58 protein-coding genes and 2 tRNA genes (1 of these 60 cut by a window edge) are annotated in these 56,836 nt (G+C 55.7%); 30 read left to right on the top strand and 30 right to left on the bottom strand.

What is annotated here, in order from left to right; genetic code table 11:
* The 4 genes from VNX88_17380 to VNX88_17365 all read right to left on the bottom strand — a co-directional run.
* Nucleotides 1-581: the 5' portion of a DUF4097 family beta strand repeat-containing protein gene (locus tag VNX88_17380; GenBank protein ID HWY70443.1), read on the bottom strand. 274 nt of this gene lie to the left of the window's left edge; the window shows 581 of its 855 coding nt (coding positions 1-581); the start codon lies at nt 579-581; its stop codon lies beyond the left edge, outside the window.
* Entirely contained in the window at nt 574-1,566 is a 993-nt protein-coding gene (locus VNX88_17375; protein HWY70442.1) for a hypothetical protein, read from the bottom strand. Before VNX88_17375 ends, VNX88_17380 begins: the two co-directional genes overlap by 8 nt.
* Nucleotides 1,567-1,839: 273 nt before the next feature.
* Nucleotides 1,840-2,640 (bottom strand): zf-HC2 domain-containing protein, encoded by an 801-nt coding sequence (locus tag VNX88_17370; protein ID HWY70441.1) that lies wholly within the window; start codon nt 2,638-2,640, stop codon nt 1,840-1,842.
* Nucleotides 2,637-3,299 carry an RNA polymerase sigma factor gene (locus VNX88_17365; GenBank protein ID HWY70440.1) on the bottom strand — a complete coding sequence of 221 codons (663 nt, stop codon included), beginning with the start codon at nt 3,297-3,299 and terminating at the stop codon, nt 2,637-2,639. The genes VNX88_17370 and VNX88_17365 overlap by 4 nt, the downstream gene beginning before the upstream one ends.
* Nucleotides 3,300-4,406: 1,107 nt before the next feature.
* On the opposite strand from VNX88_17365, the gene rho reads away from it, so the two are divergent.
* Together rho and VNX88_17355 are read left to right on the top strand one after the other, a co-directional pair.
* Nucleotides 4,407-5,657 (top strand): transcription termination factor Rho, encoded by a 1,251-nt coding sequence (rho, locus tag VNX88_17360; GenBank protein ID HWY70439.1) that lies wholly within the window; start codon nt 4,407-4,409, stop codon nt 5,655-5,657.
* 156 nt (nt 5,658-5,813) lie between these two features.
* Entirely contained in the window at nt 5,814-6,365 is a 552-nt protein-coding gene (locus VNX88_17355) for a DUF1572 family protein (GenBank protein HWY70438.1), read from the top strand.
* Nucleotides 6,366-6,776: 411 nt separating this feature from the next.
* Here the strand turns inward: VNX88_17355 and VNX88_17350 are convergent, their stop codons facing one another.
* Nucleotides 6,777-7,676, bottom strand: a complete 900-nt coding sequence (locus VNX88_17350; protein ID HWY70437.1) for a YihY/virulence factor BrkB family protein — start codon at nt 7,674-7,676, stop codon at nt 6,777-6,779.
* A gap of 43 nt (nt 7,677-7,719) precedes the next feature.
* On the opposite strand from VNX88_17350, the gene VNX88_17345 reads away from it, so the two are divergent.
* Genes VNX88_17345 through VNX88_17335 form a run of 3 tightly spaced genes read left to right on the top strand, consistent with a single transcriptional unit; the run spans nt 7,720 to nt 9,063 of the window.
* Nucleotides 7,720-8,289 (top strand): RNase A-like domain-containing protein, encoded by a 570-nt coding sequence (locus VNX88_17345; protein HWY70436.1) that lies wholly within the window; start codon nt 7,720-7,722, stop codon nt 8,287-8,289.
* Nucleotides 8,286-8,594, top strand: coding sequence for a contact-dependent growth inhibition system immunity protein (locus VNX88_17340; protein ID HWY70435.1), 309 nt, complete (start codon nt 8,286-8,288; stop codon nt 8,592-8,594). Before VNX88_17345 ends, VNX88_17340 begins: the two co-directional genes overlap by 4 nt.
* Before the next feature lie 13 nt (nt 8,595-8,607).
* A complete protein-coding gene (locus tag VNX88_17335; protein HWY70434.1) occupies nt 8,608-9,063 on the top strand; it encodes a hypothetical protein in 456 nt (151 codons plus the stop codon).
* A 131-nt stretch (nt 9,064-9,194) separates the two neighbouring features.
* On the opposite strand, the gene VNX88_17330 is transcribed toward VNX88_17335, so the two are convergent.
* From VNX88_17330 to VNX88_17320, 3 genes are all read right to left on the bottom strand, one after another.
* The gene (locus tag VNX88_17330) at nt 9,195-10,859 is read right to left on the bottom strand and encodes an amidohydrolase (GenBank protein ID HWY70433.1); all 1,665 of its coding nucleotides are present in this window, start codon (nt 10,857-10,859) and stop codon (nt 9,195-9,197) included.
* A gap of 79 nt (nt 10,860-10,938) precedes the next feature.
* Nucleotides 10,939-11,796, bottom strand: a complete 858-nt coding sequence (locus VNX88_17325; protein ID HWY70432.1) for an NAD(+)/NADH kinase — start codon at nt 11,794-11,796, stop codon at nt 10,939-10,941.
* Between the two features lie 16 nt (nt 11,797-11,812).
* A complete protein-coding gene (locus VNX88_17320) occupies nt 11,813-12,559 on the bottom strand; it encodes a TlyA family RNA methyltransferase (protein HWY70431.1) in 747 nt (248 codons plus the stop codon).
* Nucleotides 12,560-12,815: 256 nt separating this feature from the next.
* Between VNX88_17320 and VNX88_17315 the strand changes: the two genes are divergently transcribed.
* Nucleotides 12,816-13,574, top strand: a complete 759-nt coding sequence (locus tag VNX88_17315; GenBank protein ID HWY70430.1) for a thiamine pyrophosphate-dependent enzyme — start codon at nt 12,816-12,818, stop codon at nt 13,572-13,574.
* Here VNX88_17315 and VNX88_17310 read toward each other — a convergent pair.
* The 4 genes from VNX88_17310 to mqnE all read right to left on the bottom strand — a co-directional run bounded on the left by VNX88_17310 (nt 13,571) and on the right by mqnE (nt 18,454).
* A complete protein-coding gene (locus VNX88_17310; GenBank protein HWY70429.1) occupies nt 13,571-14,281 on the bottom strand; it encodes an SDR family oxidoreductase in 711 nt (236 codons plus the stop codon). The two genes, VNX88_17315 and VNX88_17310, sit on opposite strands and share 4 nt — an antisense overlap.
* A 38-nt stretch (nt 14,282-14,319) precedes the next feature.
* Nucleotides 14,320-15,552 carry a N(4)-(beta-N-acetylglucosaminyl)-L-asparaginase gene (locus VNX88_17305; protein HWY70428.1) on the bottom strand — a complete coding sequence of 411 codons (1,233 nt, stop codon included), beginning with the start codon at nt 15,550-15,552 and terminating at the stop codon, nt 14,320-14,322.
* A gap of 416 nt (nt 15,553-15,968) precedes the next feature.
* Nucleotides 15,969-17,021 carry a sigma factor-like helix-turn-helix DNA-binding protein gene (locus tag VNX88_17300; protein ID HWY70427.1) on the bottom strand — a complete coding sequence of 351 codons (1,053 nt, stop codon included), beginning with the start codon at nt 17,019-17,021 and terminating at the stop codon, nt 15,969-15,971.
* A 263-nt stretch (nt 17,022-17,284) separates the two neighbouring features.
* The gene (mqnE, locus tag VNX88_17295) at nt 17,285-18,454 is read right to left on the bottom strand and encodes an aminofutalosine synthase MqnE (GenBank protein HWY70426.1); all 1,170 of its coding nucleotides are present in this window, start codon (nt 18,452-18,454) and stop codon (nt 17,285-17,287) included.
* 181 nt (nt 18,455-18,635) lie between these two features.
* Here mqnE and VNX88_17290 point away from each other — a divergent pair, with 181 nt between their 5' ends.
* The 7 genes from VNX88_17290 (at nt 18,636) to VNX88_17260 (ending at nt 22,781) form a co-directional block, all read left to right on the top strand.
* Nucleotides 18,636-18,824, top strand: coding sequence for an AtpZ/AtpI family protein (locus VNX88_17290; protein HWY70425.1), 189 nt, complete (start codon nt 18,636-18,638; stop codon nt 18,822-18,824).
* Entirely contained in the window at nt 18,817-19,254 is a 438-nt protein-coding gene (locus VNX88_17285; GenBank protein ID HWY70424.1) for an ATP synthase subunit I, read from the top strand. The genes VNX88_17290 and VNX88_17285 overlap by 8 nt, the downstream gene beginning before the upstream one ends.
* A 22-nt stretch (nt 19,255-19,276) precedes the next feature.
* Nucleotides 19,277-20,050 carry a F0F1 ATP synthase subunit A gene (gene atpB / locus VNX88_17280; GenBank protein ID HWY70423.1) on the top strand — a complete coding sequence of 258 codons (774 nt, stop codon included), beginning with the start codon at nt 19,277-19,279 and terminating at the stop codon, nt 20,048-20,050.
* A 212-nt stretch (nt 20,051-20,262) separates the two neighbouring features.
* Entirely contained in the window at nt 20,263-20,571 is a 309-nt protein-coding gene (locus VNX88_17275; GenBank protein ID HWY70422.1) for an ATP synthase F0 subunit C, read from the top strand.
* A 72-nt stretch (nt 20,572-20,643) separates the two neighbouring features.
* Nucleotides 20,644-21,567, top strand: coding sequence for an ABC transporter ATP-binding protein (locus VNX88_17270; GenBank protein ID HWY70421.1), 924 nt, complete (start codon nt 20,644-20,646; stop codon nt 21,565-21,567).
* Nucleotides 21,564-22,250: a hypothetical protein gene (locus VNX88_17265; protein ID HWY70420.1), complete on the top strand. Its 687-nt coding sequence runs from the start codon at nt 21,564-21,566 to the stop codon at nt 22,248-22,250. Before VNX88_17270 ends, VNX88_17265 begins: the two co-directional genes overlap by 4 nt.
* A gap of 150 nt (nt 22,251-22,400) precedes the next feature.
* Nucleotides 22,401-22,781, top strand: coding sequence for a response regulator (locus tag VNX88_17260; GenBank protein ID HWY70419.1), 381 nt, complete (start codon nt 22,401-22,403; stop codon nt 22,779-22,781).
* 61 nt (nt 22,782-22,842) lie between these two features.
* Here the strand turns inward: VNX88_17260 and VNX88_17255 are convergent.
* The 4 genes from VNX88_17255 to VNX88_17240 all read right to left on the bottom strand — a co-directional run bounded on the left by VNX88_17255 (nt 22,843) and on the right by VNX88_17240 (nt 27,143).
* Nucleotides 22,843-22,932, bottom strand: a tRNA-Leu gene (locus VNX88_17255).
* A gap of 294 nt (nt 22,933-23,226) precedes the next feature.
* Nucleotides 23,227-23,595, bottom strand: a complete 369-nt coding sequence (locus tag VNX88_17250; protein ID HWY70418.1) for a hypothetical protein — start codon at nt 23,593-23,595, stop codon at nt 23,227-23,229.
* A gap of 297 nt (nt 23,596-23,892) precedes the next feature.
* Nucleotides 23,893-24,237, bottom strand: coding sequence for a hypothetical protein (locus VNX88_17245; protein ID HWY70417.1), 345 nt, complete (start codon nt 24,235-24,237; stop codon nt 23,893-23,895).
* A 350-nt stretch (nt 24,238-24,587) separates the two neighbouring features.
* A complete protein-coding gene (locus VNX88_17240) occupies nt 24,588-27,143 on the bottom strand; it encodes a tetratricopeptide repeat protein (GenBank protein ID HWY70416.1) in 2,556 nt (851 codons plus the stop codon).
* Nucleotides 27,144-27,322: 179 nt separating this feature from the next.
* On the opposite strand from VNX88_17240, the gene rph reads away from it, so the two are divergent.
* The 7 genes from rph (at nt 27,323) to VNX88_17205 (ending at nt 33,473) form a co-directional block, all read left to right on the top strand.
* On the top strand, nt 27,323-28,054 hold the full coding sequence (gene rph / locus VNX88_17235; GenBank protein ID HWY70415.1) for a ribonuclease PH: 732 nt from the start codon (nt 27,323-27,325) through the stop codon (nt 28,052-28,054).
* 131 nt (nt 28,055-28,185) lie between these two features.
* On the top strand, nt 28,186-29,202 hold the full coding sequence (locus VNX88_17230) for a tagatose 1,6-diphosphate aldolase (protein HWY70414.1): 1,017 nt from the start codon (nt 28,186-28,188) through the stop codon (nt 29,200-29,202).
* A 334-nt stretch (nt 29,203-29,536) separates the two neighbouring features.
* Entirely contained in the window at nt 29,537-31,078 is a 1,542-nt protein-coding gene (locus tag VNX88_17225) for a C45 family peptidase (protein HWY70413.1), read from the top strand.
* A 41-nt stretch (nt 31,079-31,119) separates the two neighbouring features.
* A complete protein-coding gene (locus tag VNX88_17220) occupies nt 31,120-31,407 on the top strand; it encodes a hypothetical protein (protein HWY70412.1) in 288 nt (95 codons plus the stop codon).
* A gap of 105 nt (nt 31,408-31,512) precedes the next feature.
* Nucleotides 31,513-31,686 carry a hypothetical protein gene (locus VNX88_17215; GenBank protein HWY70411.1) on the top strand — a complete coding sequence of 58 codons (174 nt, stop codon included), beginning with the start codon at nt 31,513-31,515 and terminating at the stop codon, nt 31,684-31,686.
* A gap of 16 nt (nt 31,687-31,702) precedes the next feature.
* Nucleotides 31,703-32,296, top strand: a complete 594-nt coding sequence (locus VNX88_17210; protein HWY70410.1) for a biotin transporter BioY — start codon at nt 31,703-31,705, stop codon at nt 32,294-32,296.
* A 298-nt stretch (nt 32,297-32,594) separates the two neighbouring features.
* Complete coding sequence (locus VNX88_17205) at nt 32,595-33,473, top strand: MqnA/MqnD/SBP family protein (protein HWY70409.1); 879 nt, start codon at nt 32,595-32,597, stop codon at nt 33,471-33,473.
* Here the strand turns inward: VNX88_17205 and VNX88_17200 are convergent.
* The 3 genes from VNX88_17200 to VNX88_17190 all read right to left on the bottom strand — a co-directional run bounded on the left by VNX88_17200 (nt 33,470) and on the right by VNX88_17190 (nt 38,011).
* A complete protein-coding gene (locus VNX88_17200; protein ID HWY70408.1) occupies nt 33,470-34,417 on the bottom strand; it encodes a hypothetical protein in 948 nt (315 codons plus the stop codon). The genes VNX88_17205 and VNX88_17200 overlap by 4 nt on opposite strands.
* Entirely contained in the window at nt 34,417-36,930 is a 2,514-nt protein-coding gene (gene leuS, locus VNX88_17195; GenBank protein ID HWY70407.1) for a leucine--tRNA ligase, read from the bottom strand. The genes VNX88_17200 and leuS overlap by 1 nt, the downstream gene beginning before the upstream one ends.
* 151 nt (nt 36,931-37,081) lie before the next feature.
* A complete protein-coding gene (locus VNX88_17190) occupies nt 37,082-38,011 on the bottom strand; it encodes a deoxyribonuclease IV (protein ID HWY70406.1) in 930 nt (309 codons plus the stop codon).
* Nucleotides 38,012-38,144: 133 nt separating this feature from the next.
* Here VNX88_17190 and aroF point away from each other — a divergent pair, with 133 nt between their 5' ends.
* From aroF to VNX88_17175, 3 genes are all read left to right on the top strand, one after another.
* Nucleotides 38,145-39,230 (top strand): 3-deoxy-7-phosphoheptulonate synthase, encoded by a 1,086-nt coding sequence (gene aroF / locus VNX88_17185; GenBank protein HWY70405.1) that lies wholly within the window; start codon nt 38,145-38,147, stop codon nt 39,228-39,230.
* 84 nt (nt 39,231-39,314) lie between these two features.
* Nucleotides 39,315-40,523: a beta-propeller fold lactonase family protein gene (locus VNX88_17180; GenBank protein ID HWY70404.1), complete on the top strand. Its 1,209-nt coding sequence runs from the start codon at nt 39,315-39,317 to the stop codon at nt 40,521-40,523.
* A gap of 192 nt (nt 40,524-40,715) precedes the next feature.
* Complete coding sequence (locus VNX88_17175) at nt 40,716-41,132, top strand: NlpC/P60 family protein (GenBank protein HWY70403.1); 417 nt, start codon at nt 40,716-40,718, stop codon at nt 41,130-41,132.
* 36 nt (nt 41,133-41,168) lie between these two features.
* Here the strand turns inward: VNX88_17175 and VNX88_17170 are convergent.
* Nucleotides 41,169-41,244 (bottom strand) — tRNA-Lys (locus VNX88_17170).
* Nucleotides 41,245-41,344: 100 nt separating this feature from the next.
* Nucleotides 41,345-41,848 (bottom strand): prepilin-type N-terminal cleavage/methylation domain-containing protein, encoded by a 504-nt coding sequence (locus tag VNX88_17165; protein ID HWY70402.1) that lies wholly within the window; start codon nt 41,846-41,848, stop codon nt 41,345-41,347.
* A gap of 261 nt (nt 41,849-42,109) precedes the next feature.
* Between VNX88_17165 and VNX88_17160 the strand changes: the two genes are divergently transcribed.
* Entirely contained in the window at nt 42,110-43,111 is a 1,002-nt protein-coding gene (locus VNX88_17160) for an NAD(P)H-quinone oxidoreductase (protein ID HWY70401.1), read from the top strand.
* A 36-nt stretch (nt 43,112-43,147) separates the two neighbouring features.
* Here VNX88_17160 and VNX88_17155 read toward each other — a convergent pair whose 3' ends face one another.
* The 3 genes from VNX88_17155 to VNX88_17145 form a co-directional block, all read right to left on the bottom strand.
* Nucleotides 43,148-43,300, bottom strand: coding sequence for a DUF3309 family protein (locus VNX88_17155; protein ID HWY70400.1), 153 nt, complete (start codon nt 43,298-43,300; stop codon nt 43,148-43,150).
* A gap of 9 nt (nt 43,301-43,309) precedes the next feature.
* On the bottom strand, nt 43,310-43,879 hold the full coding sequence (locus VNX88_17150) for a GNAT family N-acetyltransferase (protein HWY70399.1): 570 nt from the start codon (nt 43,877-43,879) through the stop codon (nt 43,310-43,312).
* Nucleotides 43,880-43,980: 101 nt separating this feature from the next.
* A complete protein-coding gene (locus tag VNX88_17145) occupies nt 43,981-45,405 on the bottom strand; it encodes a tetratricopeptide repeat protein (protein ID HWY70398.1) in 1,425 nt (474 codons plus the stop codon).
* 417 nt (nt 45,406-45,822) lie between these two features.
* Between VNX88_17145 and VNX88_17140 the strand changes: the two genes are divergently transcribed.
* Nucleotides 45,823-46,545, top strand: a complete 723-nt coding sequence (locus VNX88_17140; protein HWY70397.1) for a hypothetical protein — start codon at nt 45,823-45,825, stop codon at nt 46,543-46,545.
* A 70-nt stretch (nt 46,546-46,615) separates the two neighbouring features.
* On the opposite strand, the gene VNX88_17135 is transcribed toward VNX88_17140, so the two are convergent.
* Nucleotides 46,616-47,326, bottom strand: a complete 711-nt coding sequence (locus tag VNX88_17135; protein HWY70396.1) for a hypothetical protein — start codon at nt 47,324-47,326, stop codon at nt 46,616-46,618.
* Between the two features lie 178 nt (nt 47,327-47,504).
* Nucleotides 47,505-48,626, bottom strand: coding sequence for a type IV pilus twitching motility protein PilT (locus tag VNX88_17130; GenBank protein HWY70395.1), 1,122 nt, complete (start codon nt 48,624-48,626; stop codon nt 47,505-47,507).
* Between the two features lie 193 nt (nt 48,627-48,819).
* On the opposite strand from VNX88_17130, the gene VNX88_17125 reads away from it, so the two are divergent.
* The gene (locus VNX88_17125) at nt 48,820-50,145 is read left to right on the top strand and encodes an NAD(P)/FAD-dependent oxidoreductase (GenBank protein ID HWY70394.1); all 1,326 of its coding nucleotides are present in this window, start codon (nt 48,820-48,822) and stop codon (nt 50,143-50,145) included.
* A 35-nt stretch (nt 50,146-50,180) separates the two neighbouring features.
* Here the strand turns inward: VNX88_17125 and cutA are convergent, their stop codons facing one another.
* Entirely contained in the window at nt 50,181-50,498 is a 318-nt protein-coding gene (gene cutA / locus VNX88_17120; GenBank protein ID HWY70393.1) for a divalent-cation tolerance protein CutA, read from the bottom strand.
* Between the two features lie 285 nt (nt 50,499-50,783).
* Between cutA and VNX88_17115 the strand changes: the two genes are divergently transcribed.
* Together VNX88_17115 and VNX88_17110 are read left to right on the top strand one after the other, a co-directional pair.
* The gene (locus VNX88_17115) at nt 50,784-51,149 is read left to right on the top strand and encodes a septum formation initiator family protein (protein ID HWY70392.1); all 366 of its coding nucleotides are present in this window, start codon (nt 50,784-50,786) and stop codon (nt 51,147-51,149) included.
* 124 nt (nt 51,150-51,273) lie between these two features.
* Complete coding sequence (locus VNX88_17110; protein ID HWY70391.1) at nt 51,274-52,329, top strand: 6-phosphofructokinase; 1,056 nt, start codon at nt 51,274-51,276, stop codon at nt 52,327-52,329.
* 28 nt (nt 52,330-52,357) lie between these two features.
* On the opposite strand, the gene VNX88_17105 is transcribed toward VNX88_17110, so the two are convergent.
* Together VNX88_17105 and tsaA are read right to left on the bottom strand one after the other, a co-directional pair.
* Nucleotides 52,358-53,302: a hypothetical protein gene (locus tag VNX88_17105; protein HWY70390.1), complete on the bottom strand. Its 945-nt coding sequence runs from the start codon at nt 53,300-53,302 to the stop codon at nt 52,358-52,360.
* Nucleotides 53,303-53,446: 144 nt separating this feature from the next.
* Nucleotides 53,447-53,893: a tRNA (N6-threonylcarbamoyladenosine(37)-N6)-methyltransferase TrmO gene (gene tsaA, locus VNX88_17100; GenBank protein HWY70389.1), complete on the bottom strand. Its 447-nt coding sequence runs from the start codon at nt 53,891-53,893 to the stop codon at nt 53,447-53,449.
* A gap of 762 nt (nt 53,894-54,655) precedes the next feature.
* Between tsaA and VNX88_17095 the strand changes: the two genes are divergently transcribed.
* Nucleotides 54,656-55,837 (top strand): alkaline phosphatase family protein, encoded by a 1,182-nt coding sequence (locus VNX88_17095; protein HWY70388.1) that lies wholly within the window; start codon nt 54,656-54,658, stop codon nt 55,835-55,837.
* 120 nt (nt 55,838-55,957) lie between these two features.
* Complete coding sequence (locus VNX88_17090) at nt 55,958-56,455, top strand: GNAT family N-acetyltransferase (protein HWY70387.1); 498 nt, start codon at nt 55,958-55,960, stop codon at nt 56,453-56,455.
* A gap of 159 nt (nt 56,456-56,614) precedes the next feature.
* Here the strand turns inward: VNX88_17090 and VNX88_17085 are convergent.
* The coding region (locus VNX88_17085) for a hypothetical protein (GenBank protein HWY70386.1) at nt 56,615-56,836 on the bottom strand (222 nt) is incomplete at its 5' end.

Here is a 56,836-nt window from a genome sequence, read left to right as displayed (position 1 = left end):
TTCAGTGAACTGAACGCCATCGGCTTGCTTGGGTTGATGCGATTGAAGGTCACGAGCACTTTCCCATTTAAGGCATGGGCCACGACCGTTCCTGAAACACCGCTTAGCGTGACTTCGCCGTTGACGTCGTTCACGTCGAGTTCCCCATCGACGTTCGATACCAAAATGTCGCCGTCATTGACCGTGTGCAAACTGAGCGAGGAACGCACGGGGACAGAGATGGTCAGATCAATGGCACGTTGGGTTGAGGCCGCGCCAATGTTCACTTTGTTACTCTCCTCCTCGACTTCAAGTCCGGTGCTATTGATGGGAATGCGACGCATGCCGCGGCTCTCCTTATCGCTCTCTTCAGAGTCGCGCGCTCGAGCTTCCACGATGACCTCTTTGCCCTCATAGCCCTTCACGGTGATTCCACCGTTAAGCAGATGAGCTTTGATGAATGCCGGCCGCGTAGGATCGCTGAGCGGAACCGTTACGCGATCGGGATTGCTCGTCGCAACTGCAGCCGCCGCAAGAGTTAGCGGAGCACAAAGAACTGCGATGATTGCAAATTGAATGAATGAGATGAATTTATTAGTCATGACGTTCACGAATGTGAATATCTCCATTTAGAGTTTCGATTTTTATTTCCGGACCGCCTGCAGCTACCCGTCCTCCGGTGAAGCGGTCCGCGCGGAATACAAATTTGCCGCTGGTACGTTCTTCTTCGGGCTGGCGCGGCGGCAAAGAAGACATCTGAAAGTCGCTGAAGACCTCGCCGTTGAAGGTCTTGAAGCGCAGATCGGCTGAGAGCTTGGGCAAGAAGTACAGGTCAACGTCGCCGTTCAACGACGCAAACGATGAATTGGTCTGCGGATTGCCGCTGAAGAACACCTTCAGTTCCCCGTTCACGGTCTTGGCCGTGCCTGAGCCGGCGACGTTCGTCATCTCGATTGGACCGTTTACGTTGTGGACGGAGTACTGTCCTGAAACGTCTTTCACTATGACGTCGCCGTCATTAACGGTATGTGCCGTGAGATCGACGTCGCGGGGAACCTGCAGCTCGAAGTCGTATTTGACGATGTAGCCCTGGTGATCGCGAAAACTGTTGCAACCGCTACAGCCATCGCACTTACACTGGCAGCGGAATGGACCATTCACATAGAACTTGAGCAGACTTCCCTGCTGCGTGATGTCGAGTGTGACTTCCTTCTTTGCCAGCTCCAGCGCATCCTTCGACTCGGCGCGGATCGTCTTCTTGGCCACAAGCTGCACCTGGTCGGAAGATCCGCCGGTGACGTGTACGAAGCCCCAAATGTTGTCGACGACCACGCTGCGTCGCTCTCCCGCAACGGGAAGCGCGTAGGATTTGTTGATCGTCTCCTGCTCTGTGACCGTCAGCTCCGACTCTTCCCAGTCGTTGACGTGAATGTGGGGATGCGGATGAGGATGTGGGCGCACCCGGGGTTCTATACGAGCTTCCGCACGAACTTCGGGTCGCGGCGATTGTGCGAGTCCGGCTCTATTCAGCATGAGTGCGACAGCAATGCTGATGACCACGCGCTGGATGTGTCGGTGATGTGTCATGCCCACTTCCTCTCAAACTCATTAGCTCCCTGTCACGGTGGGAGCGCTCGCATTTATGCGGGCCAGGGCTTTTAAGCCCTGTAAGGACGAGAGCAACTAAGTCTTCGCGCTTTAGCGCTGGCCCACGCAACTGCCCAGGGCTAAAGCCCGATGGAAACGTAAAGCCCTCATCGTTCGGATCGGACTGCAAGTCCGATCCTCCCCCTGCTGAAGCAGGGGCTCCCACCCGAAAACGGCACGGCTAAAGCCGATGCCCTTCCCTACACCTTGCGCTCACCCCAACTGCTGAATCCCCCACTGCGCCCTCTGCCGTACCGCCGGATTCACCTTCGTGTCCTGCTCAATGCGTCGCAGACGGTCTTTAGCGTCGCGCTCACGCATCTCGACGAAGAGATCAATCAACGCGATCTGCACCAGAGGCGACTGCTGATCCTGCAATGCTGTCAGCAGTCCAGCACGGACCAGGCGATCGTCCTTGTATCGCTTCAGCGCGTCGAGCGCGGCCAGACGCACATCCACACTGTTGTCAAATCGCAGCGCGTGCAGCAGCGCCGCGGAGATTTCCGGATCGGGACGCTCGACTTGCGTGCTGTAATTCACGCCCTGCAAGCGCTGGCTGGCCGATTGCTGCTCCAGCAGCGACAGTGCCACGAGCTGCCGAAGCGTGGTTACCTCAGCCTGCATCGACGCGATTTGCGAATTATTCGGCTGATGCGACAAAGAGTAGTGCTCGCCGAAGATGAATCCAACCAGCAACAGGCAGGCTGCAAGTGCGCTCGCGAGCGGAGGAGCGAAGGCGCTGCGCCACCAGGCTGTCCACCAATTGGCGCGCTCTCCTCTTCCACCCTTTTCCCAGCGGCCTTCCTGGTAGGCATTCAGCATGTGTTCAAATCGGGAACGCGACGCCGGGCTGGGCTCCTGCTGCGGCAGGGAGGCGAGCTTCTGCCACATTTCGCAGTCGGCGCGGCAGTTTGCGCACAACTCCATGTGCTCGCGGACGAAGGCCGTGTCACGGGAGGTCAGCCGCTGCTCGCAGTACGCGGGCAAAAGTTCGCAAAAATGTTCGCAGGTCATGACAGTAGTTCCTTCTCGCCGGCGTCCGGCGGCCGCAGCTTCGCGCTGGTAAGCTTCTCGAAAATTCCGCGCAGCTCGCGCAGTGCGCGATGAACCCTCACCTTGACGGTGCCTACTTCGCAGTCGAGCAGGCGCGCGATTTCTTCGTACTTGAGTTCCTGAAACCGGCTTAGCACCAGTACTTCGCGCTTCTCGTCCGAGAGCATCAGCAGCGCGCGATGCAAGAGTGCTGCTTGTTGCTCCGCGTCAGCCGAGTCGGCAGAGATCACAGCGGGCGACATCTCTGGCTCGTACGGCAGCGACTGCGGATGTTTGCGGTGGTAATCCTGCCGCGCGTTGCGCGCGATCTGATACATCCAGGCACGAAACGGAGTGCCAGGCTTGTACGTTTGTCGATATTTCAGAATGCGGAAAAAGACGTCCTGAACCAGGTCTTCGCTCGCCGTACGATCGCCGGTAAGCCGGCAATAGAAGTTGAACAGCGGACTCTGGTAGCGATCGAACAACACGCCAAGCATCTCTCCGACACCTTCCCGCACTTGCAACATGAGATCTTCGTCTGGAAGCGAATTGGTCATTGCGCGATGCGCGTGAGCTTCAGGTGCGCGGGTTGGAACAAAGCTTGCGTCCCTGGGTACTCCGATTTGCGCCGTTGCCATGGCTTGCTCTTCAGCTCGCCGGCTGAACATCCGTCCCTTTCGGAGATGAAAACCGAGCATGGCGGTAAAGGTTACAGGCAAAAGCGCGCCGCAATTAGTTCCTTAGCGCCGCGCAATTCGGCAATAGCGACGTCAAATTCGACGCGCGGAGTCCCCAAAAGCGGCTCGTATGTGCTCAATTCAGCGCTTGAAGTGCCGCAAAACTGTTCTGGAAGCCCTGAAAATGGCGGGTGAAGGGTGACAAAGACGTGCTAGGGGGCGCGTTTTGAACCCGTTTAAGGGGAGCCATCGAGCCTGCGGGGCGCGGTTGGATGGGCGCAAGCGAGCCCTGATTGCGGTCACGGAACGCCCCAGACCTGCAACTTGGAGCCGCGAAATGAGGGATAAACGTGCGTCAAGAGCGCAGGAAAGCCCGCATGACTAGGTGTTTACGCCCTGGTTTCAGGCGCTTACACGCCCTAATATTTTCCTTGACCGGTGCTATTTGAGGGGTTACCCTACGGCTTCTCGCACAGGATTTCAACGATCCTGGCTAGATCTGAGCAACTCTACAAGCTGGTTTGGCATCTCCTATCGCGCGCTAGAGTTTCTCCCCCGGAAGAAAAATCCGCTGCACGCAGTCAATACAAGTAAGATCCGCGACTTTTTGGGCCTTTGTGCCGTCTAATCGGTAAGCAACTGCTTACCTGGGTTCCTGTAGGACATTGCGAGGGTGGTAAGAAGGCGATGTATCCTAAAGATTTTAAAAGAGAAAGGAAAAACCTAATACTATGCGCTCTGATTTGATTTATGATGCTCTCGGTACGGTGCAGAACCGTTACCTCCTTTGTCAGGTGGCTTCGAAGGCCACTCGCAAGTTTCACAAGCCCAACACCCGAGTTCAGGAAACGATGAATGACGTCCTGAGCCGTGTTGGCAGGGCAAACAACCCAGATCGAGTAATGGGTTCGACTGAAGAAGCGTTCGAGCCGCAGCGGCGGGCTGCTTAAGCAGCCTCCGCCGCGCGCCCGCGCGGCGAACTTTCCCCCAGGATCCTTCGCAGGTTTTCAGAAGTTTTTCTCGAATTTTTCCCAGTTACCTCCCTTTGCAAAACTCCCGTAGGTGATCATGACCATCGCTGAACTGAAAGAAAAGAACATCACAGAACTAACCCGCATCGCGCGCTCCCTGGAACTCCCGGGCGCCAGCGGTCTCCGCAAGCAGGACCTTATCTTCAAGATCCTGCAAGCACAGAGCGAAAAAGAAGGACACATCTTCGCAGAAGGCGTCCTCGAAATCCTGCCTGACGGCTACGGATTCCTTCGCTCTCCCGACTACAACTACCTGCCCGGTCCGGATGACATCTACGTTTCTCCATCGCAGATACGCAAATTTGACCTCAAAACCGGCGACACGGTAAGCGGCCAGGTTCGTCCGCCGCACGAAGGCGAGAAGTACTTCGCTCTGGTAAAGATCGAGGCCGTCAACTTTGAGTCGCCCGACGAAGCCCGCAACAAGATCCTCTTCGACAACCTGACGCCGCTTTATCCGCAAGAGCGCATCAAGCAGGAGACCGTGCGCGAGAACATCAGCGCGCGCGTGATGGATCTGCTCACTCCCGTCGGCAAAGGACAGCGCGGACTGATCGTCGCTCCTCCACGCACCGGCAAGACGATGCTGCTGCAGGCGATCGCAAACTCGGTCACCACGAATCATCCCGAAGTTGTGTTGATTGTGCTGCTGATCGACGAGCGTCCGGAAGAAGTCACAGACATGCAGCGTTCGGTAAAAGGCGAAGTCATCTCTTCGACCTTCGACGAACCGGCCGCGCGCCACGTGCAAGTAGCCGAGATGGTGATCGAAAAGGCAAAGCGCCTGGTCGAGCATAAACGCGACGTTGTGATCTTGCTCGATTCCATCACGCGACTAGCACGCGCGTACAACACCATCGTTCCCCCTTCGGGAAAAGTGCTCTCGGGCGGCGTGGACTCCAACGCGTTGCAACGTCCGAAGCGCTTCTTCGGCGCAGCCCGCAATATCGAAGAAGGCGGATCGCTGACGATTATCGCCACCGCGCTAGTCGAAACCGGATCGCGCATGGACGACGTAATCTTTGAAGAATTCAAGGGCACGGGCAACATGGAAATCATCCTCGACCGCAAGCTGGTCGACAAGCGCGTATTCCCGGCGATTGATATTCAACGGTCCGGTACGCGTAAAGAAGAGCTGCTCATTCCCAAGGATGATCTGGCACGCATCTGGGTACTGCGCAAAGTGCTAAACCCGCTATCACCTGTGGAAGCCATGGAACTGCTCATCGATAAACTCGGCAAAACTCGAGCCAACAGCGAGTTCCTGTCGAATATGAGCTCGATTTGATGAAGTGATCAGTTCTCAGTAGTCAAGTTAAAGAGCCTCCACGAATGGAGGCTCTTTCGCTTTAGATAGAATCGAACTGAAGTGCTTACGTGGTTCCGGCCGCCCTCGGCCGGGCTTTTCGCTACCACTTCTAGACTTTCCTCGGAGCAACCACTCATGCCCGACACCAAATCCGCCTTCCTCACGGAAGCACTCCGAACCTTCCGTGGCTACAAAACCCGCACCGAAACCGCCTTCTCGCAGCTACGCTCCGAAGATTGGTTTCGACTTATCGATCCAGAAGCGAATTCGATTGCGATCATCGTGAAGCACATGGCGGGAAACATGCGCTCGCGCTGGACCAACTTCCTCACCAGCGATGGCGAGAAGCCGAATCGCGATCGCGACAGCGAGTTCTTACTGGACTCTTCCACCACGCCCGAGCAAGTGTTGCTCTGGTGGAATCAGGGATGGAATCTGGTCTTCGCAGCGATTGAACCGCTCACTGCCGCAGACCTCGACCGAAAAGTCACAATTCGGGGACAGGAGCACACGGTTCTCGAAGCGATCAGCCGTCAAATGACGCACTATGCCGAACACGTTGGTCAAATCATCCTGCTGGCAAAACATTTTCGCGGTGCCGAATGGAAGTCGCTAAGCATCCCGAAAGGAAAATCTGCGAGTCTTGGATTCTCTGCTGAGCTGACCAATCGGGCTCGAAGAGGCTAACCACCTCGTTCTAAGGGAGCCGGAAACAACCACGTGAGTCTCTCCGTGAGTGTACTTACTAGTAATCCTTCCTGCCGCTAATTTATTTGCGTTTCGCGACGAATCTTGACGTTGTCCCGGTGTCCCGCAAGCCTAAGTGCCGGGACAGCGGGACAGAGCTTAAGAGCTTGAAAATAAAAGAGAAACGCGTGGGACAAAACAGTCTCTTGTCCCGAGAGAATAACTAGTAACTAGTCAGTAATTCTATGCTCGTCTCGATATCCTCCTGCACTGAGATCAGAATGCCTCCGCAATTTGGTTTGCGGCTAAAGATTCACTCGCAAAGAGTCCGCGTCAATCTTGAGCTGTGCTGAGGCCTGAGAGACCTTCTACACCACGCTTGCATTCTAAGAGCGGCCGATGCCCGAGGACTCAACTCGCGCGCCGAATCTGAGGTATCTCTTCCTTCCCGGGCTCAACCGCCTCTTTCACCGGAGGCTCCTTGCCAACCGCTCTCGCCAGTTCAGCATTGACTTCGGCGCCGATCAGGATCGCAGCGCTGGAAACATAGAGCCATAGCAGCAGGCCTACGACGGCCCCCAATGTGCCGTAGCTCTTACTGAGTTGAGCAAAGTGCTGAAGGTAGAAGCCGAGAGCGTAGGAAGCACCAACCCACAGCAGGACAGCCATTACCGATCCGGGAATGGTTTGCGGGAAGTGGCGCTGCTCGACGTTAGGCGCCAGGTAGTAGATGACCTCGACCGACAAGAGCGCGCACAATGCGGCTAGCACCCAGCGAAAATAAAACCAGCTCGCGGTAAACAAAGGACTCAGGTGCAGCTTGGCCGCCAGTGCTCCTCCCCATTGCGGGCCGAAGAACATCGCGAAAAGCAAAATCGTCACCAACGCTCCAACGATAATCGTTAGCAGCAAAGCGAGCGATCGAGTCTTCCAGAATGGGCGTCCCTCCTGCACGTCATAAGCCACGTTCAATGCTTCGATCATCGCGCTGAAGCCGCCCGAGGCCGACCAGATCGTGCCAATAATCCCGAATGACAGGAAGCTCTTGCGGTTCGTGTTTATGAGGTCGGCGAGCACTTTGCGAACCATCGCCATCGAGTCAGGAGGAAACATGTGCGAGAGTCCGCCGAGAATGTAGTCGAACAGTCCCGGGATGGGAATGTAGACGAGCAGGCTGGCCAGGAAGATCAGAAACGGGATCAGCGACATGAAGAAGTAGTAGGCAAGACTGCCGGCGAAGGCCAGCAGGTGGTGCTGGTCAACGTCCTTAAACGCCTTTAAGAATGCTCTCCACACACGTAGCAGATACATGCCCTCTTCTCTGGAGGGTTGGATGAGGGTTCTTGAATAGCGGATGGTTCTTACACAGATCGATTTGCGCCTTACAATGGCTGTCGTGAAGAGAGCTACAAAGACGAGATTAGCGGGCATTACCGTGCTGCTGATTGGTTATGCGGGATTTCGACTGGTCTCCGGAAATCACGAACCTGTCGTTCCCGCGAGGCAACCCGTCGAGCGCGTGTCGCTCGATGCGAGTAACCGCCACGACCTGACGCGCGATGAAGGGCGCGGAGGGCACACTTTGCAGCGTCATGTGGGGAAGACCGACGCTGAGCTGCGCGAGCGGGTTCAAAGCGAAGATGTCTCGGCGGCTTCTTCGTACACCGACCGAGCGACGGCGGAGATGGCAGTCGCCGCCGCCATTCGCGAAAACACTGAAAAGATCGATCGCTGGCTGCAGAGGCCTGGCGGCCATTCCAATCTGGTACTCGATTACGACAGCAACTCTCCGATCGGAAGAAGCGTGAGGCGTGGGGAGACACAATCGTTCCCATGCTCGCACGCGGTGGCAGTCTTGAAGTTCGTAAGCGCGAGTGACTACTACGTACTTACCAGTTATCCAGACTGCTGGAAACCTGCATGAGAACTAGCGGTCGTTCCAAAATCGATCCCACGGATTACTCCGCTTTGAGCAACTTCCTGCGCGGGTATCTGCATGAGGACAGCGCTCTCGAATACGATTCGCTTCTTGCCGCTGCTCGAGCCTTTCGCCGGGACGCTGACGAACGCGAAACAGCTATCGTCCGATCTGAACTCGATCGCCTGCTACAGATAACGCGTGCACTGCCAGATTCAGAACTCATCCGAATTCTCGAGAACGACCTTGGCTCCCGCCGGCATTTCCATTCTCGTAAAGAAGTCGAGCAACTCCGAGACGCTCTGAAGTAATCTGCGTTTACAAATGCCTGCCACGAATCGTCAGAGACAGAGTTTTCTGCGTCGACACTCGCTTAGCCTCACGACCGCGGCGATCGTGCTGCTCTGGACTGTGCTCTACATCTACTCCGATCCCAGCACCCATTTCGGATCCTTCTTCGGCAACGCCATCGCGGATTGGTCAGGCGTCGTAGTAACCGTTCTCGCAACCAAGCACATGTACGAAAAGGGCTCTGCGGAGAGCCGCAAGCCACGGAAGGAGCCGGTGAATCGCGTGCTCTGCTTTCTCGACGACCACTCGCTCACCATCTTCCTGGTAGTGACAGGAATCGCGTGGATACTTCTGTTCAAGTCGATGGAAGCAAATTCCAAATGGGGACAGGTGGTTGGGAACATCGTTTCAGAATGGACTCAGATCATCGGCCTAGTGCTTCTCACCAAGCGTCTACTGGAAGCTGGTTCGAAGGAAAGCAAGCCCTAATTTCCGCGACTTCGTGCCTGAGGCAAGAGCTAACCACAAAGGACACGAAGGTACACGAAGGAGAGTCCCTAAGTTTTTTCTTCGTGCTCCTTCGTGTCCTTCGTGGTTTCACTCTTCGGCCGCCCGGCGAGCTACTGCGGCGGCCCGCCGTAGACGATTTTGCCATCGACCATGGTCATTTCGACTTTGGCGTCGCGAATTGCAGGCGGATCGATCTTCAACAAATCGTCGCTCACGAGCACCAGATCGGCGAGCTTGCCGGGGGTAATCGATCCTTTTTCCTTTTCCTGGAATTCTGCGTAGGCTGAGCCCATGGTGTAGGCCTCGATGGCTTCTTCGATTTTGATTTTTTGTTCAGGCACCCAGCCATTGGGATGCTTACCATCAAGCGTGGCACGGGTAACGGCAGCATAGAGGCCCATCATGGGATTCAGCGGTGCGACGGTCCAATCCGTGCCAAATGCGAGGCGCACACCATTGTCCAAGAACGTTCGGAAGGCGTAAGTCGTCCGGGCGCGAATCGGACCGATGCGCCGGTCGGCCCATTGCCCGTCATCAATGGCGTGGTATGGCTGCATCGATGCAATCACGCGCAAGTTCGCGAAGCGCTGAAAGTCTTTTGGCGCCATGTGCTGGGCGTGCTCAATGCGCCATCGGCGGTCGCGGCTGCCGTTGACTTTTTGGATGTCCTGAAACATATCGAGCACAGTTGAAATCGCCTGGTCGCCAATCGCGTGGATACAGAGCTGCAACCCTGCTCGATCTGCTCCGGTGAGTCGCTCGCGCATTCCGCTAATGGGTTGCATCTCGTCGGAGAGCAGGCCGCGCGTGTTCGGCGCGTCTACGTAGGGTTGAAAGAAGTAAGCGGTCGTCGAACCGAGAGAGCCATCGGCAAAGCCTTTGACCGCGCCAAGGCGCAAGAAGTCTGAGCCGAAAGCATGTCGAACGCCGATCCTCGCCTGATCTCTCCAGCGAGTTTCGGTCGGAGCTACATAGATGCGGGCCGTGAGTTCTCCGCGCTCAGCGAGCACCGAGTAGGCTTCAATGTCGCCATAAGTGGGAACCATGTCCTGTACGCTCGTTACCCCGAGAGACGCGGCATGCTCGAGCGCGCGCTTGGCCGCTCGGATGCGAGCGGCCGGTGTCGGTTCGGGAATCGCCTTTTCGACCAGCGCCTTCGCGGCGTCTTTGAAGATTCCCGTCGGATTTCCTTGGGGATCGCGCACAATCTCGCCGCCAGCCGGAGCCTTCGTCTCGGCGGTCACGTTCGCCAATTTCATCGCAAGCGCGTTGGCGAGCGACTCGTGCCCATCGTGCCGCTCGATGAACACGGGATTGTCCGGAGTAACCGCATCGATCCATTCGTGCGTCGGCAATTCGGCGGGCGACCAGTTTTGCTCGTCCCACTCGCCGCCGAGGATCCACTCACCTTTCTTAAGTTTCTTGGCTTGCGCAGCAATTCGCCGAGCGAATTCATCGCGAGTCTTTGCGTCCGTGAGCTGCACCTGATCGAGTTGAAAGCCGCCGGAGACGAAGTGAACATGAGCATCATTGAAACCTGGCAGCAGCAACTTCCCGCCAGCATCGATGATGCGAGTACGCGGCCCACGCCACCCATCCATCTCAACCGAGGTGCCAACAGCGACGATGCGCTGATTCAAGATTGCGACCGCTTCCGCTTTGGGATGGTTGCGGTCCACGGTCCAGACATTTGCGTTAGTGATGATCGTGTCGGCCGTCGGATGCTCCTGCGCGAAGAGAGTTCCCCAAAACAGCGCAAGCATCGAGGTAACCATCACTATCGTAGAGACGCAGCATGCTGCGTCTCTACCATGCAGCGGATGAGATCGAGAAGGTCGAAAGTACGAAGACAACCTATCGTTCTCCCCAATGCAGTTTGGTGCGCAGGACATCGAAAAACTTTTGCCCATTCTGCTGTCGCAAGAGCTTCACACGATATTTCGCACGCTCACATTCCACGCGATCTCCGCTTTGGATGGGAATGCTCACCTGTCCATCGGTCGTGAGGAAGCCTTCCTCATGCCCGACAGAGAGAGTGACTGCGACCTTGGAACTCTCCTCGACGACAATGGGCCGATGTGTAAGGGAGTGCGGCGAAACCGGAGTAATCACCAGAGCCTTCACACCCGGAGCCAGGATCGGGCCGCCGGCAGCGAGAGAGTATGCAGTCGATCCCGTAGGAGTCGCCACAATCAGCGCGTCGGCCTTGTAATTGGTCACGTGATAGCCGTTGATGGTGAGTTCGAAGTCCGCGAGGCGTGCGGCGGTCGCCTTCATCACGACATCGTTCAGAGCTTCGCATTCATGCACAATCTTTTCCCCGCGGATGAGCCGGCACTGAAGCATCGAGCGCTCGTCAACCACGCAGCACTGTTTGGTGATGCTCTCCAGATGCTCGTAAAGTTCGGCAAGGGGAACCTCTGTCAGGAATCCCAGAGAGCCCAGATTCACGGCAAGGAGAGGCACTTCGGCATGAGCCAGTGCCCGCGCCGCCGCAAGCAGGGTCCCATCACCACCGAGCACCACTGCAAAATCAAGCTTGTAGTTGTGCAGTTGCTCTCGCGACGCACACTTGCAGCCTGAGACATGGCTCGAGGAGTCCAGATCAAGCACAACCTGGTATCCATGCCGTTCAAGCCAGTCAACAATTCCGGAAACCAATTCCTTCAGCTCTGGCCGGTTAGGTTTGGAGATGATGGCAGCAGAGGGCATGTGCAGAACGATTCTCTCAGGCGAATCGTGAGTGTAACAAGAATTCCCGGTTGCCTTCTGTGCCGAGGATCGGCGAGTCGATTGAGTCAGTGTCGCTTCCGCCCAGTTTGATGACCGCCTGCTTCACACGCTCAAGTGCTGCGAGCTGCACCTTCTCATCCCGCACGATGCCCCCTTTCCCAATCAACTCCCGTCCCGCTTCAAATTGCGGCTTCACTAGCACGACAGTTTCAAGGCTCATACATGCGCTCTTGCCACGGATCGCTGCGACCACTGCCGGAATTACCAGGGTCGCCGAAATGAACGAGACGTCCATCGCAAGGAAATCTGCCCTCAGCGGCAACTGCTCCGCGGCGAGATAGCGAGCGTTCGTCTTCTCCAGCAATGTCACGCGTGAATCCTGCCTGAGCCGCGCATCGATTTGACCGTAACCAGTATCGACGGCGATCACGTGGGCAGCGCCATGCTGAAGCATGCAATCCGTGAAGCCTCCAGTAGAAGCTCCTACATCGAGACAGACTTTGCTGTGCAGATCGATTTTCCAATACGCAAGAGCGCGCTCAAGTTTGAGCCCACCGCGGCTCACGTAGCGAAGATCGTCACCGAGCACGCGCAGTGCAGCGTCGCTTGCGACGGAGATTCCCGGCTTCTCTACTTTCTGCTCATTGACCAGCACGCGACCCGCAAGAATCAGTGCCTGAGCGCGCTCGCGCGAAGGAGCCAGACCGCGCTCCAGCAGCAGTTTGTCGAGTCGAAGCTTCATCGCAGAAATGGAGCTAGCTGAATTTCCACTGTCAAAACTGCCATCTCTCGCACACGCACATGTGCAAGCTGCTGTTTATACAGTAATCATCGAGCTTCCCGAAGCTCGCATGCCGCTTATCCACAAACTTTTCCTCATTACTGAGGAAAACATTCGGTGGCGCAGAGAGTCTCCAACGACAACCATTGGCGCGCACTCCGGCAAATCACGGCTGCATTAAAATCGAAGCCTCATACTCCTTGATGAACAACAGTCGATGACGCATTTGATCGCTACCTCCGTAAGTCGTCCAGAAGAGCATCACCCTCCAATAATCTCCGCCGAGAAGCTGAAGCAACTGTACACGCTGATGGTTCGCTTAAGCTCCTGCGAGCAGAAACGGAAAGGCGCGAGGGGAAAGAGGCGAGCGCTCTACTTTGGCGTAGCGTGCGAAGTTGCGGCTGTCATTGACCTTCGATCTGGCGACGCGGTTGCAACGCTTGCCAGTCAACATATCGGTCAGCTTGCCTGCGATGAATCCTCAATTAACGGAACAGATGAGAAAACCACCGCGACTGGGTGGAGTGTGCTTGAAGATGGCTCTCGAGAGCGTCTCGCGATTGCGGCCGGTGTCGCACTCGCATATCGGATACAGCACCAAGACAATGTGGTAATTGCCTTTGCTTCGCTGCGTGAAATTGCTCGCGCAGTTGATTCTGTTCGGTTGGCTCAGCAACAGAGTCTACCCATCATCTACCTGGAAAAGGTCGGCACAAACGTTCGCAAATCGGGGCCAACACCACACCATCTTCCCACGATCCCGGTAGACCACGGTGACGGAGTCGCTGTCTACCGAGTGGCACACGAGGCTATTGATAAGGCCCGCAGAGGTGCGGGTCCAACACTGATTCAATGCATCGAAAACGATAGTCACGAGGCGAGAAACCGCCTCAAAAGTCAGCGCGCCGATCCTATCGCTTACATGGAGCACTACTTGCGCAAGCAAAACATTTGGAGCGATGAACTCCGCCGCTAAGCCAGCCCCAGTCCGCCATCTACCGCCAGTATCTGGCCGGTAATGAACTCTGGACACGTGGCAAAAAACAAGACTCCTTGTGCGACCTCCATTGCGTTGCCGTTTCTTTGCATGGGAGTCTTCTCGGCAAAATGCTTCAGGGTCTCGCTTCCCCTTTCGGATTCGCCCTGATCGATCATGCCGGGAGCCACGCAATTTACGCACACGTCCGGAGCCAGCGCCTTGGCCGACGTTTGGGTGAGCATATGCAGTGCCGCTTTTGAAGCACAATAGTGAGCATGGGTGGCCCATGGGCGAATGCCGCCAAGCGATCCGATGTTGATGATTCGGCCATGGCGGCTGCGAAGTTCATGAGCACATGTTTGCGTCATGAGAAACGCACTGCGAACATTCACGGCAAACATCTGATCCCACTCCTCGACCGAAATCTCGCCGAAGCTTCGAGTCTGATACGCACCCGCGTTGTTGACGAGCAAGTCGAGCTTCCCAAGTTGGTCTATCGCCTGTCGCGCACTGTTGGGGATCGCCTTTGCGTCGCGCAGATCGCAGCGCACGGCGACGCCGTGCACACCGAGAGCATTAATTTGGGCCGCGGTTTCGATCGCTTCCTGCGGTGAACTGAGATAAGTGAGGGCGACATCTGCCCCGGCACGAGCCAGTGTAAGTGCTATCTCGCGGCCGATCCTACGTGCCCCGCCCGTGACCAGAGCGGACTTGCCGGAGAGCGGAAGATCTTTGCGATTGCTCAGCGTTTCTCCTCAACAGGCTTCGGCTCTGCTGGCCAGGAGATCGAATTTCCTTGCAGTAAGGCCACCGTCTGCTCCAGGCGCGAGGTTCCATCATGAACAGCGAAGCGCAGGGGCTTACCCGAGGGGTTATTGCTCCACAAGCTGACGCCTGCATATTGACCGTCGCGTCGAAGAATGTAGTACACCATCTCTACATAGCGGAGACGATTCATGTCGTGGTCGTAATTGCGCACGATCCGCTGCAGCGCATCCATTCCTGCCTCTCGCGGCGACATGCCGTGACGCATGTTCTCTACAATCGTGTGAGCGCCGGCCACCTTGATGTTTTCCTCTCCGCTGCCAGTGGCGCCTGCTGAACCTACATCCTGATCGCAATAGCAGCCCGCACCGATGATGGGCGAATCGCCAAGCCGGCCAGGTAGCTTCCATGCCAAACCACTCGTCGTGGTGGCGCCAGACATCTCGCCCTTTTCATTCACTACCGAGACATGGATCGTGCCGGTCGGTGGGAACAAGATGTACTCTGCAGCTCGCTCACGCAGCTCAGGCTCGAGTCCGAAGTCAGCGGCCATCTCGATCAGCTTCTTCCGCTTGCGCTCCAGAGTGATTTGCGGCGATTCAGGCGTTTTCCAGCGGGTGTCATCAGGACCCGGTCCCCACCAGTCCTGAGTTGAATTGGTCTCCTTCCACAGAAGCCACATCTTGCGGGAGGGTTCCGTCAATAGGTTCTCGCGCGGATGTCCCATTGACACCGCGAAGCGCTCCGCGCCTTCTCCGCAGAGCATTACGTGTCCCGTGTGACGCATCACATCGCGCGCCACCAAACAAACATTCTTGATATTCCTTACTCCTCCCACTGACCCAGCTTTGCGCGTGGGACCATGCATGCAAGAGGAGTCAAGCTCCACAACGCCCTCTTCATTAGGAAGCCCGCCGAGTCCGACTGTTTGATCATTGGGATCGTCTTCCTGCGCCTTACAGACCAGCAACACTGCCTCGAGCGTGTCCTGGCCATCCTTCAGCATCTGCCAGGCCTGATCTATGGATTGCTTGCCGGTGACCTTGGTGATGATTACTGGCTGTTTTGGCTTAGGCAGTTCTCTGGACTGGGACGACTGTGTCGAAGACTGATTCCCATTTTGAGCTTGAACGATTGCGTCGCCACCGATGGCAAGAGATGCAGTTGTAACAGCGGCATTCGAAAGGAACTGCCTGCGGGAAACGCCCATGCACGGTCCTCCAGGAAAGAGAAACCGACAAGGATAACCGAGCCGCTGGCTTCTAGCTACTGGCTGCTAGCTGCTGGCAAAAACAAAAACCAACATCAACATCCCACGCGGATGAACGCGGATTTAACGGATTCACGCGGATTTTTTGGGGTGATTCACTTTTCGTACTTGGTGTGGCCACTCGCAAGTGGTCTGCTGGTTTAGCGATTGGTTTCCGGCTTTTTGTTAGCGAGGGTGTGCCCGTCTAGCGATTAGTCAGCGGCGACTTCCCACTAATCAGGAACAAGCGAAGCCGCGGCTTTCAACCCCCCAACAATCCGCGTGAATCCGTTAAATCCGTGTTCATCCGCGTGGGATGTGGGTGTTGGTTTTGCCTTTGGGTTTCGCTAGCAGCCAGTGGCTAGGAGCCAGCGGCCTTACGCAACCTGCGAACTGTTCAGCAGATGCTTCTTGAGAGCGTTCCCATTCGGAAGCTTGTGGTCAACGAGATCGCGAGCAGCCTTAATGGATTTCTTGATCTCTCCTGGATCGCGCTTTGAGACCTCGGCGATTTCCTCCACAGTAAAGCCTTCGATGGCGAATAAAGTAAAGGCCTCACGTTGTTGTGGATGAACTCCGGTGAGCGCTTTTTCTACTTGATCGATAAATTCGTCCGAGAGCGCTACGGCTTCGGGAGTACTGATGTCGCGGTTCGGCAAAACGTCTTCGGTGCTGAGCCGATCGTCAGGCTGATGGAACTGCAGGTAGGCATCGTCAGTGCCGCTCACATTGGGCTTCCCTGCGGGCAACTCGAGGTGCACGGTTCCGGTCTCCTCCCCATTGCGCGAGGCCACAGCCGAGATCGCACTTAGGGCTAGGCCGTAGAGCCAACGCTCAACCGACACTTTCTCCGGACGTTGCTCTTCGCCGGAAAGGGCCGTGGCAATCGCTTCATCGACTACTTCTTCGCGCTTTACCAGATTGGGTTGCAACAGGCCGGTTACTTCGCGATAGCGCAGCTCGCGGTCGATAAATCGGTTGAGGCGAGGGAGCTCTGTGGCTACATATTGATCGATATCGCGGCTTGCGAGAGTCACGCCTGGAGTGGGTCCGCCATTCGTAACTGAAGCAACCGTCTCCTCGAAGGGCACTCGGCGATGCTCCTTCGAGGCTCTGCGCCACTGGTGACGATTGCGCAGCAGATCCTTATGCGCGTTGAGCTGATGGATAAGGTCGTGGAAACTGCTCTTAATGGCGCCCACTGCGGTTGGCGCAGTGCTTTGAGTGGCCATCTGTCCAGAAGGCAAGCGCAGGTTGAGAGATACAGTAATGCCTCCGCCTTTGGTTGAACTCTCGGCGACAATTCCGTGCAGATGCACAAGGTCCGGCCGAAACACCTGCAGGCGTTTGGCGAGCTTCTCGGTCTGTAGTTTGATTTCTCGCTCTGTGTCTGTCTTCTTCGAGGCTTTGTAGCTGAAGTGGACGTTCATTTACGCCTCACGCGAGAGCCAGCTCAGTCCACCACTGTGGGCACGAAGCGCGCCGGCCCGGGCTCAACCTTTTCTTGTCGCAGATTTTACACCTGCTGGGTGAGACGCAACCGTAAATAGATGTGTTGCACTTTTCGCGCGGAAATGCGGCTATAGGATTGCAGAAAACGCGGCGGAGTTCTGGTGTGTCGGGCTATCGACTTGCAGACCTCGTGAAAATTTTGGGCGTTGCAGGCATTCGCCCGGCCTGCCCTACTCCGTAACTACACCGCGACCGTGAACGAGTCTTCTGTACGTACCACGGGCCGATACAAGGTGTCGCGCTCCACGGGAACGCGTCCGGCTTCACGAATCAGACGTTCTAACTCTTGCCGCCTCATGCCCTGCGGCGTGGTAGCTCCGGCGTCGTGGTAGATCTTTTCTTCGATCACTGTGCCATCCAGATCGTCAGCGCCAAAACGAAGCGAGATCTGCGCAATCTTCGGCGTGAGCATCTGCCAGTACGCCTTGATATGCGGAATGTTGTCGAGCATCAGGCGTCCGATCGCAATCTGCTTGATGTCCGACATGCCGGTAGTCTTCGGCAAATGTTGAAGGGGCGTATTGTCTGGATGAAACGCCAACGGAATGAACGTCTGAAAGCCGTGCGTCTCATCCTGCAGGTTGCGCAAGCGCACCAAATGATCGACGCGATCCTCTTCATTCTCAACGTGTCCGTAGAGCATCGTGCAGTTCGACTTGAGCCCAAGCTCGTGAGCAGTACGGGCAGTGTCAAGCCACTGATCGCCGTCAATCTTGTGATCGCAGATCACACGGCGTACGCGGTCATTGAATATTTCGGCGCCCCCACCAGGCAAAGAATCTACCCCAGCAGCCTTAAGTGCCTCCAGCGTCTCGCGAATCGTGAGCTTTGCGCGCTTTGCCAGGAAAGCCACTTCGACCATGGTGAAGGCCTTCAGGTGAACTTGCGGAAAGCGCTGCTTCAGCCCGGCAATCAGATCCAGGAAATACTGAAATGGCAGATCGGGATGCAATCCTCCCACGATGTGGAACTCGGTAACCGCCTCCGAGTATCCAGATGCTGCAGTCTGCCAAGCTTCATCGAGCGCCATGGTGTAAGCGCCATTGGTATCCTTTTTTCGCCCGAACGCGCACAGTCGGCAGGCCGCAACACAAACATTCGTGGGATTGATATGGCGGTTTACGTTGAAAAACGTAGTGTCGCCCCACAATCGCTCGCGTACATGATTGGCTAACCATCCAATTGCCAGAATATCCGGCGAGCGATAAAGCGCGACTCCGTCCTCAAAGCTCAGCCGTTCTTTGGCAAGCACTTTTTCGGCAACAGGACGCAGGCGGGCATCGTCCGTTTGAAAGCCATGACGGGCAGAAGAACGTGAGGCTGAAGCGTTGGCCAAAAGCGTACTGGACATTCTCACTTGATGATAGCCGATGCCGCAGGGAGAGTCAGCAGCGATCGCAAGTGATACAGTCTCGTACAGGCGTCGCTGCAGCGGATCGCATCTCTACCTGCAACCTCCGCGGCACTAAGACTCGCTCGTGGCACGGTCGCCAATGTCTGCTGAACCCGAAAACTCGCCGAAGAATAAGTGGGTGGCAATTGAGAAATATATTCAGCTCGGTGTGCTGCTTCCGGCCGCAACGTTCGTGGGTTGGTTGATTGGACACTTGCTTGATCTCCACTTCCACACCCACTGGATTTACCTTGTTGGCCTCGGCTTTGGAATCGCAGCCGGATTCGTTCAACTCTTCCGAGTGGCGTTGAAGGCAGGCGATGAGTGAGGAGTCGCCGGGCCTGAAGCAGCCGAGCTCAGACGAGCACTTTTTCGCCGCTGCTTACGAACGAATCATCCGCATTCTCGCAGTACTCCTTCCCTGCTTAACCGTGCTTTTCTGGATATTTTTCAATCATCGATTCGCTGTCGGCTTTGTCGTCGGCGGAGTAGTCGCGATCATCAATTTTCTCTCACTCAGGAAGCTGGTGATTGCCTTCGCGGACCGCGTAATAGCCAGCTCCGGTGAGCGGCGTTCATCAGGATTGGTGCTGCGCTTCGTGCTGCGCTACGGAATCATCGCCGTAGCGGGCTATGCTATATTCAAGAGTTCCGCGATGAGCGCGTACGGCCTCCTGGTCGGGCTCGGAATTCCGGCAGTCGGCATCATGATTGAGGCCGGATACGAGCTGTACGGATCGTGGCGCCGCGGTTACTGATCAACTCAGTTCGATTTCCTGAATGACAGAACAACTGTTTTTTACACACTTTTTGAACCAGTACTTTGGCGGAATCGCAGCTCGCATTCTGTCGGCGGTCGGAGCGCATCCTGTTGCTGCAGGAGAAAAGAGCCAGTACCTCTTTACCTACAATCCTGCGGCTCCGATTAACAACTTCTTCGCCATGGAGATTCTGGTTGTTTGCATCCTTCTGGTGCTCTTTGTATGGACTCGATCGCGGATTTCCGTCGATCGTCCGGGGGCGATGCAGCAAGCATTCGAAGTGGTCGAGGAGTTCGTCAATCATCAGAGCGAAGAGATCATTCCCGCGCACGGCACAGAGAAATTCACGCCGTTTCTTGTCGCTTTAGGATCGTTCATCCTCATCAGCAATCTGATCGGCCTGGTACCGGGATTCGTATCGCCGACCGCCACTCCGGCCGTGCCGCTGGGATTGGCAATGGTCGCGTGGCTCTACTATCACTGGCACGGAATCAGAAAACAGGGCGTGTTGAAGTATGCGAAGCACTTCACCGGACCGATGCCTCTTCTCGCTCCCCTGATGATTCCGATCGAGATCATTAGCCACATCGCTCGCATGATGTCGCTCACCATTCGTCTTTATGCCAATATTTTTGCCGGTGATCTGGTAACGCTGGTCTTCTTCTCCCTGATCCCGATTGGTATTCCGGTAATTTTTCTCGGCCTGCACTTATTCGTTGCCCTGCTTCAGGCATACATCTTCGTTCTACTGGCGACCGTGTACCTTGCCGGTGCCGTGGCCGAAGAACATTGATTTCTTTTTTGCTTGTCATTCCGAACGAAGTGAGGAATCCCCACCGCGCCCAAAATGCGTGGTAGCCATAGGGATTCCTCACTACGTTCGGAATCACAGCAAAGGACAAAGTTCTCGCCAGGCGGTCCTGGCTTGAAGCTGCAAGTGTGAGGGCGCCAGCTCGGTGAGCGTCAACCACCTCCTTGCAGCAATTCATAGTACGGAGCACAACCATGCGTAAGTTCACCTTTGTTCTGTTGGCAATGGCAATTCTGTTCATTGCCTCACCGCTCTATGCGCAAGCTGGAGGCGGCACGGCACCAACCTTCAACTGGGCAATTCCGATCGGTGCCGGCATCGGCATGGGAATCGCCTCAGGCCTGTGCGGAATTGGCCAAGGACGCGCTACCGCGTCTGCAGCCGAAGCGCTGGCACGCAATCCCGGAGCACGCGCCGGAATCCAGCTCTTCCTGATTCTCGGCTTGGCCCTGATCGAGTCGCTCGCTCTCTACACGCTGGTCATAATCTTTGCGAAGACATAGACTCGAGAACCTCGATTACTTTGCCCTCGGTGCGCCGAGGGCATTTTTCTTTGCTGACTTACAATCGCAGCGATGAACCCAGTGCTTGAGTTTGAAGGCATCAGCAAGCTGTATCGTTCCGTCCTGCGAGACAAACACTGGGCGCTACGCGATTTCAGTCTGCGTGTGGAACCAGGCGAGATCGTTGGATTCCTTGGTCCGAATGGCGCCGGCAAGACAACCGCAATACACATTGCCTTGGGCTTAGCGCGACCCACTGCCGGGGGCGGCACCTTGCTCGGTCAAAAATTCGGAACAGTATCAGTTCGACGAAAGCTCGGCTTTCTTTCGGAGAGCCCGGCCTTTTACCACCAGACTGCGCGCGAGGTCCTGAAATTCTGCGGCGCCCTCAATGGAGTGCGAGAACCCGAACTCTCGCATCGGACGGACGACCTGCTTGCAGCAGTCGAACTGACGGAAGACGCAAATCGAAACATCGGCAAATTCTCGCGTGGAATGCTGCAACGAGTTGGAATCGCACAAGCTCTGATCAACGATCCGGATTTGCTGATTCTCGACGAGCCCACATCGGCGCTCGATCCATTGTCGCGGCTCAAAGTTCGGGAACTACTGTTACAGAACCGCCAACGAGGAAGGAGTGTCCTTCTAAGCTCTCATCAACTCTCGGAGGTCGAACTCATTTGTGATCGTGTGGTCTTCGTCCAAAAGGGCCGCGTCGTGAAGTCTGGACGCACTCAGGAATTACTGCTCGACTCTGGTGGCTTTGAAATCACTGCATCGGGCCTGAAGGCTGCACCGTCAGGCGCACAGAGTTCCCACGTCGAGGATGGTCGTCTGGTGTTCACCGTCTCTGCAGCACAGCAACGAGCTGCAATTGAGCAGATTTGGTCCGCCGGAGGCACACTAGTCAGTGTCGTTCCCAAAACGCGAACCATGGAAGACTTGTTTGTTGAGTTGATGACGAACTCCGAATCCGTGGACCGAGAAGTGCAATGACTCCGATCCTGCTTCTGGCAAAGAGTTTCGTGCGGCAGAATCGCTGGTTGCTACTTGCGTTGGTGGGCTGGCCGTTTCTGTTGGGAGGCTTCCTTCGGATTCCGCACCAAACCACCAGTCGAGAAGACGTTTCCGAAATCGTGCAAATGGAGGTTCGTTACGGAGTTGTGGTGCTCGCTTTTCTGGCCAGCTCCGCCATTTATAACGAGAAGCGTTCGCGGCGAATCATCGGAGTGCTCTCAAAGGCAGTAAGCAGGGAGCAATATCTCGCCGGTCTATTGCTCGGCTCTGCATACTTCGCCATGGCTTACTTCGCATCGATCGGAGCCGCCACATTGTGGCTGATCGGAGTATCGGACCTCGTCGCAAGGGCCGTCCTTACAGTATTCGTCTGCGGCATAGTGGCTTCGTTATGGACGGCCGCGGTGGCACTATTTCTGTCGACTCTTCTTTATCCATTCTTTGCAGCAGCGATTGCGGCAGCGTTGGCGTTCGCACCGTTTGCTCTCCGCGACGCGAACCCGTTTCTCGCCCCGGTCGCCGCACTGCTCGGAGGCTCCGACCCATTTGCCGCGTCAATTCCACTTTCGGCCATAATCACTGGGCTTGCAGAATCCGCGATCATTCTTCTTCTCGCCGCACAAGTGTTTGTGCGGCGCGACGTGGCCGTGAGCATCGAGTAATTTCCTCCGGAGGCTTGGGACGCCGAGAACCGGCACGCCACATGAGAGAGGGCTGCTTCAGCTATAATCGAAACAGATTTGTTACGCGCTGCAATCGCCGGATTCCCCGACCCAGTCCACTGGCCGCTGGGAATCCATGGATAAGGACGGATGAGAGATAACAACGGCGGAAAAACCAAACCCAGAGTGCTGGTAGTCGATGACGAGCGCGTAATCGCCGATACGCTGGCAATTATTCTCAATCAAAACGGATTCACGGCGACCGCAGTTTACAGCGGCACGGGCGCGATCGAGAAAGCTCGAAGCGAGCGCCCTGACCTGATTATCAGCGACGTCATCATGGAAGACATGAACGGAATCGACGCCGCCATCAACATTCGCCAATTCCTACCGTCCTGCAAGATCCTTCTCTTTTCCGGACAGGCAGCGACAGCAGATCTGCTAGAAAAGGCGCGAGCTAAAGGACATCAATTCGAAATCCTCGCTAAGCCGGTTCACCCACAGGATTTGTTGGCGAAACTTCGCGACTAATACGGGATTCAGACGGCAAGCCCGAGTTTCGGGAATTTCAGTTCGCAAAACCCAAACTGCGTGGTGCCGGGAGGGGGAATCGAACCCCCACAGGCCTTTTAAGCCCTGCGGATTTTAAGTCCGCTGCGTCTGCCAGTTTCGCCATCCCGGCTTTTAAGACCTTCTTCAGTTTCGCACAAGGAAGGCCGTTGGCTCAGCAGGCAGATTTGAGTTTTTGAAGTACGAGAGGCCGACCAGCCCCGTTACCATCACACTATAATTCTACTTCGATGGAGCACTCGATCCGGAGAGGCCAGCGCGAATACCATCAGCAGCTCGCGTCTTAGCGCTATTAGCTGCACACAAATACCTATACCCTCGACCTATTCACTTCTTGTGAGCGACGCCAGATTGGGAAGCCTTCTTTTACTCGAATCGCCTGCTTTAGTCGCTGTTCCCATCGTCTTTAATGACTTGTTGCTTTATTAGGTTTAAACCAAGCGTAAGCCTCCTTCGAAAGGTATTCAGTGCCGTCTCCAATGATCACGTGAGGGTCGAAGTCATATTCACCGGTGTGGGTGGTATCCCTCAATTTCAACACGTGCTCAAAGCAAGACTTCCTCACAGACATCGCATGGACATGTTCGATGTATCTGAAGGCGTACCCATTACCGTGCGCATCCGGAAACGGCTCCTGATCGTGGCCGCCAGGAGCAGAGCACTTCTCGTGCTTATTCGGACCCACCTGCCTGAACGGCTCAAACTTGAATACTATGAGGTTGCCATTCTTGTCCTTTTGATCTGAATACCACTCTATTTTGTCGTTGCGATTCACTCTAATCGCCGGATCCCCTGAAACCGAGAGACACTTAAGGAAACTGAGGCTAATCTTGCACTCGTTGGGTGTATCTGAGGGACACACGACAACGTCTGGATTGCCATGTGTGTCTTTCGAAAAGATCGGAGCGCCACAAACCTGTTCGATCTTTTGGGCTATACAAAACGCCGACATTAAGCAAATCACAGTCGCGAACGAACCTATCTTTCTCATCGACTTTACCTTTCTTTTAGTGGCTACTTCCTTTGGTGCCGAATACCTACTCGGCAAGTGACGGCGTATTTCTGCGGAGTGTTAGGTCCCATCCCCAATGTAGACGTGCGGATCAATATCGCCATGTCCTCCAAAAATTCCCTTGTCCCAATGCAGGAAATGTTTGTAACAAAAACCCTTACTTTCCGGTCTTGCGCTGGAAAGCTTTAGCTTGTGGCTTCCACTGTATCCCGCATCCACTGGATCGGTTATAGGTGGATCTTTAGGCGCTTTTGGATCGGGTTTATCTTCGTCATCACACAGCACCCCCTTCATCTTCGTCTTGTCAATCTGAACGTCTTCGCCATTGTCACCGATCCAGAGGATTTGGTCATTAGGACGAATTAGGATCGGAGCGTGGCCAGCTCCTAGAGGCAATTGTTTCAACCAACCGACCGTGATCCCACAGAACCCTGCACCGCTATACTCACACGCGATGCACTGCCCGTTGGGATTGTTGGGCAGCGAGCACGAAACCGACTTGATATTCCTACTTCCGCCGCCACCACCTCGTTTTTCGCCACATGAGGAGCACAGTACACATGTAACCAGAATGCACACAGCACATAGGCGAATGGATAGTAGATTACGAATTTTGCTCCGCATAACCTTTGGTCCTCATTCTCTCGTTCTTCCGATGACTATGGCCCGATAGGGACTGGAACAAAAGTGTCCCACGACCGAATAGAGACTGCTAGGGATGAACCTATTTGGGGGATGAATCAAGTTGGCCGAGATTACTTCGTTATTATGGCTTTGTACTCTGGCTCGCTCTTCAGCGAACTTAACTCAGGTGTAAGAGCGATCTCCGTTGGTGAATAGCCGCGCTGGACCGCCCTCTTCAGCCAGGACAGCGCTTCAGGCTTATTCCCGAGCTGATTATGTACGATGGCTGCGAAGTATAACGTTTCGGCGTCATTTGGTCTAGCACTAAGTGCCAAATTGAGATTGCCGATTGCCTCCGCACGCCGCGACAGCATGGCATTGTATTGAGCTGCCAGAAGATGTGCGTCAGCATCGTTGGAATTAACTTTTAGTTCGTTAGCTACGAGCTCCAGCGCCTTCCGATACTCGGCATCGGCGAGAGGTCGTGTGGCTGGAAACCAATAATATGCTCGGGCAAGATTGCCGTGGGTCTGAATTTGGCGTCCACCCAGGCTCAAGGCCTGTTCGAAAGCTCGAATGGCCTCCTCGTATCTTCCTAAGGCGAAGTAGCTGTGTCCCAGATTGGTGTAAGGAGCATAATTCGGGCGTAGCTCTATCGCACGCTGAAGCGCAACCAGCGCCTCATTGTATTGACCATTCAGGTAATACACGCCACCCAAGCTTGACCAGACTCGTCCATCGTCAGGCGACAATTGAGCCGCCCTACGCAGCTGCTCCGCCGCAGCTGAATACTTAGCCTGATGACTTAAATAGAGACTGTATCGAACATAACCTGCCGCGGAAGACGGGCGAACTTGAATCGCTTTTCGGTAAGTTTCCTCTGCCAGGTAATTGCGATTGAGACGCTCATAGGCAAGAGCTAGATCGCGATAGGCCTCGTCGTCATTCGAATCAGCACTGACCGCGCTCTGAAACGTAGACACAGCGGGTTCATATTGGCCAACCGTGAGCTGTACTTTACCCAGACAGACTTTTGCCCGAGCCAAATGAATATTCAATGCCCCGGCCTTTTCACATTCTGTTCGTGACTTAGCTACCAGATCTTGGGTCTTATTCATTAGGTATTGCTGAAGGTAGGCCAAGCCCAGGGAGGCATGAGCTTCGGCGTAACCGGGATCGATCGCCAGCGCCTGCTGGAACTGGCTAATCGCACTTTGCGTGTCTTCTGGATTACTGCCCTGCAGAAATCCTATGCCGCGAGTGTACATTCGAAATGCTTCGGAATTTGTTGTGCCATTCCTGTGCTCGCCAAGCCCTTGGTGGATTTCAATTTCGAGCATCTGTACGGCTTTATCCACGAGCTGATCCTGCAATGCGAAAACATCTGTCTTCGAAGTGTCGAAGTTTGCCGCTCGAAGCAACCGCCGAGTCGCCGCATCAACCAGTGTCTGAGTCACTCGTGTGTTCCCTTCAGATCGCATCAGGCTGCCCTCAAGCCCGAGGTTCACTCCAAGCTTCTTGCGAGCATCCTGTATGTCGGTCACATGTTCCGCCTGCAGCTCTCTGGGCGAAACCACTTGTACAGGCTGAGCGGCGGTAATCTCCATCAGTCGAGCGGCGACGGCTTCTGTGAGACCTTGGTCAAACGCCGGATCATCGTTGTTCACTGTGCGAAACGGCATCACCGCTACGTATCTATTTGGAGGAACGGGATGTAGGCGTCGGTCAATCCAGCCAGCGATTCTGCGATATTCCAGCGCACTGATCAGTCCGATAGCAATGACGAGCAGGCCCACTGCCGATATCTGCAAAATTTGTCCCCTCCGGGATCGTGTTCCCGGAACAGCAATGATCTCTAGATCGGCCAGCATCTCCCGCGGAGACTGAAATCTGATCTTCGGATCCTTCTCCAGGGCCTTAAGTATCACCGCTTCCAGTTCGGGAGTTATGTCTCGCTTCACCTTGCGCGGTGGAGGTATCGATTTGTTCAGGACTGCATCGATGAGCATCGCTCCCGATTCGGTAAATGGCATCCGTCCCGTGCACATCTGATAGAGGACGAGGCCAGCGGCATAGATATCGCTTCGAGAATCGGGGCGCGCCCCCCGAAGTTGCTCGGGCGACATGTATCCCAAAGTGCCGGAGAGAACGGTACTGTGAGTTTCGGTAGTCAGGTTGTGTTTTTCGGGTTCTTCCTGGTCGCGAATGTGCGCAAGTCCAAAGTCCAGAATCTTGAGGAAGCTGTCTTGAGTAAGCCGCAGGTTTGACGGTTTGAGATCGCGGTGAATGATTCCCTTTTCATGTGCGGCCGCCAGACCTCGCAACAGTTGCACGGTGAGTGAGACTGCGAGGGTTTCTGGAAGGGGTCCCTTACTGAGTAACTCGTCCAGCGAAGCGCCATGAATGAGTTCGACCACCAGAAAGTCGCAATCGTCCTGCGTGTCGAACTCGAAAATCGTCTCGATGTTGGGATGGCTGAGTCTCGATAGTGCGAGAGCCTCATTGCGTACACGATGCCTCGCAATAGCACTTCGGATACTTCCCGGGTTCAGTAGCTTGATGGCTACATCGCGGTCAAGTCGCTCGTCATGGGCACGATAGACGACTCCCATTCCGCCCGCGCCGATCTGCTCGAGGAGACGGTACCGTCCGAGCATTCCGCCGGAATGGATCGTGGGCGCAGACATGGGGGGACATGCTTGGGTCATCCTATGTCGGGAAAGGACAGAGGTCAATCGGGATCAGTACCGGCGGCGGTAGCCGCTGGGTGCGTCGGTGGGCCACTAGTCGGAGAACAGGAGATGTATGACTAACTCAGCGGCTACCGCCGCCGGTACTTCTCTCCATGATTAAATAGTCCTCTCTCATGTCTTCTTTTCGCAGCGACAATCGCACTCCAGAACAGATGCGTCCCGTTCGCATCACTCCTGATTACAACAGCATGGCTGAAGGATCCGCGCTGATCGAAGTTGGACACACGCGTGTTATCTGTACAGCGTCCATCGAGGAGACCGTACCCGGTTTCCTCCGTAACAGTGGGAAGGGATGGATTACCAGTGAGTACGGCATCCTGCCACGGGCCACTCTCACGCGGACTCCACGAGAGTCGAGCAAGGGACGCATCGGCGGGCGCACGCACGAGATCCAGCGCCTTATTGGCAGGTCACTGCGGGCTGTTGTCGATTTGTCACAATTAGGCGAGCGCACAATCTTCATGGACTGCGACGTGATCCAGGCAGATGGAGGCACGCGTACCGCGTCCATTACTGGCGCTTATGTAGCCTTGGCGTTGGCGCTGAGGCGGCTGCTGGCTGCTGGAACTCTGAAGAAATCACCGTTGCGTGACAGTGTTGCCGCCACCAGCGTGGGCATCGTCGATGGAGCCGTGCTCCTCGATCTCGCCTATGAAGAGGACTCGCGAGCCGAGGTAGACATGAATCTGGTCATGACTGGCGCTGGCCGCTTTGTCGAAGTACAGGCTACGGCCGAGCAGGTGGCTTTTGATGACAAGCAACTTGCCGAGCTGCTGCGAGTTGCCAAGCAAGGGATTCTTGATCTGATGGCATTGCAGAAGGCCGCGATAGAGAGCGCTCGCTAGAAGCGCTGGTTGCTGTAAGCTAGAATCGCGTTCGTCATCACCGTAGCTCTGGCCGCACCATTGCCGGCCGGTCGAGACCCTCTGAAGACGCGTCTCGAACAATCTGAAGCAATTCCCGAGGAGGAATTCACGTGAAACCAACACCCGGAAAACTTGCCGGCATGAAAGCAGTCTCCGACTCGCGCGGCGTAATCGCTGCCGCTGCAATGGATCAGCGTGGATCGTTGCAGAAGTCTCTTGCCAAAGAAAAAGGCGTGCCCAATGTTCCTGAAAGCATGCTTGAGGACTTCAAGAGCATCGTTTCGGAAGTGCTCACTCAATATGCCAGCGCAATCCTGCTCGATCCAGAGTACGGACTGCCGGCTGCAAAGCGTCGCAATAAGAAAGCCGGCCTGCTGCTCGCCTACGAACAGACGGGATATGACAACAATCGGCCCGGCCGCATTCCCGATCTGTTGAACCATTGGTCGGTTCGCCGATTGAAGGAAGCCGGTGCGGATTGCATCAAGGTGCTCATCTATTACTCCCCGTTCGATTCCAAAGAGATCAACGATGAGAAGCATGCATTTGTCGAGCGCATCGGCGACGAGTGCCGCGGGCAGGACATTCCGTACTTTCTCGAATTCGTCGGATACGATCCCCAGGGCGGCGATGAAAAAGGCTTGGAATACGCAAAGCGCAAGCCTGAGAGCGTGATCCGAAGCATGGAAGAGTTCACAAAAGAGAATTACGGAATCGACGTCATGAAAGCCGAAGTGCCGATCAACATGAAATTTGTCGAAGGCACGAAGAGCTACGCCGGCAAAGGCGCCGCCTACTCACGCAAGGAAGCGCTAGAGCTGTTCCGTAAATCCGCCGCGGTTGCCAGGAAGCCGTTCATCTATCTGTCGGCTGGGGTAAGCAATGAAGAATTTTCAGAGACGCTGGAGCTGGCTGCTGAGTCCGGCGTGAAATTCAACGGCGTGCTCTGCGGACGCGCCACGTGGGCAGCCGGCGTTCCCGTGTTTGCAAAGCAGGGAGAAAAAGCGTTCGTCGAATGGATGAAGACCGAGGGAGTGAAGAACATCCAGAACGTGAATGAAAGATTGAAAGCTGCGACTCCCTGGTACGACGTGTACGGTACAGAATTGAAGGCAGCTCTCGCGTAGTTGTCCGCCTCCAAACATGGAGCCCAGCCGGGCAGCATGACTGTTTCTTTCGAGTCTTACAAAGGCCGGTCTAACCGCCGTCATCCTGAGGCTTTACGTTGGCCCTGAGTCTGTCGAAGGGACCTCCCGGGAATGTTCGAACTGCGTCGTCGCATACCGGCTCTTCGGCCAGAATCCTCGTGAAAGAGCCGCGACAGAGCAATTAAGTCCGGTGCATCGCGGGAGATCCTTCGCCCGCCGCGGCGGACTCAGGATGACAAACTCAAGTAATGGCGAGCTGATGCCTCTGGTGTTTGACGCGGCATATCGCTACCCCTAATAATCCCCTCATCCTATGTCTCAGGAGCAATTGGTGATACTTCGCCGTTTTGCGTTCCTATCGGCAATTTTCTTCATCATGATCCTCTCCTCCACCACATTCGCTAAGAGCAACGTCACCGCCTCCCGGCTGGGAAAGTCCTATCGCTTTGAGCGTGGTGGGTGGATCTACGTTCACCTGGAAGGCTTGCCGAGCAACATCGGATATCAACATGGATACCTGCTTGCGCCGGAGATCGAGGATGCTGTCCAGGCTGTTCGCCTGCTCGATACGCACAATACGCAGCGCGACTGGGAGTTCTTCCGCAAGACTGCGCGCGAGGTGCTTTGGCCGCACATTGAAGCCGAATACAGGCAGGAGTTGCAAGGGATCGCAGACGGCCTCAAGGCGAAGGGCAGCAAGCTGGACGTCTGGGACGTCGTCGCCCTCAATGCCTTCGAGGAAGTTCCCGATTACTACGTGCCGTGGCTGAATAAAAAAGAAGCGGCACTGAATCCGCCACAGCTACTTCCACCCGGCAACTGCAGTGCTTTCATTGCCACCGGCAGTTACACGAAAGACGGCAAGATCGTCATCGCGCACAACAACTGGACCAGCTACCTGACCGGCGCACGCTGGGTCGTGATGTTTGACATCGTCCCGCAGCGCGGAAACAGCATTCTGATGGACGGCTTCCCCGGCGTCATCACCTCGGATGACGATTTCGGTGTGAATTCGTCCGGCATCATGATCACGGAAACCACGCTCACGCAGTTCTATGGCTTCGATCCAAACGGAATTCCCGAGTTCGTTCGCTCGCGCAAGGCGCTGCAGTATGCGAATTCCATTGACGACTATGTCCGCATCATGAAGGAAGGCAACAACGGCGGATACGCGAACGATTGGCTCATCGGTGACCGCAAGACCAACGAAGTCGCGTATCTCGAGTTGGGACTGAAGCACACACCTCTGTGGCGGTCGAAAGACGGGTACTTCGTGAGCTCGAACTTTGCCCGCGACCCCGATCTCATCAAGGACGAAACTGATTTCGATCCGAACGACATGAGAACTTCGCCCAATGCGCGTCACGCGCGATGGGAGGAGCTTATGACGCAGAACAAGGGAAAGATCGATGTCGCCATGGCTCAAGAATTCCTTTCGGACCACTTTGATTCTTACCAAAAGAAAGAAGAAGCGAACGAGCGTGCATTGTGCGGCCACAGCGATACAAGCCCGCGGGGGATCGAAGTATGGGGCTGGGAGCCGTACTATCCCGGAGGCGCGGTGCAAGGCAAGGCTACCGATAGCGACATGACGGGCAAGATGCAGTTGGTGGCTCGCGCCGGACATCCCTGCGGGGCAGATTTCCGCGCCAAGGAGTTTCTTGCGCAACATCCCGAATTTGCCTGGCAGGCTCCGCTACTACGTGACATGAAAGCCGGTCCTTGGACGCAATTTAAGGCCAGTGATCGCGAAGACGCGCAGTCGGCAGGCGGCAAGGGCAAAGGAATCAAGGTGATACTCAAAGCTCCGCCGCAAAAGCCACCGTCAGCGGATCGAAAGGATATCGGCGACTAGGGACCCTGAAGCATCCAGGGAGCGATTCGGCTCAGATGGGAATGGAATTTATCGAAATGGACGCACTGAAGGACTACCGCAACTTTCCCGGAATCAACGAAGCTTGGGAGCTGATCAAAACGGGCCTGATTGTGATTCGCGGGCAGGCGTATCGGCTTGAGCTTTGGCATTCCTATTCCAATCCGGACATTCCTTACTACGTGTCTGTCTACGTTCAAACTGACGGAGTCTGGAAAAAGATGCAGGACCCCATATTCCCAATCGGCCTTGATCCAGACCAGACCATGCGGGAAGCGATGGCTTTCCTCTCCGAACGCCTCGCTGCCTGATTCCTTCGCATTAGGCGGATTTCTGCAGCTGGGTGGCTCGACACGTGGAGTTCACGGGCTTTCGGGTGGCCGAGGCGACGTTGAACTCTGGTATCCTTATCGGTCATGAAGGTGCTGTTTCTAATCCTTCTGATCTCGTTCGTGGTGCTCGCTGGGAGCATCACGGCTGTGCTGCTTCTAATCCGGCGGCACCGGATGCGTGCGTCTGATGCCGCTCTGCGGCGGGAACTGGAACAGATTGAGCGCGATCACGGCAGCTTCCATACCGATCGTTCTTGAGGGCTGAAAGAGATTCATGGCGCAAGCACTTGCAGGCAGGACAGATCATAAGGTTGAGAATTTTGGAAGGCTTCGGGCTCTTGACGCCGCTCTCGTTGTCGGTAGCAGCTTGCTGATGGCAGTTTGTGCTCACATCTCCATTCCGCTGTGGTTCACTCCTGTACCGATTACGCTTCAGACCTTTGGCGTGATGTTTCTGGCTCTGTCTCTGGGAGGATGGCGGGCTTCGGCCGCGTTGGTTCTCTATCTCCTCGAGGGTGCGTCGGGGTTGCCGGTCTTCAGTCCGCATGGACCGGGTGGAGTGGCTCAGCTCCTCGGCCCGACTGGCGGCTATCTGATGTCGTATCCCTTCGCGGCACTGGTTGCAGGTTTAATTGCGGACAGATTCTCGCGCCGCTCACGGATTATCGCTTTCTCTCTCGGAGCAGTGGCTTGCAGCGTTCTGGTCTTTGCCTCGGGCGCTCTTTGGCTGGCCACCCTGATCCATAAGCCGGCTTCGACGATTCTGGCGATTGCGGTCCTGCCCTTCATCCCGGGCGAAGTGCTGAAGAGCATCGCAGCCGTCGCAGCCGCGGTCGGCGTTACACCCCGCTCAAAGACGTCGGCATAGCTTCGGAAGCTCCCTGATCGGTCCCTGTTATTTTTTTGAATCCTGCCGCAAGCAGCGCTAACCACCTTGCTGATGATGCACTTATGGAGAAATCCACAGAACTCCCTGTTATCTCCCTGCCTTAAAGCAAAATTTGCGTATTTTGGGCAAAATTCCAGTGTTTTGAGATCGAATTCAAAAATGCCCTGTTATTTCCCCTGTTCTTTGCTTTGGCGCGTACGTCTTCCTGTCCCTGGGCGCATCCTGACGTAAACCCCTCACCGGATTTTCATCCTCAAACAGGTACACTGAGAGCACCATGTCCAGCTCCGTTTCGTCCATCTCCACCGGTTCCGTGTCGGTTCAGCCTCGCGAGATTTCGGTGGCGCACAGCCCAGACTCCGACGACGCTTTCATGTTCTACGGCTTGGCGACGAACAAAGTCCTGGTTCCCGGCTTGAAGTTCACGCATACGCTCTCGGACATCGAGACCTTGAATCGGAAGGCTCGCGAAGCGTTCTACGACCTGACCGCCATCTCCTTTCATGCCTATCCGTACCTGCAGGATAGCTATGCGTTGCTGCCTAACGGCGGAAGCGTGGGCGAGGGCTACGGTCCAATGATCGTCGCCAACCGGGACTACACGGTCGAGGAGCTAAAGTCCAAGAAAATCGCTGTCCCGGGAACGCTTACAACGGCATACCTGGTCCTGAAGCTGTTTGCGCCGGAGATCCAAACCGAAGTCGTTCCTTTCGATCAAATCATTCCCCAGATTCTCAACGGACGATTCGAAGCGGGGCTGATCATCCACGAAGGCCAGCTCACCTACGGGAAGGCAGGCTTGAAACGCATCGTGGACTTCGGCAAGTGGTGGCGCGAGGAAACCGGACTGCCGCTGCCGCTGGGAGGAAATGCGATCAAGCGCGATCTGGGCCCGGAACTCATGCACGAAGTTTCTGTCGCCTTGAGGGAAAGTATTCAGTACGCACTCGATCATCGCGATGAGGCGCTCGAATATGCCATGCAGTTCGCACGCGACCTTGACCGACAGCTCGCCAGTCGATTTGTAAGCATGTACGTAAACGAGCGCACTCTTGACTACGGTCAGGAAGGTCGCCAGGCGATCACTCGATTGCTGGAAATGGGATACGAGCGCGGAATTATTCCACACCGCCCGCGTGTGGACTTTATCGATTAGAACGAATTAGGTGGCACAGGCGTCCCCGCCTGTGCCATGGCTGTTCTTGGGTCTGCATGCGAGAACACCGCCGAGGGCAGCTGTGACACGGGTTCATCCCGCAGCCTTCGAAATGCGACCAGTCTCGTCATGTACAAGAAGTCGGCAACCAGGAAATAGAGCAACGAGATCGCGAGCAGATCGGCAACAAGGATTCGAGCATTTGTAATTACGCTGCTGACCGCCAGCGACAAGAGAACTGCAACCAGCAACAATCCACCGCGCAAGATTCCGTTGACGATTGAGATCTCCAGCAGCTCATCACGTCGCGACCGGATGAAGCTGAGGGTGCTCAGAAGGCATTGAGTCCAGGTAGGCTCGGGTCTTAGTGGTACCAAAGACAGAAACCAATTCGACGTTGACCACACACCCACAATCACGAGAAATGCCAAGCATAGAATTGTAGACATCAGGCCGAGGTCTGGCGCGCCACTCCGCGAGGTCGCCGATCCAAGCATGGCGGCAAACATCCCTGCGATGAACCACGCTGCGATACTCGCAAGCGCAAGCATGGCGCGAATTACGCTCAGGACGAAGCAGACTTGCAGGCTTGCTCCCGGCTTGAGAGCAGGTCGGGCGAGCGTAGCGTAACGACCGAGAGCACTGATCAGCACCCAGATTACGGTCAGGAGCAGTCCGGCAGCGAAGGCTACACGCCACAGGAGCGCACCCATCGAAGCGATGCCTTCCACGATGTTTTGAGCCAGTTGCAATGGATTCAGCGTAGCCATGGCTTGCAGCCTGCGCGGATCAACGCTAACGCTGTCCAGGATGAGAAATGTTGAGACTGCTGCAACGAGAACAGCGATGGCGCCGAAGCTCCACCGCCATCCTATTTCGGTCAGCAACAAAGCGGGATCGTGGCCTATTTCCCGAATGCCCTCAAGCAGTCCATTGCGAGACATCAACGAGCCACGATGTTCACAAGCTTGTTGGGCACAACGATCACTTTGACGATCTCTTTCCCGTCGAGCAAGGCGCGAATCTTATCGTCGGCCGAGGCGCGCGCACGGACTTCCTCGTCATCGAGCCCGGCGGGCACGACAATGCGAGATCGATTCTTTCCGTTGATCTGGATGGGAATCTCAACCTGCTCTTCTCGTGCCAATTCGGGATCAAACTTCGGCCAGGGTTCCCGGAGCAACTGCGACCTTTCGCCGAACGTCTCCCATAACTCTGACGCCAGGTAGGGGGCGAACGGCGCCAGCATTAGCACCAGCGTCCGAAGAGTGGACGACACCTGCTTCGCGGGAATCGCGCCAGACGCAATTTGCCCCTCAGCGGCCGTGATCGCGTTCACCAATTCCATGATGGCAGCGATTGAGGTGTTGAAGTGCCAGCGTCCTTCAAAGTCGGTGGAGACTCTGCGAAGTGTCTGGTGCAACTTGCGTTCAAGATCTCGTGCAGCCGACGAAGGAGCCGAGGATGCTTTGCCCGAGAACTCGGCATACTTCATCACCAGCCGGTAAACCTTCGCAAGAAAGCGGCTGACGCCCTCGACCCCATTCTCCTGCCAGTCGAGATCCCGGTCGGGTGGAGCAGCAAAGAGCGAATAGACACGCGTGCTGTCTGCCCCATAACGGGACACCATGTCGTCAGGAGATACAGTGTTCCCCCTGCTCTTCGACATCTTGGCGCCGCCCTTGATCACCATGCCCTGGGTGAACAAGCGCTCGATAGGCTCAGAATTCTTGATGAGCCCAAGATCTCGCATGGCCTTGGTCCAGAAGCGCGAGTAAATCAGGTGCAGAATTGCGTGCTCTACGCCGCCAATGTATTGGTCGATCGGAAACCAGTACTCGACAGCTTTGGAATCCAGAGCCGCAGTGGCCAGCTTCGCGTTCGTGTAACGGTAGAAGTACCAGGACGAGTCGACAAACGTGTCCATAGTATCGGTCTCGCGTCGAGCGCCGCCCTTGCACTTCGGACATTTCGCATTCACGAACTCGGGCACGCGGGCCAAGGGCGAACCGCCCTGCTGCGTGATCTCCACGTTCTCCGGCAACAGGACTGGAAGATCCTTCTCCGGAACTGGAACGATTCCGCACTTATCGCAGTACAGGATCGGGATCGGAGTTCCCCAGTAACGTTGTCGCGAAACGCCCCAATCGCGTAAGCGATAGGTCACCGTTTTCTTGCCGAATCCTTTTTCTTCGGCAAAGCGCGTCATCCGCTGAATAGCTTCCTCGTTGCCGAGGCCGCTGAACTCACCTGAGTTGATCAGCAAGCTATCCATTGCGGTATAAGGCAACACAGGTTCTTTCTCCTCGCCCTGATCGTGGCGACGGGGCAAGATCACTATGCGTATGTCGATGTCGTACTTCTTCGCGAACTCGTAGTCACGTTCATCATGCGCCGGCACCGACATGACTGCGCCCGTGCCATATTCCATCAGGATGTAATTCGCTACCCAAATGGGAATCTTCTCGTTGTTGAAAGGATTTACAGCGTAGCGTCCGGTAAAGAAGCCACGCTTCTCCGCTTCACCAAGAGCGCCAGCATCGCGAGCAGCGCGCTGTTCAGCCACGAGCTCGTCCAACTTCGTAAGCAGTTCAGGATCACTACCAATCAACTTCGAAACAACCGGATGTTCCGGCGCAAGCTGGATCGATGTCGCGCCAAAGATCGTGTCAATGCGAGTCGTGAACACCGTGATCTTCTCGCGGGAATCAGCGACTTTGAAGTCTACCTGCGCGCCCTCGCTGCGGCCGATCCAGTTGCGCTGCATGGTGCGCACCTTCTCCGGCCAGCCTTCGAGTTTGTCGAGATCACGAAGTAATTCGTCTGCGTAGTTAGTAATGCGCAAGAACCATTGCTCGAGATCGCGCTGCTCAACAAGAGTTTCCTCGTGACGCCAGCAACAGCCATTCACGACTTGCTCGTTTGCGAGAACCGTCGCGCACTCTGGGCACCAGTTCACTTTGCTCTTGCGCCGATATGCCAATCCGCGTTCGTAGAACTTCAAAAAGAACCACTGATTCCAGCGGTAGTAATCAGGCAGACAGGTCGTGACCTCGGTGCTCCAGTCATAAGAGAATCCGAGGCGATTCATCTGCCGCTTCATGTTGGCGACGTTGTTCAGCGTCCACTCGCGCGGCGGCGTGTTGTTCTTGAGCGCCGCGTTTTCGGCGGGCAAACCAAAGGCATCCCATCCCATGGGATGAAGCACGTTGTGGCCCTTCATCCACATATAGCGCGCGAGCGCGTCGCCGATGGCGTAATTGCGCACGTGTCCCATGTGCAGTGCGCCGGAGGGATACGGCAGCATTTCGAGCACGTAGTACTTCTTGCGCGCAGAGGCTACGGGCTCTGCACGATAGAGGTCTGGCTGCTGTTGCCAGCGCTGATGCCACTTCGACTCGATACGCTGCGCGTCGTACCGCTGCTCGCGGTCAGACGGCTGCTCGGTACCATTCAATACTTCCGTTTTCTCCTGACTGGACATGGGAATATTTGATTTTACGTGTTTTGCCGCTTTGGGCGAAGTGCGTGCTAGTTAGTCGGTAGAGCCCTGCTTCCTGGTTGTCGCCACCAAATTGATGCTTTATGGGCAGTCTTGGAACCAAGAATCAGTCAGCCACCAAATTCTTCAACGCATCGACATTTCGCTGATCGTCGCCGGGCTCGTCGATAGGAGTCTCGGCGATGAATGCTGCTTGAGCAGTACGCGGATCGTTCAGCAAGCGCCGAAAAGGTTCGAGTCCGATTTTGCCCTTACCGATATGCTCATGACGATCGAGCCGAGATGCGCGTGCCGATTTGGCATCGTTGCAATGCCACACGGGAATGTTCTTTAGGCCGATGGTGTTTTCGAGATACTTCATCGTGTACTCGAAGCCTTCAGGAGATACGATGTCGTAACCGGCAGCATGCATGTGACATGTATCGATACATGCCGCCACTGGTACGACCGGCCGCAGACGTTCCACCAGTTCCGTCACTTGCTCGAAGGAGCTGCCCAACGAGTACTCTGCTCCAGCCGAGTTCTCGATTAGGACCTTGAAGCCACAGTCTTCAAGATCGAGGCCATTAGTCGCTTTCTGAATCGACTCTGCCGCCCGGGCGAGTCCTTCTTCCCGCCGCAGTCCACGATAGGATCCGGCATGAAGTACCAGGTACTGCGCTCCCAGAGCCAAAGCGCGTTCTACTTCCCCCCGAAACGCCTCGATAGACTTGTCGAGAAACTGTTGCGTCACACTTGCAAGGTTCACCAAGTAACTCGTGTGAATCACCAGCGGCGCAATTCGGTACTCTTCCCTCAGTCGGATCATCTCCTCGCACTGCGACTTCGCGAGCTGATACGCCTTCCACATGCGGGGAGACGAGGAGAATATCTGGAACGTGTTGCATCCCAGCCGGTAGGCGCGCTCTGCAGCCGTCTCAACCCCTCCGGATGTGGAAGTGTGAATACCAATTCGGCGTGATGTTAGCCTCGGAGGCTGGGTGGGAGCCGGCTGTTTAAGAATGTCCCGGGACTCCTGTTCCCACTTCGTCGGCATAAGCCGAGCATAGCAGGCGGTTAACCGTCAGGCGGTGCCGCTGCAATGGGATCCCCTAGCAACACGCGCAGTAAAATTGCCGCCATTCTCTGGAATTCATTACACTGGCACTTACCTTCTCAGGAGACCTCGAATGCTTGTTGTGATGCAATCCCATGCAACCGAAGATCAAGTGCGCGAGGTTTGCCGCAAGATCGAAGCTCTGGGATTGCGCGCGCACCCTATTCCCGGAGCTCAGCGGACCGCCATCGGCATCACCGGCAATCAAGGCGCTCTTGAGGCAGGCAGCCTGGAAGAGATGCCGGGTGTTGGCGAAGTCATTCGTGTCAGCAAACCATACAAGCTGGTAAGCCGCGACTTGAAGCCAGACACTACCGTCGTTCGCTTCCCGGACAGCCACGTGACAATCGGTGGGAAGGATATTGTCATCATGGCGGGCCCTTGCTCCATCGAGTCTCGCGAGCAGGCGCTTACTGTTGCCGAACAAGTTGCAAACGCCGGAGCACACTTTCTCCGCGGCGGAGCCTACAAGCCCCGTACCTCGCCATACTCATTCCAGGGATTGGGGGAAGAAGGTCTCAAGATCATGGCGGAGGCGCGAGAGCGATTCGGCCTGCTGATCGTCACCGAGGCCGTCGATAACGAATCGCTGGATCTCGTCGAAGAGTATGCCGACATGATCCAAATTGGCGCGCGTAACATGCAGAATTTCTCGCTCCTGAAACGGGCTGGTCGTGCGCGTAAACCTGTATTGCTCAAGCGAGGGATGTCGGCGACCCTCGAGGAATTCCTCATGGCGGCGGAGTACGTGATGAGCGAGAGCAACTACAACGTCGTGCTCTGTGAGCGCGGTGTGAGGACCTTCGCGGATCACACACGCAACACTCTCGACCTCAGTCTGATACCAGCCGTACAGCGGCTCAGCCACTTGCCGATTCTCGTCGATCCGAGCCACGGAACCGGAAAGCGAAACAAGGTCTTACCGATGGCACGGGCTGCGGTCGCGGTTGGAGCCGATGGACTGATTGTGGAAGTTCATCACGATCCAGATCACGCGCTAAGCGACGGGCCCCAGTCGATCATTCCACAGCAATTTGTGACATTGATGTCCGAGGTCAGTCAAATCGCCGCAGTTCTGCATCGGGGAGTGATCGCGCCAGTACACTCCTCCGCGGCATATGCGGAACAAGCTTCTTCACGTCCGGCGGCTGCGAGGTAGTCAAGCGTATAGCTGCTACACTTTCTGCTTCGGCTTCTTCCCATCCAAGTGCTCTCTCATTCCAAGCGGTTACTTAGCCTGACGGTGCTCGCTCTTCTATGCGCTGGCGGATGCACGCAAAAGCTGCCGAACTATCCTCCGGCCTATCGGGAGTACGCATATGTAACGAATGGCAAGAGCAACAGCGTTACCGTTTTGGATATGCGCAACTACAACTCTGTGGCGACGATTCCAGTCGGAAACAATCCGTCAGGCGTCGCCGCTAATTCGCAGAAAAACGAAATCTATGTCGTGAATACGGCGTCGAATTCCCTGAGCGTGATAGACGCTGAGCAGAACAAAGTTATTGCCACTCTCGGACTAGAGCGCACGCCGTATTTCGTCGACGTGTCAGCTGACGGCACGCGAGCCTACGTCGCGAACTCCGGATCGAACAGCGTCTCGATCATCGATATTGCTCAACGCCGCGTTCTGCGGAATGTCAGGGTCGGACAAGGCCCAGGGGAAGCCCGCGTCTCCCTCGATGGAAGGACAGTTGTCGTAACCGAGCGCCTCGGGGATTCCGTTTCGGTCATCGATGCCGAAAAAATGGCGGTGCGCTCTTCGATTCCCGTCTGCAAGCAGCCGACCGACGTTGAGATTCTGCCCGATTCGGGAAAAGCCTTTGTGGCGTGCAGCGGATCCGGACAGGTAGCGGTCATCGGCTTAAGTATGGGCGAGCCCGACGTGCCGACTCAGGCCCCAAGGCAATCAGGAACTGCCTCTCGCAGAACAGAATCGACAGTAAACAGAGAATCTGGAATTGCAAAAGCGGATCGCCTGCTGTCCATTCTGGACGTGGGGTCCACGCCGGTTCATCTCGCCCTCAAGCCCGATGGCGGTGAGATCTTCGTCAGCAATTTCGGCGCGAACACGATGTCAGAGATCATAACTAGCACAAACGAGGTGGGAGCTACCTACCTCATCGGCGCTGGACCGGTTCGCGCTTTGGTGAGCGCCGACAACTCCACTCTCTACGTCAGTAACTTCAATTCCGACACGGTCTCGGTTTACAACATTGACGACGGCAAACTTGTCATAACGGTACCAGTGGGGCGTCGTCCAGATGGGCTGGCTCTCTCGCCCAATCAGAACTTTCTGTTCGTTGCAGATACCGCCGCTGGCGACGTAAGCGTGGTCCGAACTGCGGCTAGGCAGGGAGCGGTGTTGCTCACTATCATCCCGGTCGGTCAGCAACCGAACGCGATCGCGGTAAAGGCATTTATTCTGCGCAAACCGCCAGCCGCGCAGTAATTCAACCCCAAATCAGCTTCTCTCGATTCCCCCCTGCACGCGCTTACAAATGCGCATCGAACTTTTTTCAGTCCTTGACTTTTTCAGCTAATGAGAAGTTCGAACATACTAGCAGCGCCTCTGCTTCTCGGACTCGTTCTATTGCTCCCCAGCGGCACCGCTGCGCAATCAGACCAGCCGGGCGAGGAATCCATGCGAACTCAAGCGACAGAGCAGTTGGTCGGGCTTGGTCTTCAGATTCAGAATACGTCTCTCGACTGCTCCCACTTTGTGAACTCGCTGTTCGATGCGATCGGGCTTAGTTATGACTACCAGCCATCCCGTGTGCTCTACAGCGGAACTGAGGCATTCAAGCGCACTTTTCGACCGCACACCGGCGACTTGATTGTCTGGCCCGGACACGTGGGCATCGTTGTAGATCCGCGGGCAAAGACATTCGTCAGCGCGCTCCGCACTCGCGTAAGGGTTGCCACGTACACCTCTCGCTATTGGAAACGGCGGGGACATCCACGATTTCTTCGCTACAGCCTACCGATCACTCCAACGATTGCTTGGCAGATCGGCAGTGGGAGCGAGGGTGAACTTGCAAACAAGTCCGGAATGAATTAATTCCAAAGGGCATTAGAGCGCGGGTATCGAAAGGTATGGTGAGCGCGGCAGGATTCGAACCTGCGACCCACGCCTTAAAAGGGCGTTGCTCTACCAACTGAGCTACGCGCCCACTAGTTCCAATCTATCATGGGCAATCTTTGTTGGAGGGTAGCGCAAGGCAGGACCGCTCAGCCAAATAGGGCTGCTGTTCTGCAGCAACTCGGATGCATTTACTGGATAGGACTATCGTTCGAAGTGGCCGACTGCGACGGATTCGCGCGAATCACTCCGCTCTGGTCGGTAAAGAAACTGCGATTACCGGTTTGCCCACGGCTTGCTGGATCGGCCTGTACTGAAAACCCAACGTTCAGTGATGAGTTTGGCATTGGTACATACGTAAAGTAGTACCCAGACTTTGGTGTTCCCGCCGTAGTCGCATTTGCCAATACACCATCGATCTGGCAAGCGCTGTCCAGTTTGGGTGGAGTGCAGCCCTTGGAATCACCGAGGTCCTGCAGCAGATTGGAAAAACCTAACGCGCCAGGATTGCTCCATCCTGCCGAGTAGTATGCGGCCTCCGCGGTGAAGATCGTGTGCAGGCTGGATACAGCTGATGCCTCATTGGCGGCCATTTTCGCGCGCAACAAATTAGGAATCGCGATGGCCGCGATGATAAGGATGATCGCGACAACGATCAGCAACTCAATTAACGAAAATCCTTCTTGCCTTCGCATGTCGCTACACCCTTCTAAACAGTCGTACAGTCAGGTCGCACCAGTATGTATCGCACCTGACGTTCCAATCACCAAAATTCTGCGTTGCGGCTCAAAGTTGCAAACCGAAGCTACGTATCTCACTTACAAACAATAACTTACACATACTGATCCGAAAGAACCTCGGGCAGCAATGAAACACCGGATAAGGAAATGTGACATTTTTTGTCATTTCATCAAAGCGAGATTTGTCACATTCAAATACTGTATTCAGCCGAGGCCATGAACACGGAACAAATGCTTGCGGCAGTTATTAGCCGACCGGGAGGACCGGAGGTTCTGGAGCTGCGCACAGTGCCTCGGCCTCAGCCTGAATCCACCGAAATTCTTGTGCGTGTTCGCGCCTCAGCACTCAACCGGGCAGACCTATTACAACGACGCGGGCACTACCCAGCTCCACCAGGCGCACCAACCGACATTCCCGGACTCGAGTTTGCGGGAGAGGTGGAGCAGATCGGCTCGGTCGTTCAGCTCTGGAAACCTGGAAACAGAGTCATGGGTTTGACGGGAGGAGGTGCTCACGCCGGGTACCTGGTCGCGCACGAACGTGCAGTGATGGAGATCCCTCGCAGTCTTACTTGGGAACAAGCTGCCGCGATTCCGGAAGCGTTCATCACAGCACACGACGCTCTGTGGATTCAGGCCGCGTTGCGCGCGAATGAGCAAGTGCTGATCCATGCAGTCAGCAGCGGAGTCGGACTCGCAGCTCTCCAACTCACGAGAGCAATGGGCGCGATCCCTTCTGGTACATCCCGAACTGCCGACAAATTGGTGCGCGCGAAGGAATTTGGTCTCGAATCGGGATTTCTTGTGCCCGCTAGCCCCACCACGGAAGAAGGCAGAAAGTGGGCCGCGGACCGAGCCTTCGACGTTGTGCTCGATCTCGCAGGCGGCTCTTATCTCAATGCAAGTTTGCAAGCTCTCGCACACCGTGGACGAATCGTGTTGATTGGCACGATGGCAGGCGCGAAGAGCGAGATCGATCTCGGCCTTATGCTGGGCAAGCGAGTACGAATGATCGGAACCGTTCTACGCGCCCGTCCGCTGGAGGAGAAGATCGCAGTCACGCGCTCATTTGCGCGTGAGGTTCTTCCCTTTTTCGAAAGTAAGGTCCTGCACGTTGTAATCGACAGTGAATTCCCATTCCAGGATATTCGCAAGGCTCATGAGCGGATGGAGTCGAATCAGACCTTTGGGAAGATCGTACTGCGAATGAGCGATTGACAAAGCAGCTTCAGTGCTGAGAGGGAGATTTCGCCACTATACCAAGCGCAGCAAGTAAAGAATCAGCACGATAAGCAGAATGGTTCCGAGCGCCCCGCTTGGACGGTAGCCCCAGCCTCGGCTGTACGGATAAACCGGAGCTGTTCCCAAAGCCAGCACCAGCAGAATTATAAGAAGAATCAGAATCATCTCGTGTCCTCAAGAACTCTGATTCGGTTTGCGTGACGCAGGTTGGCGTGAACGCCACTCTTCGGCAGTAATCTCCCATATTTCAGTGGGAAGCCGTCCAGACACATAATCATGTTCTTTCAGAGCAACCACACGCATCCCCTCTCTTTCCGAAATACACCGAGATGCGGTATTCGCGACTGCCTTTGGAACGCGCAGAACGGGAAACTTCAGCGTATTGAACCAGTAGTCTGTGACTACCTCGCATGCTTCGGTCATCAGGCCCTGTCCTTGCCATGGCAGTCCCAGCCAGAAGCCACGATTCACTCCCTCGCTTTTCATCAGACCGATACTTCCGATCACCTGAGTCGGAGCGCTCTTTAGCGTCAACATCCAGTGCCAAGCATCGCCTCGTTCCATCGCTGGGAGAGCCACGTTCCGGCAAAACTGATAAGCCCCATCCGGCGGATAAGGCCAGGGAACCGCCGCCGTCAAGTAACGGACGACCTCCCATTTAGGGAACAACAGTTGTATTTGTTCGGCGTCGGCAAGTTCCATAGGACGCAATATAAGCCTTGCAGTCTTGAGGGTGGGAATCATAAGAGCTGAAATGCTCTTGTGGGCACAGCCGACCGCAGGTATGGGTTTGCCATGACCAACACGGTCGAATACTGTGCCACAAGAATCCGAACAATTTATTTCTAGTGCGCCGGTGGATGCGTCATTATCCGCGATGGATCGAGCATCCCGTCAGCTCCACTGGTGAGCGAGACGAAGTCAGGATCGTGGCGCAGCGAAAGAAACACAGCATCTACGCGCGCCTCCATCATCTCTTCGGAACGGACCGCCTGAAAACGTTCGTATTCGAAGAAGTGCCGCTTCAGCAGCGCGAGCGCTTTATCGCGGTCCCCAGTTTGGGCATAGATTGCAGCAAGATTGTAAGAGGCAGGCAGCAGCGCCTCATTTTCCCGAGCGATCTTCAATGCGTCGTCGCCTTTCCCATTTCCGGCCATAAATGCAGCTGCAAATACCAGGTTGTAGGCGTCATGAGGATCGAGAGCTAATGCTTGTTCAATGTAAGCGTCCGCCTTCGCCTGATCGCCTTCGGAGTTCCAGTACACGGCCAGATTGCGGTATGCCAGCGCCAGCGGATACGTCTCGACAGAACGCTCCATCAGCGAAAGTCCCTTGGCGAAGTCTCCTTCGTGAATCGTCATCTTTCCGAGTCCGTGCAATGCCACAGCTCGCGACATCGGATCAGACTGCATAGCCAAAATCGAATCAAATACCTTGCGCGCCTTGTCCCATTCACCGGTGTAGTGACGATAAGCCTCTCCGAGATACCGCAGCGGCGTTGGATCAGCCGGATCCATATCGCGCGCCTTCTGGTAAAGCTGAATCGCGTCCAGATACCTTTCATTCAGTTCTGCCTTTAGCCCAGCTTCCATTGTGCGTTCGATGAGTGCGCCCTTCTTTGGATCGGAAACCGGCGCGTCGGGAATCTCGCCTACCTCAACGCCGAGCTTCTTCAGCTCCTTAGCAGCCTCCTTTGCCTTTTTGGGAAACATGCACTTCTGTTCGGCAACGCCGCGATAGAGCGGAATTGCTTTGTCCTTATCGGATTTCGCCGTCTCCTTGGCGGCGCGGAGCTGATTGTCCAGAGCGTCTTCGCGCTTCTTCATCTCCGCGCCGAGAAGCTTCTCAACATCCTCCACATTCAACCTCCCCTTCTTGTTCTCCAGCTTGCCGACGATGCTCCCCTCAGACGTCGCCAGCACCGCGACAGGCAACACATCCTCGGCGGCGAACTTCGTTCGAAACGGGGAACTTGGATCAGCCACTTCCATGGATACGCACTGCGCCGCATATAGAGAGAGCGGCCGCGACACGCGCAAACTGGAGTTCTGCAGTTCCTGCTGCGAAGAGGGAAACCAGTACAAGACGAGTCCAGTGGCAGCAGAAGCATCGGCGGGCCTCGCCACCTTCCATGGCACGTAGTAAACCTGAGGCTGTATTCCACCGCCACCGGCGCCCGGAGCCATGCCTCCCATGCCGCCTCCGCCACCACCACCGCAGGTTGCCGAAGCAGTCGGAAGCAGGAGGAAAGCGATCACGAGAAGAGACAAGGAGCGAAGCCAACGGGATCTCATAGTTGGAAGAAATATAGGGGACTCAAACCCGAAGTCAACGCAGGAGTCACTGACAACTGTGCAAGGGTGGGATGAAGTGCTGTCGAAGACTCTTTGGTTGCGAGGCTCTCCAATTCAGTCTTCATGCTGGTTGAGGAGACTGCGGTCTGCCGGAATAAATGGATCGACGGCCTCGCGGCTCGAGACTCAGAGGATTTCCCTAAACGCCAGTTTAGGAAACGCCTACACGCGCAAATGAATCTGATTTCCGAGCAAAATTTACACCCTCTATGCGACTAAGCCCTTTATTTTCAATGCGCAGACTTGGTAGGGCGCTTGCTCTCTTGAAAATAAGGCCGCGCCTTCGATTGCGTCGGCTCAACGCCCCAGTGAGTGATTTTGAGGAGAGGTTAGATGAAGTTCCCCCGTTTTATGTCCGACGCAGCTGTAGCAATGCTGTTCGTGGTCACTTCGGTAGGCTGCAGCAAGCAAATGAGCACGACCACGGCTGGTTCTGCCAACGATCCGGTTGTGACGCAGCCAACGCAAACTGCGCAAGCGGTTCCTTTTTCCGTCAAGAACGACGCTACTGACGCAAGCAACAAAGGCACTAAGTCTCTTGTGCCGCAGGAAGTCGTGATTCCTTCGGGAACTGCGATCACAGTGCGTCTGCAGAATGCCGTTTCCAGCGCAACCTCCACGCCGGGGGATCAATTTGCCGCAGTTCTCGATCAGCCTATCGTTGTCGACGGAGAGACCGTAGCACCCACAGGCGCGCAGGTCACCGGGCGCGTGGTCGCAGCGCGGCGCTCCGGACGGCTAACGCATCCTGGATATCTACGCATCGCGCTGGCTTCAGTTATGTTGAATGGCAAAGCGATTCCGGTGCAGAGTTCGAGCGTGATGGTGGCTGGCGCCTCGCACAAGAAGCGAAACCTGGCATGGATCGGAGGCGGGGCAGGTGGCGGAGCGCTGATTGGAGCGATTGCTAGTGGCGGAACTGGCGCGCTCATCGGAAGTGCCATTGGCGCAGCAGGCGGAACAACGGCCGCATACACCACAGGCAAGAAGGACGTGGGATTCGGTCCGGAACGTCGCTTGACCTTCCGGCTTACACGTCCCGTAACAATCGCCTAATTTCCTCCCCCAATGAGCCCAGGTTGGCAAACCGCCGATCTGGGCTCTTTTCTGCTCGAAGATTTCTGGGCTATTCCAGTTTGATCCACGTGGCTCGCGCCTTCGCACAGATCTGAGCGCTGGAATCATAGAGCGCGGCTCCCGCATGATGCTTGCGACCTTCGCTGCCGGTTGACCAACTCATGACCACGTATGGACGATCCGGATAGACCGGCGCTAGCTGCTCGACAGCAAGACGTCCGGTAACGAGAGTTCCCTTCCACGGAAACCCTGCCGCAAATCCTGTTGGACAATCCATCGCGGCCCAGACAAACTCCGGACGAACCACAACACCGCCGCTGGTCAGCGATGAATCGGGAATCCATGGCGCAGCGAACACCACGCCATCCGCGTTCGCTGGTGGCAGGCGTCCGGGAAATATCCGCAAACCATCTCCTGCCTTTCGCTCAGGACCGCAGGTGAAGCAGGTAGGAAACGGATGATTGATAAACGCCGGCGAAGTCGACGAGGCTCGGTGGGCCTGGTCGAAGGGCGTCGCCGCATGGTCGGCGATGTCGATCGTGGTTTGGACAGCCTCAATGATCAGCTCGGCGCCGTCCAGCAAACGGGCACTACGATCAGAGACCTCGGTCTGCAATTCACGTTCAAGTGGAATCGGCTTTCGCAGAGTGCATTCACACGCACCGGGCAAAAGAGACGCAAGCGTTCCTGAACTGTATCCGCCATTGCCGCTGTCCGGTGGCCCACAAAATCGGCGGGCAATTCTGATGGGTGAGGACATTCAGCTGCAGAATAACAGGAGGAATCGGGTGAAGTAAGAATCGGGGTGATTTCATGATTTGGTGATTTCGCGATTTCAATCACCCAATCACGAAATCACCAAATCACAAAATCGGCTGTTACTTCACCCGATCAGCCGATGGCCCGATCACCCGATTTCTCGAGAGCCCGTGGGACGCCTATCTTCCAAATCCCGCCGCTTCCATCTGCTCGCGCGCCGCTTCGGCTGTTGAGCCAATTCCCTGCACTTTCAGCTTGAAGTCGTCGGGGTTGGTCGCGTTTTCGAGCGCTACTTCGTAGGTCACCAGTCCCTGCTGATAAAGATCGTAGAGCGATTGGTCGAAGGTCTGCATGCCATACTGTGACGTACCGGCGGCGAGGGCTTCGCGGATCATGCGTGTCTTTTCGGGAATCGTGATGCACTCGCGAATGAACGCTGTTGAGAGAAGTACTTCGACTGCCGGGACACGGCCATTTCCGTCGGCTTTGCGCACGAGCCGTTGACTGATGACGGCTTTGATCGTCGCGGCAAGCTGCATGCGCACCTGCTTTTGTTCCGGTGGTGGAAAGACAGAGATGATACGGTTGATGGTTTCTACCGCGTCCAACGTGTGCAAGGTCGAGAACACCATATGGCCGGTTTCGGCCGCGTGAAGCGCCGTCGAGATCGTTTCCAGGTCACGCATTTCGCCGACGAGAATCACGTCTGGATCCTGACGCAAGCTGGCGCGAAGCGCCGATGCGAACGATGGCGTATCGACTTCCACTTCGCGCTGATTGACAAATCCACGCTTGTCGCGGTGCAGAAATTCGATTGGATCCTCGATGGTAATGATGTGCTCGGGTCGCTGCGCGTTCACGCGATCGATCATTGCGGCAAGCGTGGTTGACTTACCCGAACCAGTTACGCCCGTAACCAGTACGAGCCCGCGAGCTTCGTCGCAAATCTTCTCGATGATCTTCGGCAGGTATAGCTCTTCGAGCACGCGGATCTTAGTGGGAATCACGCGCAGTACCAGTCCCACGTTGCCGCGCTGTTGGAAGACGTTCACACGGAAGCGCCCCAGGCCGGCAACGCCGTAAGCCATATCGAGTTCGGCGGTTTCTTTGAATTTCTGCTTTTGCCGGTTCGACATCATGCTGAAAGCCATGTTCAACATGTCTTCCGCCGAGATGCGGGGCTGCTCGCCGAGCGAAACCAATTCGCCGTCGATGCGGATGTGCGGGAAGTTTCCAACTTTCAGATGCAAGTCGGAAGCTTTGCGATCCATGGCTATACGGAGCAGGTCATCGATGTTCATCGTTTATCCTTGCCGGTCGGAAACTTTGCCTGATTTGTTCTCTCGCCGGCGCCGCTGCGGGCAACACCGAGAAAGTTTTTCCCAGTGTGAGCTTGGCGAAAGGTAGCATGCTCCTATTGCATACACAATGAGGCTCGCTACTTAGTAGTTACTTTCGGTCACGTCCGGCGAGTTGAAACATCTAATAGGCGTTATGAGGAATACCGACCAGCAAAGGCGTCCTCGCGTTGTAGTCGTCGGCGGCGGCTTCGGCGGCCTTCAGGCAGCACTGGGACTCGCGAAAACAGATGTCAACGTCACAATTCTGGATCGCAAGAATCACCACACCTTCCAGCCTTTGCTGTATCAGGTGGCGCTGGCAGCGCTGTCGCCGGCAGACATCGCTGCTCCCATCCGCAGCGTAGTGCGCGGCAAAAAGAATGTAGAAGTGCTGATCGGGAACGTAGTTAGTTTCGACGTCGAGCATCGCCGCATTCGCCTCGAGGAAGGCGACGAGATTCCGTATGACTATCTTGTGATCGCTGCTGGAGCCACACACTCCTATTTTGGACGCGATGATTGGGCGCAGTTCGCTCCCGGCTTGAAGACACTCGAAGACGCAACCGAGATTCGTCGCCGCGTCCTGTTGGCCTTCGAACTTGCCGAACGCGAGACGCTTCTCGATAGGCAGCACTGTCCACTGAATTTCGTGATCGTTGGGGCTGGGCCTACCGGCGTTGAATTGGCAGGCGCCATTGCTGAAATCTCGCGCCACGTCCTTACCCAAGACTTTACCGCTATTGATCCGCGGCGATCGCGAATCGTCCTGCTGGAAGGTGGATCACGCGTCCTGCCAGCATACACCGAAGATCTCTCAGCCAGTGCGCAGAGACAGCTCGAGCACTTGGGCGTCGAGGTACGAACCAATACGATGGTGACGAACATTGAACCAGGACTCGTATGGGTTGGAGACGAGAAGATCGAGGCTGCCGTCATCCTGTGGGCCGCAGGTGTAAAGGCCTCGCCCCTTGGTCAGGCACTAGGCTGCAAAATCGATCGCAGTGGTCACGTCATCGTCAACGACCGATTGAACGTCGAAGGACATCCAGAAATCTTTGTTATAGGCGACCTCGCGCACTTCGAGCAGAACGGCGCGCCGGTTCCCGGCGTCGCTCCGGTCGCCATCCAAATGGGGCAATATGCAGCGAAAGAAATTCGCCGCCGTGTACAGAACAAACCTAGTCAGCCGTTCAGCTACTGGGATAAAGGCAGCATGGCAACCATCGGCCGCACGAAGGGCATTGCCCAAATTGGCAAGATCCATCTCTCTGGATTCCTCGCCTGGGCAGCCTGGCTATTCATCCACCTCATCTACTTGATCGGCTATCGCAACCGCTTCTTCGTCCTGCTGAACTGGGGCTGGCAGTATTTGAGCTGGCACTCGGGAGCACGCCTCATCACCGGCAGTGACCGGCTCCCGGGATGGCATTCTCACCACGAGACGGAAACACCCGAGCAAAAGAAGCAGGCAATGGGATAGCGGGTGTACATTCCCTTTGTGGGACGCTCGATTTGCTATCGCACGGAATCGGCGATCCACTTCAGATATTCCACGCTGCCGCCGTCGATGCTGACCTCGATGGCTTCCGGTAAATCGTAAGAGTGGAGCTCGCGGATGCGCGCCATCACCGCTGCGGATCGGGAGCCAGTGGTCTTTATCAGCAGTAGGAATTCCTGAGCACTCTCGACTTTGCCCTGCCAGCGATAAACGGAGTCGATCGGGCCAACAACGTTCACACATGCAGCCAGCTGGGCCTCCACCAGAGCCGTAGCGATTCGCGAAGCTTCTTCCCTTGATCCAGCCGTGCTGATCACCAGCTTCTCATCAGACATTCTCTTACCATCACCATTTTCCGCTACAAGAGCAAGCCGAACCCGCTCTGCTGCAAAATCGTGGCAAATTCGCCTGAACACATTGCAAGAATTTTCTAGTGAACCGTTTGGCAAAGTTGGTTCCTTTTTTCGATGCCCGAGAACTTCCGCTTGACGGCCGGACTGAAAGAGACGTTCACTAGAAGGGTGGCCACCGATGTTACAGATTTTTCAGCATCTAAGCTTGCAAACGCCGGCGGTCTTCGCGGCTTTGAAACTGTGAGTTGAGGGTGGTCAAGAGAAGCAATGCCAAGAGTTAAAGAAATTCTGGAAGCAGTTGCCGCAAAGCTCTATCAAACACGCCGCAAAGGCGCGACGCTGCTCCTTTGTCTGATTGCAGCCTGGGTGGCTTATCACGTAGTCTTCGGCGCAAACGGCACGATGGTCTATGCCCACAAGCGCGAAGAACATCGCGCGCTGAACAAGGAGATCCAGGAACTCAAGCAGGAAAACGAACACCTCGCGCATCACGTCGACGGATTAAAGAATGACCCGAAGACGATCGAGAAGGAAGCGCGCGAGCAGCTTCGTTATGCGCGTCCCGGAGAGGTGATCTACACCTTCCCACAACCTGTCCGCAAACCATCCATGGTCACCGCCGAGAAACGCTGAAGCTGCGGCGCGGATCAATCGACTTCGTGTAGTCATCTGATTTAATAATTAATCTGATTAAATAACTAAGTCTGCCATCCATTCATCACGGTCCACATGCTGGACTTGCTTGCGGAGAAATTAAATGAGAATTGGCATCCTCACTGGAGGGGGCGATTGCCCGGGTCTAAACGCGGTCATTCGCGCCGTGGTTCGCAAAGGGATCTTTCACCATAAAGATGAGTTTATCGGCTTCCTCGAAGGCTGGCGCGGCGTGATGGAGGACCAGACCATGAAGCTCACACTCGACGCCATCGCCGGTATTCTTCCGCGCGGGGGAACCATCCTGCGCACGTCACGCACGAATCCCGCAAAAAAAGAGGGGGGTATGCAGCGTTGCCTGGACACGCTGCAGCGCCACAACATTGAGGCGCTGATCGCGCTCGGTGGCGACGACACGCAGTCGGTTACTTACAAGCTGCAGGAGATGGGATTCAAAGTTGTGGGCGTGCCCAAGACGATCGACAACGACCTCAGCGGCACCGACTTCTGTTTCGGGTTCGACACCGCTGTGAACATCTCCACCGAAGCCATCGACCGTGTGCACACCACGGCGGAGGCGCACAACCGCGTGATCGTCGTTGAAGTCATGGGACGCGACTCCGGCTGGATCGCCATCTACAGTGGCATCGCCGGCGGCGCTGATGTAATCCTGATCCCCGAGCGCCCGTTCGATCTCAACGAAGTTGCCGAGACCATCGCTCAGCGCCACGCTCGCGGACGCTATTTCAGCGTCGTGGTAGTTGCCGAAGGCGCCCGTTTGGCTGCAGGCATCGACGAACAAATCGTTGCCGAAAAGGGAAAGAAGGACGAATTCGGACACGTTCGCCTCGGAGGCATCGGCACCATCCTCGCCCAGGAACTCGAGAAGCGCACCGGCTTCGAGACCCGCGCCGTCGTCCTTGGACACATTCAAAGGGGCGGCTCGCCCACGGCCTTCGATCGCATGTTAGCCACTCGCTACGGCATCGGCGCCATCGACGCAGTCCACCGCAACGACTTCGGCAAGATGGTTGCCCTGCGCGGAACCGACATCGTCACCATCCCGCTGAAAGAAGCACTCTCGCGCACACGCACTGTGGGACAAGACTTGATCGACGTGGCCCTGGGCCTGCGCGAGCCAATGAACAAGGTTGTGTAGTAGAAACGTCTGCCGAAACGGCAGCAATTCATTTTGGTCCAACCGTGGAAGAAAAGGCCCTGCCGATGCTGCGGGTTGCGCTCCCCAGAGCTTTGACGGTGTTTCTGTAGCTTCGTTTCAGCGCATTGCCGGTAGAGTCTTGGCCAACCGAGATGGCACTCGCAGTACTGTGGCCGCTGTTCGCTAGCGCATCTGCCGTCAACCCACTTATCGCAATTGTCCCCTGCATGGGATGTTTGCCCGGATTGAACCAGGCAATGTCTGTAGCTGGCAGACTATTGAGACGACTAATCGCGGTAGCTGGAAAATCGGTGCTATTCATCCTGGCTGCGAGCGGCCATCCGTTCGACATGATCCAGAGTGAGCCGTTCATGGGGTGATCGGGCTCCCCAAGGTTGACGATCTGGCTGATGAACAGCGGCGTCGTTTCCAGACACACATCGCCACCGCATCCACGTTCGCAGAGTGTCTCATTTAGAAACGAAGCGTGCTTGCCAGCTGATATCCACACGGTTGCTCCGTGATTTTCCGCACCAAGAGTTGAAGCGCGGCTGATTTGACTGACATCGCAGACAGTGTTCTGGTGGGCGGCTGCATACCAATAGACCGCTCTCCAAGTGGCGGACGATAGATCGTTATTGGAAGCCTGCACCAGGACCGAGACATGTTCGGCATCCAGCGGATGGCCGTGGGCTCCGCAGTCTTGCTTCCAAAGATGGTAGAAGTGAATTTCCGCACCATGCTCCGAAGCGCTGCTCGTCTTTACCGGAAAGACTTCGCCATAGATGGTGCCGTTTTCGGTCTGCACCGTGGGGGAGAGTATCCCGGAAGCGAACTGCGCTGGAAGGGAAGAGCACTCCTGGCTGCTGATCATGAAGGTCGGCGCGAACTGAGTCAGGAGAGCCTGCTCGACAGCATCGTTGATGCCATCGGAATCAGAGTCACTGGCGGTCGGTAATCCCGCCTGTGCCATTGACGGCCATGGAGTACATATCAAGAAGAGAAGCGAGACGATGAGGTGTAACTGATGTTCGCGGGAGGGCCTGGATCGACTGGGGAGCACCGCTCGCATTATAGCGACAAGATTTGAATCAGAGGAGTGTAGGCAATCCTGTTGTCACCTCTGTCGCGCTTCAACCTCGGCTAGCCAGCCGCGACGTAGATTTTCGGAAGGAACGCTCGAGAGATAGGGTTTGATATCGAGAATCGGCGTGTTATCGATCATATCGACTCCGTTGACATGCAGTTCGACGCCGTTGCGGCGACGAAGCTCGACGACGGTCAGGCCAATTGGGTTCGGACGGCGGGGAGATCGGGTCGCAAACACGCCATGCGGACGGGTATCGAAGGGCGGACTCGCGAACAGCTCGAAATCACGCGAACGATCAAACTCCCACAGGACGATGAGATGGGAAAAGCCCTCGATGTCGGTGAGTCCAGGCTCAAACTCCGACAGGATGTCGAGCACACCATCAGCGTCGTGCTTAGCTCCGGGACCCTTCGGAACCTCGCTTGTGTTTTGGTAGGGACTTCTCACAAATCCAATGGACCGCGACGTAAACATGGGGGGAAAGGCCTCCATTCCGATACTAGTTGGTTCCTCGTTAGGTTACGTCCAAACGAGTGGTCGCCCTCACATTTTAGGAAAACGAAAATTCGACGACTGTGTTCAAAGCAGCAGGAGGATCCATGCTTAATCGGCTGTTTCACAAGGGTACGCTGCTGGGACTTGCCGCTTTGCTTTTGTTAGGAAGCGTCAGCGCAGCCGCTGAAAATCGGTGCGAACAACGCATTCGCAACGCAGAGATGCACTTGCAGCAAGCCGTTCAACGTCATGGGCCGCACAGCAGACAAGCGGAAAAGAAGCGACGGCATTTGGAACAAGTTCGAGCCACTTGCCACCGCTAATGTCTCGTCATCCGCTTCACGAGAGGAAACGGTCCATCCTTTTCCTCTCTTTTTTTGTTAGTAATTCTTCGGCTGGGTCATGCTGAACCAGTTGCCGAAGGGATCTTTGAAGATCGCTTCCACGCCGTAGAACTGATCTTTCGGCCTCAGAGACAAACTCCCACCCCTTTGGTTCCCAATGTGGCGCTTTGTGTGAAGATAGGTTAAGAGATGTAATGAACAACTTGCATTCCCATTAACAGACTGCGACTTAGTCCCGTCCTAAGTATCCCCGTCATCTAAAACTAATCTGCTGGTCATCGTTTTGAAAGATACGCCTGCTATTCCAGTAAGTCCGGGTGCGCGATCCTTCTCAAGTTCATTTAAGTGATCTGAAACGGACAAAGCGCATGCCGGAATCTATCTCTGGAGCGTATCAATGTCGCACGTCAGATCTCTCCGCACGCTGGGCATGCTTGCCCTATTAGCAGCATTGGGCAACCTAAACGCCAGTGCGCAGGAACTCAAAAAAGTATTTGTAATCGCAATGGAGAATCACAACTGGACACAGCCAGCGAATCAGTTCACGGGTGGGATCCAGCAGATTTATCAGAATCCGGCAGCACCATACATCAATAGTCTGGTGAACGGAACTTCAGACATCAGTGACCAAGTTGCCTATGCAGCGAACTACCACAACGTCCTAGCGACTCCCACTGGAAATAATCCGAAGATCCATCCTTCCGAACCCAACTACATCTGGGCTGAGGCCGGCACAAATTTTGGCGTGCTCGGCGACAACGACCCTTTCGTTGGAAATCCTCCGCCGAACCAGACCACACCTCTGCACTTGAGCAATCTTCTGACTCAAGCTGGAAGAACATGGAGGTCGTATCAGGAGGACACCGATTTGACTCCGAGCAACAGCGGACTCATCAACGTTCCCTTGCCGCGGGATCAGTGGACTGTGCCGCTGAGCAGTCTTTCCGGGGTCTTCGCTGCTGGCAGCTTCAATCAATTCGACGGTTCAAACCAGTTTAACTACGCCCCGAAACACAATCCCCAAGTCTTCTTCACCGACACCAACGGCGGGAACGACGCGAGTGCCGAGAATCCGCTATCGCAACAGTACGCGCCGCTGCAGCAGTTCTTTGCCGATCTGGACAGTGACACTGTGGCTGACTACAACTGGATCACGCCCAACCAATTCAACGATCAGCACAGCACGCTCAACGGGGGATACAAAGGGCTGACCGGCGATCCGGCGAAAATCCTGCAGGGAGACGATTTCCTGAGGCAGGTGGTTCCCGTGATCATGGCGTCACATGCTTACATAGATAATGGGGCGATCATCATCTGGTGGGATGAATCAGAGAAGTCGAGCTCGACAGAAACCACCGCAGATGACTTCAGTCACACAATCGGCGAGATCGTCATCTCCAAGCACGCTCACAAGAACGTGAACGGCCTTCCATATGCCAGCCCGGTCAATTTCACACACTCCTCCGATTTGCGCACCATGCAGGAGATCTTCCACGTCGGACCGCCGTTCCTGGGTGATGCCGCCAACGCCAACGATCTTTCTGACTTGTTCCAGCCGGGCGCGATCCCGAAGAAGTAAGGAAACTCGCAGAGCCACTGCCATAACTGCACAGGGCTTTGACGGCGCAGAGATCGAAAGAACCAACGATCTCTGCGCCTTATTATTTAGGAGACCGGAATTCTTCGCTGGCACCGACTCATGATCGCGCTTGAGCGAATCACATCGCAGAATGCTCTCGTCTTCAAAGCGGTTCGACTTCGTGCGCTGCAGGACACGCCGAGCGCCTTCGGTTCGACGTATGCAAAGGAGTCTCAACTCACCGATCCAGAATGGGTCAAACGCGCGAACAATCTGACTGGCGAGAAATCGATTGGGTTCATCGCAATGGACGCCGGCGCTTCCTGCGGCATTGCTTGCTCTTTTCTCGATCAGGATGACGCAACCCAAGCTCAGCTCATCTCCATGTGGACAGCTCCCACACATCGCCAGCGGGGCATCGGTCGTTTGCTGGTGAATGAGATTCTTGGCTGGGCTCACGAACGCAAGGCTCGGACATTGCGATTGATGGTGACCTGTAATAACGAACCGGCGATCAAGTTCTATGAGCGCTTAGGATTCACGCTGACGGGGCGGACCGAGCCGTATCCAAACGATCCGGCTGTGATCGAATATGAAATGTCGCGGCCGGTTGTTTGAGCGCTCGCGCGACCGTCGATTTCAAGCAGCCCACTCTCGAGTGGCCAGTGAAGTTGAATAAGTAGGCGTCAGCAGACAGAACACCGATCCCGTTAACCAGCGCTGATAGGATTTCATGCGGTAACATTCCCCATGGAGAAAATCCGATTTGCGCTTGTCTTAGTGGCCGGACTTATACCTGCCTTGACCCATTCCCAATCTGGGCCTTCCAGCAAGCCGGAGTTTGATCACTCCACCGTATACGTGCGTGATCTGCAGAAGGGTGCGGAGTTCTACGAAAAGGTGCTTGGCCTGGAGAGGATATCCGAGCCTTTTAAAGACGGCAGGCACGTCTGGTTCCGGATCGGTGCTCACGATCAGCTCCACGTCGTTTCGGGCGCC

Source organism: Terriglobales bacterium, assembly GCA_035567895.1.
Classification (GTDB): Bacteria; Acidobacteriota; Terriglobia; order Terriglobales; family Acidobacteriaceae; genus Gp1-AA112.
This window is presented reverse-complemented; position numbering and strand designations above follow the sequence as displayed.

Coding starts and splice junctions, on each gene's coding strand:
- atpB (HWY70423.1), top strand. CDS start 19,277: ATGACAGAACAACTGTTTTTTACACACTTTTTGAACCAGTACTTTGGC.
- rph (HWY70415.1), top strand. CDS start 27,323: ATGTCTTCTTTTCGCAGCGACAATCGCACTCCAGAACAGATGCGTCCC.
- VNX88_17160 (HWY70401.1), top strand. CDS start 42,110: ATGAACACGGAACAAATGCTTGCGGCAGTTATTAGCCGACCGGGAGGA.
- VNX88_17220 (HWY70412.1), top strand. CDS start 31,120: ATGGAATTTATCGAAATGGACGCACTGAAGGACTACCGCAACTTTCCC.
- VNX88_17275 (HWY70422.1), top strand. CDS start 20,263: ATGCGTAAGTTCACCTTTGTTCTGTTGGCAATGGCAATTCTGTTCATT.
- VNX88_17175 (HWY70403.1), top strand. CDS start 40,716: ATGCGAACTCAAGCGACAGAGCAGTTGGTCGGGCTTGGTCTTCAGATT.
- VNX88_17335 (HWY70434.1), top strand. CDS start 8,608: ATGCCTGCCACGAATCGTCAGAGACAGAGTTTTCTGCGTCGACACTCG.
- VNX88_17090 (HWY70387.1), top strand. CDS start 55,958: ATGATCGCGCTTGAGCGAATCACATCGCAGAATGCTCTCGTCTTCAAA.
- rho (HWY70439.1), top strand. CDS start 4,407: ATGACCATCGCTGAACTGAAAGAAAAGAACATCACAGAACTAACCCGC.
- VNX88_17140 (HWY70397.1), top strand. CDS start 45,823: ATGAAGTTCCCCCGTTTTATGTCCGACGCAGCTGTAGCAATGCTGTTC.
- VNX88_17225 (HWY70413.1), top strand. CDS start 29,537: ATGTCTCAGGAGCAATTGGTGATACTTCGCCGTTTTGCGTTCCTATCG.
- VNX88_17265 (HWY70420.1), top strand. CDS start 21,564: ATGACTCCGATCCTGCTTCTGGCAAAGAGTTTCGTGCGGCAGAATCGC.
- VNX88_17340 (HWY70435.1), top strand. CDS start 8,286: ATGAGAACTAGCGGTCGTTCCAAAATCGATCCCACGGATTACTCCGCT.
- VNX88_17350 (HWY70437.1), bottom strand. CDS start 7,676: ATGTATCTGCTACGTGTGTGGAGAGCATTCTTAAAGGCGTTTAAGGAC.
- VNX88_17315 (HWY70430.1), top strand. CDS start 12,816: ATGACGCATTTGATCGCTACCTCCGTAAGTCGTCCAGAAGAGCATCAC.
- VNX88_17300 (HWY70427.1), bottom strand. CDS start 17,021: ATGAACGTCCACTTCAGCTACAAAGCCTCGAAGAAGACAGACACAGAG.
- VNX88_17200 (HWY70408.1), bottom strand. CDS start 34,417: ATGTCTCGCAATGGACTGCTTGAGGGCATTCGGGAAATAGGCCACGAT.
- VNX88_17305 (HWY70428.1), bottom strand. CDS start 15,552: ATGGGCGTTTCCCGCAGGCAGTTCCTTTCGAATGCCGCTGTTACAACT.
- VNX88_17150 (HWY70399.1), bottom strand. CDS start 43,879: ATGATTCCCACCCTCAAGACTGCAAGGCTTATATTGCGTCCTATGGAA.
- VNX88_17330 (HWY70433.1), bottom strand. CDS start 10,859: ATGGTTACCTCGATGCTTGCGCTGTTTTGGGGAACTCTCTTCGCGCAG.
- VNX88_17155 (HWY70400.1), bottom strand. CDS start 43,300: ATGATTCTGATTCTTCTTATAATTCTGCTGGTGCTGGCTTTGGGAACA.
- VNX88_17105 (HWY70390.1), bottom strand. CDS start 53,302: ATGGCACAGGCGGGATTACCGACCGCCAGTGACTCTGATTCCGATGGC.
- VNX88_17325 (HWY70432.1), bottom strand. CDS start 11,796: ATGCCCTCTGCTGCCATCATCTCCAAACCTAACCGGCCAGAGCTGAAG.
- VNX88_17370 (HWY70441.1), bottom strand. CDS start 2,640: ATGACCTGCGAACATTTTTGCGAACTTTTGCCCGCGTACTGCGAGCAG.
- VNX88_17190 (HWY70406.1), bottom strand. CDS start 38,011: ATGCCGACGAAGTGGGAACAGGAGTCCCGGGACATTCTTAAACAGCCG.
- VNX88_17270 (HWY70421.1), top strand. CDS start 20,644: ATGAACCCAGTGCTTGAGTTTGAAGGCATCAGCAAGCTGTATCGTTCC.
- VNX88_17095 (HWY70388.1), top strand. CDS start 54,656: ATGTCGCACGTCAGATCTCTCCGCACGCTGGGCATGCTTGCCCTATTA.
- VNX88_17215 (HWY70411.1), top strand. CDS start 31,513: ATGAAGGTGCTGTTTCTAATCCTTCTGATCTCGTTCGTGGTGCTCGCT.
- VNX88_17135 (HWY70396.1), bottom strand. CDS start 47,326: ATGTCCTCACCCATCAGAATTGCCCGCCGATTTTGTGGGCCACCGGAC.
- aroF (HWY70405.1), top strand. CDS start 38,145: ATGCTTGTTGTGATGCAATCCCATGCAACCGAAGATCAAGTGCGCGAG.
- VNX88_17115 (HWY70392.1), top strand. CDS start 50,784: ATGCCAAGAGTTAAAGAAATTCTGGAAGCAGTTGCCGCAAAGCTCTAT.
- VNX88_17125 (HWY70394.1), top strand. CDS start 48,820: ATGAGGAATACCGACCAGCAAAGGCGTCCTCGCGTTGTAGTCGTCGGC.
- VNX88_17165 (HWY70402.1), bottom strand. CDS start 41,848: ATGCGAAGGCAAGAAGGATTTTCGTTAATTGAGTTGCTGATCGTTGTC.
- VNX88_17210 (HWY70410.1), top strand. CDS start 31,703: ATGGCGCAAGCACTTGCAGGCAGGACAGATCATAAGGTTGAGAATTTT.
- VNX88_17260 (HWY70419.1), top strand. CDS start 22,401: ATGAGAGATAACAACGGCGGAAAAACCAAACCCAGAGTGCTGGTAGTC.
- VNX88_17285 (HWY70424.1), top strand. CDS start 18,817: ATGAGTGAGGAGTCGCCGGGCCTGAAGCAGCCGAGCTCAGACGAGCAC.
- VNX88_17205 (HWY70409.1), top strand. CDS start 32,595: ATGTCCAGCTCCGTTTCGTCCATCTCCACCGGTTCCGTGTCGGTTCAG.
- VNX88_17130 (HWY70395.1), bottom strand. CDS start 48,626: ATGAACATCGATGACCTGCTCCGTATAGCCATGGATCGCAAAGCTTCC.
- tsaA (HWY70389.1), bottom strand. CDS start 53,893: ATGTTTACGTCGCGGTCCATTGGATTTGTGAGAAGTCCCTACCAAAAC.
- VNX88_17240 (HWY70416.1), bottom strand. CDS start 27,143: ATGTCTGCGCCCACGATCCATTCCGGCGGAATGCTCGGACGGTACCGT.
- VNX88_17110 (HWY70391.1), top strand. CDS start 51,274: ATGAGAATTGGCATCCTCACTGGAGGGGGCGATTGCCCGGGTCTAAAC.
- VNX88_17355 (HWY70438.1), top strand. CDS start 5,814: ATGCCCGACACCAAATCCGCCTTCCTCACGGAAGCACTCCGAACCTTC.
- VNX88_17345 (HWY70436.1), top strand. CDS start 7,720: ATGGTTCTTACACAGATCGATTTGCGCCTTACAATGGCTGTCGTGAAG.
- VNX88_17365 (HWY70440.1), bottom strand. CDS start 3,299: ATGGCAACGGCGCAAATCGGAGTACCCAGGGACGCAAGCTTTGTTCCA.
- mqnE (HWY70426.1), bottom strand. CDS start 18,454: ATGTCCAGTACGCTTTTGGCCAACGCTTCAGCCTCACGTTCTTCTGCC.
- VNX88_17320 (HWY70431.1), bottom strand. CDS start 12,559: ATGAAGCTTCGACTCGACAAACTGCTGCTGGAGCGCGGTCTGGCTCCT.
- cutA (HWY70393.1), bottom strand. CDS start 50,498: ATGTCTGATGAGAAGCTGGTGATCAGCACGGCTGGATCAAGGGAAGAA.
- VNX88_17375 (HWY70442.1), bottom strand. CDS start 1,566: ATGACACATCACCGACACATCCAGCGCGTGGTCATCAGCATTGCTGTC.